This is a genomic window from Acutalibacter intestini (assembly GCF_034334985.1).
Classification (GTDB): Bacteria; Bacillota; Clostridia; order Oscillospirales; family Acutalibacteraceae; genus Acutalibacter; species Acutalibacter intestini.
Window position 1 is genome coordinate 1 of sequence record NZ_JAWXXL010000025.1, and the last position, 49,727, is coordinate 49,727.

52 protein-coding genes, 1 tRNA gene and 1 pseudogene are annotated in these 49,727 nt (G+C 48.5%); 8 read left to right on the forward strand and 46 right to left on the reverse strand.

Features of this window, described 5'->3' with window-relative positions; genetic code table 11:
* The 25 genes and pseudogenes from U8U68_RS15375 to U8U68_RS15500 form a co-directional block, all read right to left on the reverse strand.
* A partial coding sequence (locus U8U68_RS15375) for a GntR family transcriptional regulator (protein WP_322202338.1) occupies window positions 1-200 on the reverse strand: 200 nt, incomplete at its 3' end.
* Window positions 201-536: 336 nt separating this feature from the next.
* The gene (locus U8U68_RS15380; protein ID WP_322202340.1) at window positions 537-797 is read right to left on the reverse strand and encodes a hypothetical protein; all 261 of its coding nucleotides are present in this window, start codon (window positions 795-797) and stop codon (window positions 537-539) included.
* A 20-nt stretch (window positions 798-817) separates the two neighbouring features.
* Window positions 818-1,639 (reverse strand): hypothetical protein, encoded by an 822-nt coding sequence (locus U8U68_RS15385; protein ID WP_322202342.1) that lies wholly within the window; start codon window positions 1,637-1,639, stop codon window positions 818-820.
* A complete protein-coding gene (locus U8U68_RS15390; protein WP_322202344.1) occupies window positions 1,636-2,196 on the reverse strand; it encodes an RNA polymerase sigma factor in 561 nt (186 codons plus the stop codon). Before U8U68_RS15390 ends, U8U68_RS15385 begins: the two co-directional genes overlap by 4 nt.
* A gap of 303 nt (window positions 2,197-2,499) precedes the next feature.
* Window positions 2,500-2,997 carry a hypothetical protein gene (locus U8U68_RS15395; protein ID WP_322202346.1) on the reverse strand — a complete coding sequence of 166 codons (498 nt, stop codon included), beginning with the start codon at window positions 2,995-2,997 and terminating at the stop codon, window positions 2,500-2,502.
* Entirely contained in the window at window positions 2,994-4,025 is a 1,032-nt protein-coding gene (locus U8U68_RS15400; protein ID WP_322202348.1) for a HAMP domain-containing protein, read from the reverse strand. The genes U8U68_RS15395 and U8U68_RS15400 overlap by 4 nt, the downstream gene beginning before the upstream one ends.
* Window positions 4,013-4,732, reverse strand: a pseudogene (locus U8U68_RS15405) (response regulator transcription factor). The gene U8U68_RS15400 and the pseudogene U8U68_RS15405 overlap by 13 nt, the downstream one beginning before the upstream one ends.
* Window positions 4,733-5,008: 276 nt before the next feature.
* The gene (locus tag U8U68_RS15410; RefSeq protein WP_322202350.1) at window positions 5,009-5,275 is read right to left on the reverse strand and encodes a hypothetical protein; all 267 of its coding nucleotides are present in this window, start codon (window positions 5,273-5,275) and stop codon (window positions 5,009-5,011) included.
* A 105-nt stretch (window positions 5,276-5,380) separates the two neighbouring features.
* Window positions 5,381-6,643 carry a DUF6070 family protein gene (locus tag U8U68_RS15415; RefSeq protein WP_322202352.1) on the reverse strand — a complete coding sequence of 421 codons (1,263 nt, stop codon included), beginning with the start codon at window positions 6,641-6,643 and terminating at the stop codon, window positions 5,381-5,383.
* 212 nt (window positions 6,644-6,855) lie between these two features.
* Complete coding sequence (ilvN, locus tag U8U68_RS15420) at window positions 6,856-7,356, reverse strand: acetolactate synthase small subunit (protein WP_322202354.1); 501 nt, start codon at window positions 7,354-7,356, stop codon at window positions 6,856-6,858.
* Window positions 7,353-9,089: a biosynthetic-type acetolactate synthase large subunit gene (ilvB, locus tag U8U68_RS15425; protein ID WP_322202356.1), complete on the reverse strand. Its 1,737-nt coding sequence runs from the start codon at window positions 9,087-9,089 to the stop codon at window positions 7,353-7,355. The genes ilvN and ilvB overlap by 4 nt, the downstream gene beginning before the upstream one ends.
* Before the next feature lie 86 nt (window positions 9,090-9,175).
* On the reverse strand, window positions 9,176-9,751 hold the full coding sequence (locus U8U68_RS15430; RefSeq protein WP_322202358.1) for a TetR/AcrR family transcriptional regulator: 576 nt from the start codon (window positions 9,749-9,751) through the stop codon (window positions 9,176-9,178).
* Window positions 9,752-10,028: 277 nt separating this feature from the next.
* A complete protein-coding gene (locus tag U8U68_RS15435) occupies window positions 10,029-10,952 on the reverse strand; it encodes an AraC family transcriptional regulator (RefSeq protein WP_322202360.1) in 924 nt (307 codons plus the stop codon).
* Window positions 10,953-11,044: 92 nt separating this feature from the next.
* Window positions 11,045-11,389 (reverse strand): signal peptidase I, encoded by a 345-nt coding sequence (gene lepB, locus U8U68_RS15440; protein ID WP_322202362.1) that lies wholly within the window; start codon window positions 11,387-11,389, stop codon window positions 11,045-11,047.
* The gene (locus U8U68_RS15445) at window positions 11,365-11,835 is read right to left on the reverse strand and encodes a hypothetical protein (RefSeq protein ID WP_322202364.1); all 471 of its coding nucleotides are present in this window, start codon (window positions 11,833-11,835) and stop codon (window positions 11,365-11,367) included. Before U8U68_RS15445 ends, lepB begins: the two co-directional genes overlap by 25 nt.
* A 394-nt stretch (window positions 11,836-12,229) precedes the next feature.
* Entirely contained in the window at window positions 12,230-12,421 is a 192-nt protein-coding gene (locus U8U68_RS15450) for a hypothetical protein (protein ID WP_322202366.1), read from the reverse strand.
* On the reverse strand, window positions 12,402-13,610 hold the full coding sequence (locus tag U8U68_RS15455; protein ID WP_322202368.1) for a DUF6100 family protein: 1,209 nt from the start codon (window positions 13,608-13,610) through the stop codon (window positions 12,402-12,404). Before U8U68_RS15455 ends, U8U68_RS15450 begins: the two co-directional genes overlap by 20 nt.
* 43 nt (window positions 13,611-13,653) lie before the next feature.
* Window positions 13,654-14,499 (reverse strand): TraG/VirB4 family ATPase, encoded by an 846-nt coding sequence (locus U8U68_RS15460; RefSeq protein WP_322202370.1) that lies wholly within the window; start codon window positions 14,497-14,499, stop codon window positions 13,654-13,656.
* Window positions 14,459-15,469 (reverse strand): hypothetical protein, encoded by a 1,011-nt coding sequence (locus tag U8U68_RS15465; protein WP_322202372.1) that lies wholly within the window; start codon window positions 15,467-15,469, stop codon window positions 14,459-14,461. Before U8U68_RS15465 ends, U8U68_RS15460 begins: the two co-directional genes overlap by 41 nt.
* 88 nt (window positions 15,470-15,557) lie before the next feature.
* On the reverse strand, window positions 15,558-16,067 hold the full coding sequence (locus U8U68_RS22675) for a DUF6462 family protein (RefSeq protein ID WP_437124441.1): 510 nt from the start codon (window positions 16,065-16,067) through the stop codon (window positions 15,558-15,560).
* Window positions 16,064-16,336 carry a DUF6462 family protein gene (locus U8U68_RS15480; protein ID WP_322202374.1) on the reverse strand — a complete coding sequence of 91 codons (273 nt, stop codon included), beginning with the start codon at window positions 16,334-16,336 and terminating at the stop codon, window positions 16,064-16,066. The genes U8U68_RS22675 and U8U68_RS15480 overlap by 4 nt, the downstream gene beginning before the upstream one ends.
* Window positions 16,337-16,753: 417 nt before the next feature.
* Window positions 16,754-18,022: a site-specific integrase gene (locus U8U68_RS15485; RefSeq protein ID WP_322202376.1), complete on the reverse strand. Its 1,269-nt coding sequence runs from the start codon at window positions 18,020-18,022 to the stop codon at window positions 16,754-16,756.
* A 109-nt stretch (window positions 18,023-18,131) separates the two neighbouring features.
* A complete protein-coding gene (locus tag U8U68_RS15490) occupies window positions 18,132-18,329 on the reverse strand; it encodes an excisionase (RefSeq protein WP_322202379.1) in 198 nt (65 codons plus the stop codon).
* Between the two features lie 440 nt (window positions 18,330-18,769).
* On the reverse strand, window positions 18,770-19,108 hold the full coding sequence (locus tag U8U68_RS15495) for a hypothetical protein (RefSeq protein ID WP_322202381.1): 339 nt from the start codon (window positions 19,106-19,108) through the stop codon (window positions 18,770-18,772).
* A 509-nt stretch (window positions 19,109-19,617) separates the two neighbouring features.
* A complete protein-coding gene (locus tag U8U68_RS15500; RefSeq protein WP_322202383.1) occupies window positions 19,618-20,529 on the reverse strand; it encodes a hypothetical protein in 912 nt (303 codons plus the stop codon).
* A 257-nt stretch (window positions 20,530-20,786) separates the two neighbouring features.
* Between U8U68_RS15500 and U8U68_RS15505 the strand changes: the two genes are divergently transcribed.
* Window positions 20,787-21,299 carry a helix-turn-helix domain-containing protein gene (locus U8U68_RS15505; protein ID WP_322202385.1) on the forward strand — a complete coding sequence of 171 codons (513 nt, stop codon included), beginning with the start codon at window positions 20,787-20,789 and terminating at the stop codon, window positions 21,297-21,299.
* Window positions 21,300-21,404: 105 nt separating this feature from the next.
* Here U8U68_RS15505 and U8U68_RS15510 read toward each other — a convergent pair whose 3' ends face one another.
* Together U8U68_RS15510 and U8U68_RS15515 are read right to left on the reverse strand one after the other, a co-directional pair.
* Window positions 21,405-22,118 carry a recombinase family protein gene (locus U8U68_RS15510; RefSeq protein ID WP_322202388.1) on the reverse strand — a complete coding sequence of 238 codons (714 nt, stop codon included), beginning with the start codon at window positions 22,116-22,118 and terminating at the stop codon, window positions 21,405-21,407.
* A 293-nt stretch (window positions 22,119-22,411) separates the two neighbouring features.
* Window positions 22,412-22,723 carry a helix-turn-helix domain-containing protein gene (locus U8U68_RS15515; RefSeq protein ID WP_322202390.1) on the reverse strand — a complete coding sequence of 104 codons (312 nt, stop codon included), beginning with the start codon at window positions 22,721-22,723 and terminating at the stop codon, window positions 22,412-22,414.
* Between the two features lie 413 nt (window positions 22,724-23,136).
* Here U8U68_RS15515 and U8U68_RS15520 point away from each other — a divergent pair, with 413 nt between their 5' ends.
* The 3 genes from U8U68_RS15520 to U8U68_RS15530 all read left to right on the forward strand — a co-directional run bounded on the left by U8U68_RS15520 (window position 23,137) and on the right by U8U68_RS15530 (window position 24,545).
* The gene (locus tag U8U68_RS15520; RefSeq protein ID WP_322202392.1) at window positions 23,137-23,322 is read left to right on the forward strand and encodes a hypothetical protein; all 186 of its coding nucleotides are present in this window, start codon (window positions 23,137-23,139) and stop codon (window positions 23,320-23,322) included.
* Between the two features lie 151 nt (window positions 23,323-23,473).
* On the forward strand, window positions 23,474-23,980 hold the full coding sequence (locus U8U68_RS15525; RefSeq protein ID WP_322202394.1) for a hypothetical protein: 507 nt from the start codon (window positions 23,474-23,476) through the stop codon (window positions 23,978-23,980).
* 1 nt (window position 23,981) lies between these two features.
* Window positions 23,982-24,545, forward strand: coding sequence for a hypothetical protein (locus tag U8U68_RS15530; protein ID WP_322202396.1), 564 nt, complete (start codon window positions 23,982-23,984; stop codon window positions 24,543-24,545).
* Window positions 24,546-24,654: 109 nt separating this feature from the next.
* Here the strand turns inward: U8U68_RS15530 and U8U68_RS15535 are convergent, their stop codons facing one another.
* The 11 genes from U8U68_RS15535 to U8U68_RS15585 all read right to left on the reverse strand — a co-directional run bounded on the left by U8U68_RS15535 (window position 24,655) and on the right by U8U68_RS15585 (window position 35,530).
* The gene (locus U8U68_RS15535; RefSeq protein WP_322202398.1) at window positions 24,655-26,568 is read right to left on the reverse strand and encodes an S-layer homology domain-containing protein; all 1,914 of its coding nucleotides are present in this window, start codon (window positions 26,566-26,568) and stop codon (window positions 24,655-24,657) included.
* Window positions 26,565-26,876 (reverse strand): helix-turn-helix domain-containing protein, encoded by a 312-nt coding sequence (locus tag U8U68_RS15540; protein ID WP_322202399.1) that lies wholly within the window; start codon window positions 26,874-26,876, stop codon window positions 26,565-26,567. The genes U8U68_RS15535 and U8U68_RS15540 overlap by 4 nt, the downstream gene beginning before the upstream one ends.
* Window positions 26,877-27,100: 224 nt before the next feature.
* Complete coding sequence (gene lysS / locus U8U68_RS15545) at window positions 27,101-28,600, reverse strand: lysine--tRNA ligase (protein ID WP_322202401.1); 1,500 nt, start codon at window positions 28,598-28,600, stop codon at window positions 27,101-27,103.
* A gap of 188 nt (window positions 28,601-28,788) precedes the next feature.
* Complete coding sequence (gene greA, locus U8U68_RS15550; RefSeq protein ID WP_322202402.1) at window positions 28,789-29,274, reverse strand: transcription elongation factor GreA; 486 nt, start codon at window positions 29,272-29,274, stop codon at window positions 28,789-28,791.
* A gap of 212 nt (window positions 29,275-29,486) precedes the next feature.
* The gene (locus U8U68_RS15555; RefSeq protein ID WP_322202404.1) at window positions 29,487-30,170 is read right to left on the reverse strand and encodes a cell wall hydrolase; all 684 of its coding nucleotides are present in this window, start codon (window positions 30,168-30,170) and stop codon (window positions 29,487-29,489) included.
* Between the two features lie 257 nt (window positions 30,171-30,427).
* Window positions 30,428-30,889 carry an S-ribosylhomocysteine lyase gene (locus U8U68_RS15560; RefSeq protein WP_322202407.1) on the reverse strand — a complete coding sequence of 154 codons (462 nt, stop codon included), beginning with the start codon at window positions 30,887-30,889 and terminating at the stop codon, window positions 30,428-30,430.
* A 272-nt stretch (window positions 30,890-31,161) separates the two neighbouring features.
* Window positions 31,162-33,423 (reverse strand): glycoside hydrolase family 3 C-terminal domain-containing protein, encoded by a 2,262-nt coding sequence (locus U8U68_RS15565; protein ID WP_322202409.1) that lies wholly within the window; start codon window positions 33,421-33,423, stop codon window positions 31,162-31,164.
* Between the two features lie 309 nt (window positions 33,424-33,732).
* Entirely contained in the window at window positions 33,733-33,981 is a 249-nt protein-coding gene (gene rpsR, locus U8U68_RS15570) for a 30S ribosomal protein S18 (RefSeq protein WP_322202411.1), read from the reverse strand.
* Between the two features lie 94 nt (window positions 33,982-34,075).
* A complete protein-coding gene (locus tag U8U68_RS15575) occupies window positions 34,076-34,546 on the reverse strand; it encodes a single-stranded DNA-binding protein (protein WP_322202441.1) in 471 nt (156 codons plus the stop codon).
* A gap of 84 nt (window positions 34,547-34,630) precedes the next feature.
* Window positions 34,631-35,029 (reverse strand): 30S ribosomal protein S6, encoded by a 399-nt coding sequence (gene rpsF / locus U8U68_RS15580; protein WP_322202413.1) that lies wholly within the window; start codon window positions 35,027-35,029, stop codon window positions 34,631-34,633.
* Between the two features lie 195 nt (window positions 35,030-35,224).
* Complete coding sequence (locus U8U68_RS15585) at window positions 35,225-35,530, reverse strand: DUF3892 domain-containing protein (RefSeq protein ID WP_322202415.1); 306 nt, start codon at window positions 35,528-35,530, stop codon at window positions 35,225-35,227.
* Window positions 35,531-35,766: 236 nt separating this feature from the next.
* On the opposite strand from U8U68_RS15585, the gene U8U68_RS15590 reads away from it, so the two are divergent.
* From U8U68_RS15590 to U8U68_RS15600, 3 genes are all read left to right on the forward strand, one after another.
* The gene (locus tag U8U68_RS15590) at window positions 35,767-37,290 is read left to right on the forward strand and encodes a YifB family Mg chelatase-like AAA ATPase (protein ID WP_322202417.1); all 1,524 of its coding nucleotides are present in this window, start codon (window positions 35,767-35,769) and stop codon (window positions 37,288-37,290) included.
* A 313-nt stretch (window positions 37,291-37,603) separates the two neighbouring features.
* A complete protein-coding gene (sfsA, locus tag U8U68_RS15595; RefSeq protein WP_322202419.1) occupies window positions 37,604-38,284 on the forward strand; it encodes a DNA/RNA nuclease SfsA in 681 nt (226 codons plus the stop codon).
* 145 nt (window positions 38,285-38,429) lie between these two features.
* Complete coding sequence (locus U8U68_RS15600) at window positions 38,430-38,834, forward strand: BlaI/MecI/CopY family transcriptional regulator (RefSeq protein WP_322202421.1); 405 nt, start codon at window positions 38,430-38,432, stop codon at window positions 38,832-38,834.
* 165 nt (window positions 38,835-38,999) lie between these two features.
* On the opposite strand, the gene pfkA is transcribed toward U8U68_RS15600, so the two are convergent.
* The 7 genes from pfkA to hprK form a co-directional block, all read right to left on the reverse strand.
* A complete protein-coding gene (gene pfkA / locus U8U68_RS15605) occupies window positions 39,000-39,968 on the reverse strand; it encodes a 6-phosphofructokinase (RefSeq protein ID WP_322202423.1) in 969 nt (322 codons plus the stop codon).
* A gap of 85 nt (window positions 39,969-40,053) precedes the next feature.
* A complete protein-coding gene (locus U8U68_RS15610; protein WP_322202425.1) occupies window positions 40,054-43,551 on the reverse strand; it encodes a DNA polymerase III subunit alpha in 3,498 nt (1,165 codons plus the stop codon).
* A gap of 248 nt (window positions 43,552-43,799) precedes the next feature.
* On the reverse strand, window positions 43,800-44,726 hold the full coding sequence (gene whiA / locus U8U68_RS15615; protein ID WP_322202427.1) for a DNA-binding protein WhiA: 927 nt from the start codon (window positions 44,724-44,726) through the stop codon (window positions 43,800-43,802).
* Window positions 44,727-44,734: 8 nt separating this feature from the next.
* A complete protein-coding gene (locus tag U8U68_RS15620) occupies window positions 44,735-45,325 on the reverse strand; it encodes a P-loop nucleotide/nucleoside kinase family protein (RefSeq protein ID WP_322202429.1) in 591 nt (196 codons plus the stop codon).
* A 9-nt stretch (window positions 45,326-45,334) separates the two neighbouring features.
* Window positions 45,335-46,189: an RNase adapter RapZ gene (gene rapZ / locus U8U68_RS15625; RefSeq protein ID WP_322202431.1), complete on the reverse strand. Its 855-nt coding sequence runs from the start codon at window positions 46,187-46,189 to the stop codon at window positions 45,335-45,337.
* A 136-nt stretch (window positions 46,190-46,325) separates the two neighbouring features.
* The gene (gene murB / locus U8U68_RS15630) at window positions 46,326-47,240 is read right to left on the reverse strand and encodes a UDP-N-acetylmuramate dehydrogenase (protein ID WP_322202433.1); all 915 of its coding nucleotides are present in this window, start codon (window positions 47,238-47,240) and stop codon (window positions 46,326-46,328) included.
* A 594-nt stretch (window positions 47,241-47,834) separates the two neighbouring features.
* On the reverse strand, window positions 47,835-48,800 hold the full coding sequence (hprK, locus tag U8U68_RS15635; RefSeq protein ID WP_322202435.1) for an HPr(Ser) kinase/phosphatase: 966 nt from the start codon (window positions 48,798-48,800) through the stop codon (window positions 47,835-47,837).
* A gap of 292 nt (window positions 48,801-49,092) precedes the next feature.
* Here hprK and U8U68_RS15640 point away from each other — a divergent pair.
* Window positions 49,093-49,169: transfer RNA gene (locus U8U68_RS15640), tRNA-Met, on the forward strand.
* Window positions 49,170-49,277: 108 nt separating this feature from the next.
* Here the strand turns inward: U8U68_RS15640 and U8U68_RS15645 are convergent.
* The coding region (locus U8U68_RS15645) for a tyrosine-type recombinase/integrase (protein WP_322202437.1) at window positions 49,278-49,727 on the reverse strand (450 nt) is incomplete at its 5' end.

The following is a 49,727-nucleotide window of genomic DNA, read 5'->3' on the forward strand; positions in this document are numbered from 1 at the left end:
TCGATGAAGCCGTCCCGCTGCAGGTCTTCATATGCTTTCTGTACGGATGTAACACTTACATGAATGGACTTCGCCAAAGCGCGCATGGAGGGAATGGAATCACCGGTTTGCAGCTCGCCGCTCATAACCTTCGCTTTAATCTGCGAGGTAATCTGCTCATAGATTGGCTGACCTTTATTGCTACTGATGATTATTTCCACGCTATTCCTCCTCTCATCACTTTAATTGTATTGGTTGTACCGGTATATTATAATCAATTCATACACCAATGTCAAGAGGATCGTTTTGAAATAACAAGTAAGACCAGAATAAAAACGCCCTCACTGGTCCAAGAAATAGGTGTAACATGAATTTAATATGCGCAGTATCTTTCCGGTTAATTATGCGCGATAATATGTTGATTCGGTTCTTCTTTCTGGTTCCCCTCCACTGGCAAACTTATGCCAGTGTCTACCGGCTCGTATTCACCCCGCAGATATTCCTGCCCATCTACCCATTCCGGTACAAATTCAGGAACACCATTGCCCACCGTTTTTTTACTGTTCAGGTTCTTCTGTTGGGCTGCCGGGAGCTGAATTCTTCCGTACATCCTCGCCGTCATCAACAGGCTCGCTGATGGGCGGCGTGTATGTTTCACCGTCCACCCACTCCGGAACAAGCTCTTGTGCTCCCTGCTTCATCCCGGTCTGAGACTGTTTTCCGCTCTGAGCGTCATTTTTATCTCCTGAATTGTTTCCACAGGCGGCAAAAGATAAAATCATGACTGCGGCCAAACCACAAAGTAACAATTTTTTCATGTTGGATTCCTCCGTTTCATTTATTGGATTATGGATATATTGGCGTCGCCTCTGATGATAGAAGCTACCACCTTTAATACCTCTTCCTGCTGAATCTGCCAGCCCACAACCAAATACTGGATTCCGCCCGATCGAAACTCTGCAGTATAGAGTTCCGGGACATTTCCTGATATGTGCTGGACTCCGAATGTTACATCTGTTCCGCTGATATCCGTTGTCTGCCGGTTTGTTTCTGGTTCCAGATACAAACACGTCGCAAGCTCTCCTACTTTGGCTGCTTGTATGGAAATCCCTTTTACATAGCCGGTTTCCTCAAACAGCTCCGGAGAGCCATCCTCATAGAAGCCCGTATAGAATCCCAACGTTACAAGGTCGGATACAACCGCGCCATCCTTTGTATAGACCGGCTCTGCATGGTCATTATACGATGAGGCCGTTAAACCGGCCGGAACATACGCCGGCCGCAGATCTTTTCCGTAATACGCAGATATCTCTGCAGCATTCCAGCTACGCACATCATATACAGTTGGGTCATACCCGACATCGTTCCCGCCAATGCCGTCGATGGTGTTATTGTGTATCAGATCCATATCCAGCAGAAAAGCGTCAGACTCCTCCGGCACCATTTCAATCGATCCAGGGGGCTGTGTGACTGGCAGTGCAGTTTCTTTCAAAGAGGCAATTCCGATTGCCGTACCGATCAGTATTACAAAACAAGCTGCTATACTGATATATTTGTTAAAGAAGGACAGCTTGGATTTTCTTATCTGTTTTGTCTCAGCTTCTTGAATAAACTTCTCATCAACAAAGCTCATGCCAACCATCAGATCTTTCCCATTCATACGGCTACGCCCTCCTTCCTTAAAAATTCCTTCAACTCATTTCTTGTACGGAACAAAGCCGTTTTCACCTTGCTTTCGCCTATGCCGTACCTTTCCGAGATGCTGCGGATAGAATCGGTATACCAATAGCGCCGCATGAATATCAGTCGCTTTTCCTCTGTCAGACTGGAAAGGAATTTGTTCAAGAGCTGCCCAATCTCCTCGCCGGTACGGTTTTCGTCTATCTCAGAAGCAGGATCTGGAATGCACAGTTCCATTTCATCTGTCAGCGCAACCAGCTCGGCACTTCTTTTTTTCGCATTCTTCCAGTCCAGTTTCCCGAACGAAAGATACCGGCAGATCTTCGCGATATAGGCAAAGAAATAATCGGGCTTTTTCGGCGGAATGGTATTCCATGTTTCAAGGAATGTATCATTCACACTTTCTTCCGCATCCAAACGGCTGTTTAATATTTTCATCGCAAGCTGGTGGAGTCTTGCACCGTACTTTATTTCAGTTTCCTTGATTGCCGCCTCGCTGCACTCCCAAAATAGCTGTACGATTTCTTGATCCTCCATTGGAACCTCCTTCCTTCCATGTGTAGAGATAACCTCTCTCACCCTTTAAGTGGGATTTTATATCCTGTCGGTTACATACTCACATAAAATTTTTTGAATCTAATTTCGAAAGGCGGAAATCCATTTAGGATTCCCGTCTGATCTGCTCTATAAAGGTTGCTACTTTGGCGTCATCCTTATTGGCATTCTACTATTCCATAACCCATAATAGCCAATAAGCGCATAGCTTTCTCTACATTTCGTGCATATGAAATGATAGTTGCCTTCTCATAGACTTTACCAACTAATTGATGTACGCTCAATTTATGAAACCTGATGTTTGGCAAACACTCTTCGGGAGGCAAATACGCTAATCGCTATAAAAATGACAGCTGCCGGAATTGCCCACACCGCATAGAATACGCCGTTGCTCATTTGCTCTACCGACATAAGCGAAACAAATTGCGCATGATACATCGGCAAAAGCCCTATATACCGAAATAAAGGATTGGTTTCGGACAGAGGCCATATCATAGGGAAAAAGTACACTGCCTCTGAAGTAACTACCGCCACCATTTGATTTTTGCTGACGGCTGAGATTAGCAGTGTAATGCCTGCAACGCTCATCGTTCCTGTAAAGGCCAACAGAACCTGATATTTCAGCAGTGTTCCGCATGTCATATTGAAAGGAATATATCCCTCTCCAAATGACATAGGCGCAAAAAGGATGCTGCAGTCCAATCCCTCTTTTCCATATAGCACGAATGCAAAGAGAAGATTGGCAGCAACTACTGCCAGGGTAACGATAAATGCGGCAATCAAACCAGCGCCGACCTTCGCCGCACTACATTTTGTCCTTCCATATTTCCGTCATCCGATACCGAAAGCAACAAGCCATCATCCTGCAATGAAAAAGACAGTGTAATGGAAGTCTGGGCAAACCGCACAGCATTCGCTATGAGATTATTGCATACTTGAGAAACAAATATTTTATCCATAAGAATATCACAGTCAACCGTTTCCTTTTGCATAAGTAGCTTTTTCCCGTTTTGTGTGCATAAAATCTTGGCACTTTCCTGCAGAGACGATAAGAACTGCTGTAAAGGAACCGATTTATATTCCGGCCGCGTATCCTCCAGCCGCCGAAGGTTACTCATACTATTTTCGTAGGCTTCCATACGCGCAAGGTGCTTTCCCATGGTGGCAGCAATTTCTTTTGTCTGGACATGTTCACTTGCCTGCAGCATTTCGTTATATCCTTTCAGCACTGTGAGAGGGGTACGCAGGTCATGTGCAAAAGCGGCATTGAGCCGCTTGCGTTCTTCTACCTGACGCCACATTTCAGAAAAATTATTTGCAAGCATAGCCCGCATGGTTTCAAAAGAGCCAACCAGTCTCCCCAATTCATCTTTGCTGTCATATCCAATCGAAAAGTCTAAATCGTTATTGGATATCTTTTCTGATGCTGTCCGTAACTCAGCAAGCGGCTTTCTCAGCTTTTTTCTGTAAAACAGCAATGCCGCCGCTATAATACACAACGCAGAATACACAGGTGCGGCAATCAAGGGAATCTGTTTCAAAAGATTTATAGTGCGTTCGTCACTTGGAGACAACGGAACAAATTCTTTTCCAATATATACGCCGTCTCCCAAGCGTTCGCCCTGCTCATTTGTCAGATAATATTTTTCACCGGACGCTAGGTAAGACGTCCGAATGGCTTTGGCTGCTCTTTCGCATATAGAATTTGTCATTACCGAAAGAGCCAGTGCAAGCATAACAAAAATCACAATATAAAGCACAAGACTCTTTGGTAGAGATAAGTCTTGCCTGGCACGCTTCATTTTATCCATTTATACCCGCACCCCCAAACTGTTTCGATATACACGTTGTCTGTATATGCAGCTATTTTTGTCCGGATCCTGCGAATATGCTCTGTTACAACGCTGCTGTCACCTTCGCTGTCATAGCCCCAAATACTTTCATAAATCCGTTCCTTATCGAAAATCTGCCCCGGATTCTGGGATAAAAACTCTACGATGTCAAATTCTCTTTTTGCAAATCCTATGCGTTTCCCCTGAAAGAACAGACAACGTTCTGCATAGTCGATAACCAAGTCACTGGAAAACTTAATCTTCGCCTCGAAATTATGCCGTGTTTCTCTCCGTAAATGTGCTTTTACCCTTGCTTCAAGCTCCACAAGTGAAAAGGGCTTAACGATATAATCATCACCGCCGGCAGCAAATCCTTTTACCTTATCTGTATCTTCAATCCGGGCGGTCAGAAAAAGAATAGGACACGATATATAATCCCGAATATGCCTTCAGACCTCTAATCCATCCAGCCCTGGCATGCATATATCAAGCAAAATAATATCCGGGTTATGCTCCACTTGTTTTAGCGTCTCTGTTCCATTGGCTGCTGTTAAAACGACATAGCCTTTGCTCCTAAAGAAACTTCCAAGCATTGACACAATATCCGCTTCATCATCAGCTATCAGTATTTTGCACTCATTTTTCACACCTCCATTTGGATTAGTATAACAGATGCTTCTCAACATTTTATCTACATCTTCTTTCCTCTCATATTATGTCCAATAAGCTTTCTGCTCTTTCCATATTTCATGGGTGCTGAATGATAGCGTCTACATAGGTCAGCATCATAAAAAAGCAGATGCTTTATGGTCAAACTCATATATCTAAAAGCAATGAGGGCAGAGATGCAGATCTCCACCCTCATTATTTCTTCTTTGCTTCCCATATTCGACAACCATTTTTGTATTCTTGCTTACAATAGGGCACAACGCCCATTCGGTTTTTACCATCTCACAACCTCCTTACCACCATAACATTGAAGCTAATGTTGTAACGGTTGCATCATCATCGTCATTGTTTTGCGTTTCGATTTTGCAAAAACCAACCCATTTCTCTTGTTCGGAAATATCGCAAACCATATAGCTGCATTGAAATTCCTTTTGTAAACGGAGAACAACAGCAGAATTAACTTCAACATTCAAAATATTTTTTAGATTATCAAAGGATAACTTAATCTCTGTTTTTCCGGTATTTTCAAGATATTTTTGCAATTCTCTATAATTTCCCATATTATCCTCCTTTCAACACCGATTTTTATAACAAAATATAGCAACATAATATGATACCAGAGTGGGGAACCTGACTTAGCATGGACTCTCCGTTCTGTTTAATTATCATTCGCTCTCTTGCTCTTTCACTGTTCTCTGCGTCGGTATACGCGGTTCGCACGAGGGAAGCTCTATCTGACTTTTATAGGTTATCTTATTTCCAAGATACTTGAAGCCTCCATTGTCAGATGGCATTACCGTAACTTCATGCGTAAAAAGGCAATCCGTTTTATTATCCAGACACATAACATTCACTTTTAATGTTATCGACCCGTCTTTGTTCTTTATTGCCTCTGTAATTTCCGGTATCACTGTCGGGTAATATGCAATGTTGGAACAGTTAAGCTCCTGCCAAGGGTATATGTCCTTTGTAGAATCATATAATGCTTTTTCCCTAAACTCAGACAGAGGAATATCAAAATAGGGAAGTATTGTATTTTCAAATACATCTGAGGGAATACAGCAATGGTAATAGGGCTCATCCTCTTGCGCATAGTCCCTTGCATAGACATAATCATTGTGTTTCAATTTATATAGCCATTCAAACAGGTCGTTAAAGCACAAGTCCCCATAATCCGAAGTATCCCAATCACAGAGAAACAGATTTACATTGTGATACCCCACCGGCATAATATACCTCGCATTCAAATCATATCTTTCTTTGTCTACGGGTTTCAACCTTAATAATTTTGCCGCTTCCCAACCTGTGGTTGTAGGAACATCCTGGTAATAAAAATCTCCATTATAATTCATATTCCAATTTATTATTTCCCTTTTTAAACCATTGTTTAACTCAAGATTACCTTGTTTGTTCCAAGATGTAGATGCAAAAATGCTGATTGCTTCACCATCTTCATACCGTAACGAGTTGTAATATAATTCTCCTAAGGATGAAACTTCCCAAAATACGGTTTTCGCATCCTTTCCTTCTCTAACAGCATCCCAAAATTCTAAAATACCGTCTGAGTTTTCAAGGTATTCCGGATAAACTTCATCGCTGTTAATAACCGGATATCCGGCTTTCATCAAAACAGATTCAATCGTATCTATTGCATCCTGGCTGATAACAGTTTCATCCGACCAATCTGAAGAAGGATACTTTTCTGCTTGTTCATATATGTCCTTATAAAGTGGGAACATTTTTTCACATTCATTCTGGATAGCCCTCATCTCATCTTCGGATATTTTTTCTCCACCATACCTGAAGTCTATACCAATTGTTTGTGACGTTTCTTCCTTTAACATATCATTATCAGGTGTAGAGTTATTGCAGCTACTAAAAATTACAGCCAGCATAAAATTCAAAACCATAACCTTGATTTTTTTCATTGCTATTACCATACCTTTCTGCCGTCGCGCCCAGTTGCAGCAATATTGTTTTGAATTGTGAGGCAATACCGGAGAAATCAGGCACGCTTCAGATCATGTAAGATTTATTATAGCAAAAGGCGTGGATGGATTCTCCACTTTTCATCCTCATCTAATGATAGCCTACACGAAGAAAAATCCAGTACGCATGACAAAAGCTGATTATATATCTACTATCTTTCCGAGATACTAACAGCTTCAACTGCAACACTGCCGCCCCTTACAATCTCAATTCTATTCGTAAATTTCCTTTGCAGCAAAGCAATCAAATCATCATTTCTGTTTTCTGTTTGGGTACATTCCAAAAGAACGGCAGTGCCGTCATAGTCAATAATTGTAACCCCAAATACTTTTGAAATTCGAAACATCTCTGTTATATCCCCATCAGAGCAGCCATTTACCCTTACAAACAGGATTTCTTTCATGTGAATGGGGGTGTCCGTATAGTCCACTAATTTGATTACCTCGACACTCCTGCTTAGCTGCTTCTTAATCTGCTCAAAAGTCTTATCGTCACTCGTTAAGCTGATCGTCATCCTCGATATGGTACTGTCCTCTGTAACTCCAACTGTTAAACTGTCTAAATTATAAGACTTGGCAGAAAATAAGCCTGAAATGCGGGCAAGTACGCCTATTTCATTTTCCACAAATAAACATATCCATCTTTTTTTCATTCTTCGTGTTCCTCACTTTCCAGAATCATATCGTTAAGGGAGTTCCCTGGGGGAACAATCGGCATAACATTGATTTCTCTGTCTATAATAAATTCAATAACTGTAGGAGCTTTTGTATTCTGCTTTGCACTTATCAAAGCATCTTTTATATCTGCCGGCTTGGTGACACGGATGCCTTTTGCCCCATAGCTCTCCGCCAGTCTGATAAAATCGGGCGTATATTCTGGGCAGCAATGGTTTGGCGTATTGCAGCCGATCTCGCAGCTCTTTCGGTAACGCATACAAGTACTTGAATACCGTCTGTCATAGAACATTTCCTGCCATTGCCGCACATTCCCTAAATATCCGTTATTCAATATACAGATGATAATAGGAAGCTCGTAAACGACAGCAGTAGCCATTTCCTGTATATTCATCTGCATACCGCCGTCTCCAGAGATAACAATTACATCTTTATGTGGATTGCCAAGCTTAGCCCCGATTGCCGCAGGGAAGCCGTAACCCATAGTTCCCAATCCTCCAGAGGTCAGCATTTGTCTATTTTCATCAAGCGCAAGAAACTGTGTTGTCCACAACTGATTCTGTCCAACATCTGTAGTGACAACTGCATCCGTAAAGATTTCATTGACGGCTTTTATTACCATTTGCGGAGTCAGTCCAGATCTCCCCATGTCGATGGGATATTCCTTTTTCCAATCATTGATTTCATTTACCCATTCCGAAACAGAAAGCGGCTCTGCTTTTTCAAGCAGGGAGCAGATTGCTTTCTTCGCATCAGCCACGATAGGGACATCCACCACAATATTCCGTGAAATGGAGGCTGCGTCAATGTCAATGTGGATTATTTTGGCGGCTGTCGCAAATTTCTCTATCTTTCCCGTGATACGGTCGTTAAAACGTGTCCCTATAGAAAATAGGACATCGCAGTTACTGATTGCCCTGTTTGCCGCATAGCTTCCATGAATCCCTATATTACCCACATATAAGCTATGCGTTGTGGGAATTGCTCCTTTTCCCATAATGGTGGTGATGACAGGAATACCTGTGAGCTCCGCAAGCCGTGTCATCTCTTTGTTTGCATGTGCGATATTCACTCCGCCTCCTATCAGAAAGACGGGCTTTTTCGCATGGCGCAAAATATCCAACGCTTTATTTAACTGCCCCATATGTACGGAGGTGTTCGGCTTATAACCTCGAATAGTTATTTCTTTCGGGTAAAAATCGCTGCCATACGCCCTCTGGATGTCCTTCGGCAAATCAACAACAACTACGCCTGGCTTTCCTGTCTTTGCAATATAAAAAGCCTTTCTGATTGTTTCTGCCAAATCCTCTCTCTTTCGTACAGTTACCGCATATTTGCTGATGCTTCTTGTAATGCCTACGATATCCACTTCTTGAAAAGCATCATTCCCAATCAGGCTGGTTGGCACTTGCCCCGTAAAGCATACAAGCGGAACACTGTCATAATTTGCAGTGGCAATACCCGTAACGAGATTCGTAGCACCGGGTCCGCTGGTTACAAGACAGACACCCACTTTTCCTGTGGAACGGGCATATCCGTCTGCCGCATGGACTAAACCCTGCTCATGGCGTGGCAAAATTACATCTATATCCTTTTCTCCATATAACGCATTAAATAGGTCTATTGCCTGTCCTCCTGGATAAGCAAATAAAGTTGTAACAGATTCCTCTTTTAATGCTTTCACAAATAATTCAGCTCCTGTTATCTCCATAAATAACATTCCTCCTTTTTGTATGCGTGTGCTTGCTTGCATATAGTCTATTTTTTTCGGTACTACCATAAGGGCAGTACCGATTTTTACTGTTCCAATCCCTTTATGAACATTTGCACACTGCTTTTTATGTATTCATCTTTTTCTACTTTAGATAATTCATTTCCAAAAGACGCATTTAAAAACGCATAGCCAAATGTTGATGAAAAGACTGTCAGAGCCAGAGCATCAAAATCTGCTTTTGGTATTTTTCCCAAATCAAACATTTTATTAAGATACTGCGTAAACGATGATAGAAAAGCCTGTGGAACTTTCATAATGAGGGCAGACGTTTCCTCATATAATTGAGGCGCTCTCAGACCGATAGATAAATTTACAAAATCTGGCGTCATCCTGTCCATATATGCTTTCATAAACATTTCTATGTCTGCCTGCAAATCCCACTGCACATTTTCAAAAATTTCTGGTGTAATATTTGCCCTCCATCCCGTTTGGCTTACACCTTGCAGCACAATATCTTTCTTATTCTTAAATTTCCGAAACAGGGTACATTCATTTACACCTGCAGCTTTTGCAATCGCTTTCGTTGTCGTAGCAACGTATCCATTATCTCTTACCAGCATCATTGCAGCATCTATAATTTTTTGACTTGTTTCATCCAAATTATCACCTCCATGCAAGTACACGCTTTCATTATAACAAAAAAGTACCTAAAAGTCAACCAATCCACTTTCAGTACTGAAATACTGAAAGTAATCTTTTAAGTAAGAGGTGTAAAATGCAATTGCAAGCACATCAAAACGGATAAACGGCATAGCCCAAAAGCTATACCGTTTCCAGCGAACATTCTTATATTGTTTATAAGTGCCCTCATCCTTTGGATCCCATATATCTGTAATTGTATAGTGCGCTCAACCCCATCTGTTCGTCTTCTCGCATTCAAGTTTCCATTTGCAAGGGTTTCACCCATATTTCCATACATGCCATATCTTCTGCGGCACGATGATACTTTTCTGCCGAGAATGGCTCAGTTGTTAAGCCGTGTCTGGGCAGCCATGTACCAAAAAGATACTTATTGGCCTGATTGAGCGCCACTGTTACCAGGTCTTCAAAGTTCTCCGCTTCAATCGTGCAAACAATATATTCTCCTGTCAGGAGTTCCTTATACACAAATCCCTCCGGTAACTGATCCAGGATTTTTTGAACAAGTCCGCCTGCAAAATAAGTGAAACACCCCTGTGCGGAATTTCCCATGTAGGACATTCCCATTTCTACCCCACTGCTAAGACTTGCCCCCAGCAGTTCCTTCTCCTTGTGGTAGCGCCTCCAAAGCTGTCCCGGTACATCTACGCCGGTACTTTCACCCACTGGTGTTTGTTCAGAGATTTTAACCTCTGTTTCAAAGCCGAGATATGTGTCCGGCTGTTCCAGCTTCTTTCTTTGAATTTCCAAGACGATATCTCCCACTACCAGCGGAACACCTTCATCCACCAATACATAATTCATTGAGACTTGCGGGCGGTCAAATGTATTCAGCATCGGTAAATCCTTTCTGTACTCGTCTGGAGTCATTCCATATGTTCCTTTGAAAACCCGTGTGAAATTGGCATGACTGGAAAAACCATAGTCCATGGCTATATCAAGAATCCTTCGGTCCGTATCCTTTAGATTTCCGATTACCTTTGCCAGACGGCGGAGCTTCACATATTCCTGTACCGGTTTACTGACCAAGCGCTTAAACAGGCGCTGGAAATAGAACGGAGGCAGGCAGGCGGTAGTTGCCAGCTCTTCCGTCGAGATTTCTTCTGCCAAGTGTTCCTCAATAAAATCTAAGGATTGTTCGATTGCTTCCCATGCGTGCATTGCGGCGCCTCCTATATTTGATAATCCCATCATACCATACTATTTTTGACCGGGCTTCTCACCCTATGCCTTTTTACCTAAATAAGTTTTGCTCAAAAAACTAACTTAGCCACCACATCATCTTTACTTACAAAGGGATTCAGCCAATACCGCGAATCATAGGAGTTATCTGCATTATCACCAAGAACATAATAGTAGCCTTCCGGAACTGTCATACTGATACCGTTTCTCTCTACCATATCGCCAGCGGTCGCTGCAATCCTTTTTACGAGCAGCTTCCCATCATGTCGGAATACAATAATATCTCCCGTAACCAATTCAGAATATATCCGGAATCCGATAATATAACTTCCTTTTTCAAGCGTCGGCTCCATAGACTCAGTTGGTACATAGCCTATCAGAAACACGCACTTCAAAAGAATAAAAGTAAGAAGCATTGCAATGGCAGGAAAAGCTGGCGCACGCCGCACGCATCCATGGGTATAAAATAAATATGGTGATAAATGGAGTCGAACCGGAACTCAAGCCTCCGGCTCTTATCCGACTCCAGCAATGTCTTCAGGGCAATTTCACCAGACTCACCAAAAAGCACCGCGGAATCGATCCGGTCCGTGCCGGCATTCAGGCGCCCGACTTCGATGAGATTGTAAAGTGCCTTAAACTCCCCCATACCGCTCCATTTCATTGCGGCTGCGCGTGTATTGTAAACGGCATAACAGCTGCCGTGAGAAAAAATAGCCCCGACCATCCGGGTGAACATGGTCTTGTTCATCTCCGCCTGGCCAATCTTTTTGATGTCCCTTGCAAAATAGAATGAACTGCCATCCGGTGTGACAGAGAACCGACCTCCATTTTGCAGCTGGGGGAGCAGGTAGGGTCTCATTTCTATTCCTGCCCGCATACAAAGCATCACCGCCTCTGATACCCTATGGTTCCTCTCCCTGTGGGCTGAGTCTCCGGGAAAACGATGATTCCAGAATGCGTCCATATAATACTGGTACGCTTCCGGGTAAACCCAATCCAGTATGGGAAGGGCAGCCTTATACAGCCGGACAGTTTATGAATCGCCTTTTCCGGTAACTGTCAGAAGGCGGCAGGTCATTTCCGTTTCAGTCTGGGGATTTCGGATTGTCTGGGGCAGGGATAGTTTTGTTACCAACGCCTTCAGAACACGCTCATTTCCAAGCAACCGGAGCGAACGAAACGGGAACTCACCCACAGCAGAAAGCAGTGTGATGAGCTGCCAGGCCTGACTGCCCGGACGGAAATGCAACATTTTAGCTCACTCCCGATTTGAAGAATTTTCCGACAACATGACTGCTCTCTTTGTCGGATTTTCCCGCATAGTGCCGCCCCCAGATTGCAGCAATTCCGGGTGTTTTCTGCCATTTTGGATATATGTATTTTTTAGAGGCAGGAATCTGCCCGTTTTTACATATGTTTTTTTGCTTAAATCTTCTGCGTTTCATACAGTCTCACCCCCTCATCCGGCATTGCCCGTTCCGTTACCAGCCACAATGGAAAATCCTTTTTCGGCACTACATATACCTCAGTGCGTTCATCCATCCCCGATACACTGCAGTAATAATGAGCGCATACCTTTGGGCTGTCATCGGGCATCACATACAGTGCTACGATATCCGATACCATGTTGACTTCGATATTATCATGGTCCCGTTTCTGGCGTTCAGGTCTGTCCCTGCTATAAACATGCCGGTAAATTAATACACAATCCCGATACCGAACCGGCGGCTGTGACTCAAAAAAACTTCGCATGGCAGGGTATAAAAAAGATCGGATATAATCCGCCGAGCCAGAAGACTTTTTCGGAAGCAGCGCTGGGATGCGCAGTGCAAACCAGCCCTCTGCCGTAAACCCAATTTCAACCGGGATGTTTTCTGCAATGCAATTTTCCACTGCGGCTTCTGCTATTGGGCAGCCCGTATATGCCGGGAGCCTTCTTGTCAAAAGCACCAGCCGTTCTGAGATTTCTTTCAGCCGAAGTGCTGCATCGTATGCCGCCTGAAAATTTGCATCCTGATAAAAGCGGCGGACAAAAACCATCTGTGCCTCCAGATTGCGTTTCGCCAGCTCTGCTTTATCTAGGACTTTTATGAATGAATTCTCTCCTGCCATTTCCCACCACCTCCTCTGAATAAAAGATAATCTTCGGTTCCTCTTCCCCCGGAAGTCCACCGTCGCAAACAGACACGGTGCCTCCGGCAGCTTCAGCTTTTCCGCCATTGCAATATGGGGGACAATGATGATATATTTCAAATCCTCCTGCGGCTGCAAAAGCCTTAACTGGCTCTGCTCCCCCTCATAAAGAACGACAATCTCATACCCGATGTTTTCTTTTAAGAAGAATAGCTGGGAGGGATAGACCGCAGGGTAATGTGCCATCGGATCCACATAGTCGATAAACTTGAGCAGCACCCATACGGCCAGTATGACGCGCCGGTCCGGACGGCACATGGGATCCAAACCGATATAGTAGCCGCCGGACACATCCGCGATCTGCATCTGCTTCTTTAAGTTCCGCAGGATCTTTTCGGCTGTCTGTTCCGGCTTTTGGAGCATCCGGATAATCTGTGTCTTTGGCAAAGCCCCATACTGGGACAGCCATTTCACAACATACTGCTCGTCTTGTAACAGCATTCGCAACACCTCCTTGTGCGTATAAATTATAAAATGCGTATTCCTATGCGGAATGCGTTTTTTCTTTCTGGCGTTCCCGCAAAATTGCTTCCAGTTCTGCACGGTCTGTCGTAATCATTTCCTGTTCTTCTTTAGAAGCCTTAATCACGACCGGCACCTTGTTATTATTGGAATAGACCAGCGCCTCGCCCCGTTCAAATCTTGTGATAGAGCGAACCTCTGTCTTTGTCAGCTTCAGGACATCCTGGACGTAACGGGCTTCGTCCGGCTCTAAATTCAAAATGATTTTGTTCTTGGAGTTATTCACGATAGCCCTTCCGTATTTCCCGTCCTCCAGACTGAAAAAGTCCGATAAATCCTGTGTGGCAGAAATAGCCGCACCACCAAAACCTCGTATCGTCTTGAAAATTGTCAGACAGAACTCTGCCGCCTGCTTATTGGAGGATGCACCCACCAGCTGCCAGATTTCATCAATCATGATGGCTTTCTTTTTCGTTCTGTCCGCTTTCACATTGTCCCAGACATAATCCAAGGCAATCATCATACCGACGGGAAGCAGCTTGCCCTTCAGCTCGGACAAATCAAGTACAATGTACTTATTGCTCAGATCCACATTGGTCTGCTGATTGAAGGACTGTGCCGAACCGGTGACAAACCGGCTTACAATAATGGCAATCCTCTGCGTCATCGGATTTTCCAAAAGATTTTTATGCAGGTCTCCGAGGATAGGCATTTTCTTCATCTTGGGCGGCGCCGCTTTGATATCCTCGTACAAGGAATCGTTATCATGCGTGATACCGAAATCCGCATAGGTCTTAATCAGCGCCTCATCCAGCATCTGCTCCTCCTCATTGGTCATATCCGGTATGAGAAGTGAAAAGAAAATCATATATACTCTTACCCTGGCAGTCATATCTACAATTCTTACAACTCCTACACGGAGAAAGATACGCGCGTATTATAGAGGCAAAAAGTGCAACGCGGTTTTCAGGCTCATTTCCATTGGACTCATCCGCATCAGAACCGGTCAATCGTCTGCTATACCATGTAATGAGGCGGTTGATTTGCTCATGGTCTGAACCTCTTTTCTGCGTATTCGCACCCAAAATGCGTATTTCATCAAGAATACTTACAACATCCTCCTGTGTAGGCATTGAAACCTCTGTACCGGTTGGGTACAGTCTATTAAGAATGAAGCAGCCATAGGATCCGGGCAGACGGTACAGAGCAAAGACATCCCCATGCTTCTGAAAAAACCTCCATACCTTCGTCTTTTCCCAGCCCCACCGCTGTCCCAAGGCTTCCAAAGTCAAAACAGCGCCGTATTTTCCATACTGGACAGCCGGCGCCAAAAACGAAAACGCATTGTTTGTCTCCTCAAATACCGTGTGGCACCAGAGGTCAAGCCATGCGTCTGATTCCTCGAATTTATATTGCTTAGCGGCAAGCCGCTCTGTTATGCTGCGGGGAAGGCAGAGAAAGCCATATCCTTCCGTAGCATAAACAGCTCCATCCACACAGGCCTCTCCTGAGCATTTCACAACCCAGTCTGTGACCTGATAGGTCAACTTTTTCGTTTTTGTGTCCAGTGTATATTCTATATATCCCAGTTCTGACAGCGCCTGAAGCGTCTTCAGCGCTTTAGAACGGCTTTTCACACCCAGTATGCTCTTCAGCCCTACAACGCCACCAGACCACATACCGGGGCTTATAGTATTACTGTAGCCACAATAGAAGGCTTGTCCTTTGCGGAACGCTGCACGGGATGCAAGCTTCGCCCAGTATCCCATAAGCCCTTTGCCTTCCGGCAGACGGTTACGGGGCAGCTTTACCCACTGGTATTTCATTAAGCATTTCACATCGGACACCTCCTCTTCTTCTAAAAATGGGCATAAAAATAGGGCGACCTCTTTTCTCTTAAAGAAGCCGCCCTTCAAACATCTTCTGTTAAATTCTTACTGTCAAACCAGGAAGACTATTCGTTTTTATGCCTACCAGATACCAATCATCTCCCATTTCAATTCGTGTAGGAATCCATTTGCCATCTATATTGACATCCATGGTTGTCCCACAGTGCAATCCTCCGTAATAATCTTCCAGACTGAAACGAATATCCATTCGCCCACTTTGTAAGTCTGGCACCAGTACACCTTGTCTCATCGTATCATTCTCCTCTTCAACAGTAATTTCATCATCGGGTTCATATAAGCTTAAACGCTTTTCTCTATCGTTACTTTTACACTGCTGCCTGAGATATTCCTCAAATATACTGCGACGTATCAAAACCTTTTTCCCAACCTTATATACGAATCCGGCTTCGTGCGCCATTCTCGTAAATACCTTTAAGCCAAGCCCATAATAATCGGCGCCCTGATAGTAAGTAATAAAGTCTCGCTGCAACATTTCAATATCTTCATCATCCAGCATGTCTGAAAACATCCATAGATTCCCGCTCATTTTTCTTCCTCCTGCGATGCCAATGTACTCGGTTCATGGAAACGCTCCAGATACTCGTCGAAAATGTCCCGGTTTATCAGAACCGTCCCATCCATCCGATAAATAGCTCCCGCTTTGCTTGCCAGTTCGAGCAGTTTCTTGTGCTGGAGACTGTAAACAATTTCCGCATCCTTATACCGAAGGAATTGTCTGCGCAGTCTCTTGGCACTTTCCCGCACATCATTTCTTTTTTTCAAATCATAATATGACTTTGTGTTTTCGCTGATCATAAGTTTTAAACCCGTTCTTTTATTGATTTGACAATATGACAGAAATTGTGCCTAACGAAAAAGAGAACACCTTCTGAAATTTCTTTCAAAAAGTGTTCTCTTAACAGCGAGTGCTGCATTGCGTTTCTGCTTTTCAACTATTCATCCTGCGTCGTAATCCTTCGTATTTATACGAAAAATTGTTGTCAGTTTGTTGTCAACTTGGATTTGAAGTGCTGCAAACCCGCATAAATACTGGGTTTATTTGTCTAAGGGCTTCATCGTCGGGATTAAAGCATGAACCGTCCATATGGGGGCAAATGCTCTCGTTTTCGTGCTATTCCCATACATTTTTAAAGCGTTCATGTTGAATCCTCTCTTTTCCTCTCGCAACTTTGCGGCGAAAAGGTGTAAAACGAAGTGTAAAATTAGGTGTACTTAACTGATCTTGATCTTGCCTTCAAGATTGGCAAAACTCTCCTGCTTTTTCTCCTTCGTGGCCTCGTTATAAATGTCCATAGTAGTTGAAATGTCCGCATGGCCCATGATTTCTTGGATCACTTTCAGATTGGATTCATTTTCACAGAAGCGAGTGCAGAAAGTATGTCTAAGGTTATGCGCTGAGAAATGCGGAAGGATTATAGGCTCCCGGCGTTCCTTTTTCGCCTGTTCCGCTTCCTGTGCATTATAGTCCCGGCTAATCCGTTCAATCGCCCGGTTGATACAATGGGGACTGAGACAGTCACCGTAGCGATTAGAAAAGATGAATCCGCTGTATCCATCAACAACAGCCTTGCAAAACCCTGTCTGCATCTGCTGAAGGCGCAACTGGAGCAATGCGCCCTTGACCTCTCCAAGCATGGGTACTATGCGCTCTCCCGCCTTGGTTTTCGGTGTAGTAATATGAAATTCAACTTTGCCGCTGTCCTGTAGGCGATAAATCAGGTTGTGATTGATGGAAATAATACCTTCTTGAAAATCACAATCCTCCCACCGCAAGCCAATAACCTCACCAACCCGGCAACCAGTTCCAAGCAGGATAGTAAACAAGGGCAACCAGTGTCTATACGTCCTCGATCCTGCAATGTAATCCACAAATGCGGTCTGCTGTGTTTCTGTCAAAGCGTGTCGCTTTGGTTTCTCCCAGCTATGGCTTTTCTTGATTTCAGACATTACTCCGTTAGTTGGATTAAGTCTTATCATCCCATCCCGCACAGCTGTTTCAAAAACTGGATGCAACACCGTGTGAATTATTTCCATGCTGTTGGGCTTAAAGCCCTTGTCATGGATCAGAGACAAATAAAACTTGCGTATGTCGCTGTACTTGATAGCTGCAATGCTCCTGTGTCCAATCTCATCACGTACATAACGATTGTACATATACTTGTAGTTGGTAGCAGTAGATGGTTTCAGTTCCCTTTTTGACGTAATGTAATCGTCATAATAGGCATTAAGAGTAGTACGGGATGCACCATACGTATCAATCCCATCATCCTGATCATGGGTAATTCTTTTCTCCATCGCCCGTAAAGATTCCTTACTCCGTTTGCCAGCGGGTATCTTATCTGAATCTACCAGTTGCCAGCTATATACGCTGCGCTTCACTCCCTTCGAGTCAATATATCGGTATTCGTACTTACCATCGTTGCGTTGCAGTTCCCCTTGGCGGAGATTCCTGCCTTTGCTGTCTTTTCTCTTTTCAGGCATAATAAATCCGCTCCCTGAAAAGAATCCGAACACAGTATGCTTATTATGACCCCTCAGAACAGATTTTTCAAGGGAGAAATTGCCCCCTTTCAATTATATTGGTTTTCTCCTAAATAGAGCAAAGACAGTCTACATATTGCTGAAATTTAATGCGTTTTATCTGCGGCCTGTTCCCATTCCACAATAAATAATCCGCATTTTTGTCTCTATCAATAATCTGCCGCAACTTATTTTGCCCAATGCGAAAATATGCAGCAGCTTCATCAACAGAAAGTGTGTATTTTTCCCAAACAGGAATATCAATCATTTTTGCTCCTTCCCGCAACTACCTATAATTGCATCATAATTTTTCACTCCTTCTGCTTTCTTGTTAGATTCTGAAGACTTTTTTGATTATATAAAACTCATAAAGTGTGTTGTCTTGTTCAATTAAAAAATAACTTTTACTCAAAACATCCTCGGATTTTTCTCCGATTGAAAGATTTTCCACATATTGAGAGGCGTTTTCCGCCCAAAAGGACTGTATTACAGGGATTTTTACGATGACACTTACAAGATGTAAAATCTGCCAACATTTATCGTCAAAACTTCTGAAAGCAAAGGGTCTTCGCCGCTTTCACGATGACACTTATAAAACGCAAAAATCTGCTAACATACATTGTCAAAACTGCTGAAAACAAATGGTTTTCGCTGTTCTCACGATGACACTGATTTAATCAAATCATTTCAGGCGTAAGCCTGAACACGTCAATACATCTCACTTGGGTCAAAATCATTTTTAGTAATAATTGCTTCAGCCGTATACCGCTCTAAGATACCAAGTATATAGCTTGCCTTATGAAGGCTACTCTTAAAAAGTTTCCCGCCTGTGGTGGCCTTGATGGAATCAGCGTTTAGCTTCGCACACTCTAAATAAGCTGCGTACTTGGAAGAGGAAACTTGTTTTCTCTCCAATGCTTTATAGGTTGCTGATCTGTCGCTGTCCTTACCGCTCAAAAATTCTGTCTTGAAATAATTTGCAAGCCCCTTTCTGTAGTCCTCTGTGTTATAGGAATCTTGTCGAACTGCCTTTAACATCTGATACATATTGTAAACCTCCTGATAGTTAATTGATGGAAATACATAAACTGCACTGCAATATTAACCATTTCAGGCGCAAGCCTGAACACGTCAATTTTGGTTCAGTTCAATGCGTGTCCCCTTACGGGGAATGATCAATATAGCAACGAGTGAATTTTGTTGCAGTCTGCCTCTAACCATTTATCTTACTGACGCTGCGCCTTAAAAGCGCATAAGCGGCATAAGATAACAAAAACCACTCCCCCGAGCGGGAGACAGAAACATTCCGCTGTGCCGGACACCTCTGTTGTAGTACCGTTTCTGTATCTGTCCCTACAGGGCTGAGGCCCTTACGGGAATGGTCAAATGATATTAGTACTCGTTTCGCTTAAAACTATAAAAACTTCCTAAAATGCAGGCTTTTTCTGGGAATATTCAAATACGAATACTGTTGACTACTCTCCCACTTTTTCACGAATATTGTTGACTGGCTCGAAGGCTGTAATCGTCTGTCAGTTAGCATTTTTTTAGTGGTTTCACAGAAAAAATTGCCCATATGATTTAACTTGTTCTGGATTGCTGCCCATAAATAACAAATCAGGGTTAATAATCAGGCGGTATTTATTCGTAACAATATCCTTGATAAAATTGCATAAGGCTTGTTCCTGTTGCGGCTTACCATCCTCACCATTCACAACAAAACTGATATGGGTTAAAACATTTACAATTCTATTGCTGGCTCCAGCGTTCACCTTCAGTAATTCGCAGATTTCCCCTATAGACATACAATCCAGTTTATGAATATCCCTTTCTTCTGGATTGTGACAAACAACGTTCCATTCTTTGTTTATAAAAGGAATTAAAGCAATAATATATCCAAAATACCTAACATTCTGATTCTTTCCTTTTCGTTTACCCTCAATTCTGTTTTCTCCCATCATCCTGTTATACAATGACTTGATGGAATCTATGAATAGATGAATTTTCTTCTTGCGCTTTGTTCGTCCCTTAAAAAAAGTTTCATCCATAAACAGTTGTCCACATTCATCCACAACCAAAATACCACTTGCAGTTGCGTCATGTATGAAATCATTTGTTGTACTTGCAGGAAGCCGCAAAACGTCAGGCAGGTCTTGTCGGTACATTGGCTGTCGTTCTGATAGCATTAGGCGGTCAGTATCATATCCAAGATAGACAGACAAATAGGCCAATCGTCCCAAAGTTTGTGGATTGATCTTCTTTTTCAGCGGGACGCTCCGCATAGATACAAACCCTCCCAATCTTTTCTCATTATCACGCCTAAGAAAACGGCGGTGTTTTGCTTCTTTTTTCAGTTCCTTCATTTTCTGATCCTGTTCAGTGTAAAGAATTGTGCCTCTATTTATTTTCTTTTGTTTTCCAGTTACAGGATCATTATATTGAACATCATATTTCAATTTCTCAGACATATTTCACCCCTCTTAATTTGTTGTTCACTCAGGCCAAATCAAAAGGGGGGCTTCGGTTACAGTTTATCATAGGTTCAAGGACTGACCTCCTTCCAAATAGTGTATTGCTATCCACATTCTTATTATAGTTTGGTTTGAAGAAAATGTAAACTATATCATTATTTAACCTCAAAAAGAATAATAATCTTCTATTTCATATCCTAAGTGTTGACATGGAATAGAAAATCTGCTATTATTTAATGTGCGGGGGTGAATATATGCTCAACGTTGAGTTATTTGCAAAAAATCTTCTTGAAGAGCGAAAAAAGCAGAATTTAACCCAAAGGGAACTTTCAAAAAAATCTCAAGTATCGGTACAAATGATTTCGGCCTATGAGAAGGGAGCAAAACTACCCTCCTTAGAATCAGCTATAAACCTTTGCGTTGCTCTCAATGTATCTCTTGATCAGCTTTGCACAAAATCAGGTGAAAAACCTCTGCCTTCTTATGCAATGGAATCGTTGGCAGATATTGTGGGTGAAATTGAGCGTATACAGCACCTACTATCTTCATTTGAAGAATCTTGTACTATCACTTATGACGAGAGCAGCACAACAATACAAATTGAAAATTGCGGTGATTTGGCAAAGTATTTCTCTCAACGGGAACGCTTTATGGAGTTATTGAAAGATCGTGCGGTATCTGAAGATATGGTAGAGACATGGAAAGTGGAAGCCCTTAATAAACTACGCTCAAAAAATCAAGAGACATTTGAAATGTTTGGATTTTGATTTGTTACTATAATCCTATATCCAAGCGAAGCGAAGTTGTTAGTTAATAATTGATTGGTAGCATAGAAAAAGCGGCGGGGTTTATATCCCTACCGCTTTTTCGTTCTATTGCTCTGCCCGGAGTTCAGATTTGTATTTGTAATAACTGTTTCTGGATATATCAGCCAGTTTTATAACATCTGGATCACTCAGTGTCCCGCCAAAGTCTTTAGAATGCTGCAAGATAATCTTTTTAGCTGCAAGACTTTTTTTCGTGGTCAACTTTGAACCAGTAGAAAGGCCGTACTTTTTTTCGATACCCTTTTCAGCAGCGGCGGCTTTGGCTGTCCTCATACCATCTCTCACCCTCTTGCAAATATCAAGCCGTTCTTTTTCTGCCTGTTCAAATGCAATAGCGATTTGCCGCTTCGCAAGTATCATTAAAACTTTGTTCGTGGCCTCAATATAAACATCGGCAATCTCATTACCTGTTGGCGGGATATTTGCCGCTGCTGCCTGTCGGTAGCAATCCGTGTTGCAATGCGGCTCATTTAAAAATACAAGGTTAATACCCCTCTGGTACAGTTCTTCATATAATGCCGCCCCACTGTCTGCGTCCCTACTCAAACGGGACACGCTATCGAACACAACCGTATCACCGGGCTTCAGTCGCTTATACAGACGATTCCATTCTGGCCTATCAAGTGTACTTCCTGTAAATTTGTCGCTGAAGAATATTGCTCCCGCATAGACTCGATTGCTTGCCTCTTTGATATTATCAATCTGCCGTTTCAGGCTTTGACGTTCTGTAGACACACGGCAATAGGCATACAGTTTCATATCCCGCTACCTCCATGATATAAAATCAAAGTATACATTGTTTTGATACTAATATTATACCTCTATACCATAGCAATGTCAAGCAGTTTTGGTACAATTTCTCGGTGGTTTCATTTGGTATAGAAATAGCCTGCCGCCTTTTCTTTCATATTAGCACTGTGCTATAGAGGGGTAGTTTACACTCTCAGTAGCTTTTCATTTTTCATAGCGCCCATGGTACATCTGCTCAATAGATAGGCAAAAGTTTTATACGATACGATAAAAGCGGGTACAGCTATCAAACCATACTCGCTTCATCCTTGTATTAACCTGTTTATATGATTGAGGATCAGCAACTTGTCACTATCACTTAACTGCCGCAACCCTTTTACTGCCTCTGCTACCAACGCTGGATCATCAATGCTTTCATCAAAGAACTGCGCTGGCGTAAGGCCAAAGTAATCACAAATTTCAAACAGCCCCTCAACCGAAGGTAGGCTCTTGCCGCTGCTGATATTTTGGATATATCCCCGGCTATGGCCTAAGTCAAGGCTCATTTGATACTCGGACACGCCTTTTTGCAAGCGCAGTTGTGCAATCCTATCGCGTAAAAACTGAACATACATTAGCGGCAACCTCCTTACCGCATTATTGTATTACATCTACAAAATGTTGAGGGCGGCTGAAAAACTCGAAAAGAAGTTGAAATGCTCACGAAAAGATGTTATAATGTGTTAAAGCTACATTGGGAGGTTGTGTATGCGAATATGACAGTATGCTTTTGCGGGCATAGCAAACTGTATAGCAACTATGACAGTATTAAAGCAAAATGCCTTGAAATTGTCCGGGGACTAATCGAGAAAGGGGCTGATAGTTTTTTAGTCGGTGACTATGGAGCTTTTGACGCTATAGCAGCTTCGGTCTGCCTTTCACAGAAAAAAAGCACCCCTATATCGAAGTCTGCCTGATACTCCCTTATTATCGTCCACACATTGACGATTATACACAGCAGCGGTATAATCGATTTGACAATACAATCATGCCACCGCTGGAAGATACCCCTTACCGTTACCGCATTGTTAAGGCTAATCAGTACATGGTAGATCAATCTGATATTTTGATTGCCTATGTGTGTTCCAGCGGCGGGGCGGCTAAAACATTGGAATATGGCAGAAAAAAGGACAAAATCATTGTTAATCTTGCAAATATACTGGAAGGGCAATAGCAATTATGGCTTTATTAAAATGTCCTGCGTGTGACAAAGAGGTTAGTGATAAGGCTCCTGCTTGTATTCACTATGGGCACCCATTCTTGTTGTAACAAGTACGAAAAGATGTTATAATAGCTATGTATACAATCCGCATGGGGGTGTGTTTATGTCTAAGGTTCAAAAAAAGGATTACTTCTTCGGAGCTGCCTTGTCACTGTTTTTGAGCAAAAATGATGACTCATGCCCTTCTTTAGTGGAATGTAGTGAAACATCTTGCCAGTACCGTATGACTACAGGAACAAGTGATGATTTCTATGTATACATGAAATATGCCAGTCATGGAGAAATTAAACAGGGTGAGCGGATTTGGCAGTTTTCTCTAACTAACACCGATAAGGAGAGAATCAATAGCTGTATCAAAAGTGGACTCAAAACATTTATTATCCTTATTTGCGGCGAAGAATCGTTATTAGATGGTGAAATTGCTGTACTTACGCAATCGGAATATTTATCAATGGCACATAAAACTGCTATACGGATCAAACTACAGGGCAAAAGCCCTAAAAAGTATATCGTTGCAGACAGGCAATCAAGTAAGGCATTGACAGTTGATCGAAATAGATTTGATTATAAACTGACAGATATTAAGGATAGCAGTATATCAGGAGGCTAAAATGATCATAGATGTTATAGGTGGCCTATTGACTAACAAAGTATTTTTTGACATTGCAAAACCAAAAGCGCATGAATCAAAAAAGAGTATATATGAGAAAAATCTATTTTACTCAGATAGGGTAGCGTGGGAAAAGCGACTTGATATGCAGCACCTTAAAGGATGTATGAGAATATTCTATTTTGGAAGTAGCAGCGGGGATTTCTGGTGGACATATGATCAAATTTGCTTGATTATGAGCAGACTTAAAAACAACAAGTTCCCTTTTGATTTAGAATATTACAATTTCAAAAAACATTCACTTGTAACGTGCAAGAATCCCACTTTAGACAAAGCAGAATCATTTATATTGGATTCATCCCCTATTTCCATTGATGGATATTTGCGCTCCGATAAGGGAGAGGTTTTAAAAGAAGTATCTATGTTTATTAGCAAATTTCCCAATAATTTGCGGTCAATCTGGCAGCAAGGAAAAATAGTCATTGATAACATTGAAATGGCTTTTGCTGAAGCTGATAACCACATATCGGAGGAATGGAAACGCATGAATGAAACATGGGATTAGCCTGTAGATTTCTGATAAACTTTTTTATCTCTATCTGTCAAAAAAGAAACTCAAAGGGCACATTGTACTATTGGGCAACCGCCGATCACTCGGCGGCTGCCCTTTTTTGTCACCGATACAGGGCCAATACATCATTGATAATCCGCACCAATTCTCCCCTACTAATCACAGCATCAGGCTTGAAGTCTGCACTATCCTCAATCCAGCCATTAGCAACGGTGGTTTGTATGGCCTGTTCTGCCCAGCCGCTATACTGGATATGCTGAAGGCTGTATTCCTTCTGCTCAACAAATCGACTCAAAATAGCTAAAATCTGCGACCATGTAACTTTACCATTGGGATCATACCTACCATTGCCCACACCGTTGACAATCCCCGCTGCCTGTATTACATTGACATACGGAGCATACCACGCATCGGCGACAACATCGGCAAAGGCCAGTTCTGCATTGTTATATTTGGCAATGGACTCATCATCCAGCAAACGGAAAATAATTGTTGCAAGCTGCGCCCTCGTCAGAAGATCATCCTCATGTAGTAGGCCATCTCCATAGCCAAGCAATACAACTGTTCGGGACGTGTCTATAACTGCCCCATTACAAGCAAGCTGTGGTTTTGCTGTAGCGGGAATGTCAGGCTGCTCCTGCGGCTTATCATCCTCTGTGGGCTTTGTAGGCCGTTGTGACGGTCTATAGTCTATTGGAGGGGTATAACCATCATCTCCGCTATTACCGCCGTCAGAGGGCTTTTGCGGCGGCTGTGGTGTGTTTGGTGTAGTGTCTGTGGGATTATCCGGGGTATCATCCTGCGGCGGCTCTGTGGGCGGCTCCGGGGGCTGTGACGGGGTATCTGTTGGATCGTCCCCGCTGCCCTGTGGGGGCTGTTCTCCACCTGTAGTACCCGGCTCTTGTGGTTGTTCTGTGGGCGGTTCGGGTAATTCACTTGCAAAAATGAACTTTGCCCCAAACAAAGAATTGTTTGGAAGTATATTCTCAAGTTCAAGAGTTTCACCTAAAAATTCAATGTGGGTTTCTCTATCAAAGCGGTTATAATCATAATCAGAATAGAATCCAACTGGTTCATCATCCAAATCAATAATTGAATATGTTACCTTCATACCTACAGAGTATTGGACAGATAATGAGGAATTTTGAAAACTCCTAATATCATCTGCACAACCCGAAGCCTGATTTCCATATATGATGGTATCTATCATTTTTAGTTTACCGTCATTAAGAACCCCACCACCAACATCTGCGGAATTACCCGTAATAATTGTGTTTCGGATTTCAACAGTCTTGCCGCTGTCAATATAAATTCCACCACCTGATCTTCCAAAGGAGTTTTCTAATGTCTTATTATCTTTAATAGTACAGCCGTCAATTATGGCATTTCCGTTGCACCTAATTCCTATACCGCTGCCATTTAAACTTGCATAGTTATCTATAAATGTGGTATTTGTGACTGTAGCACTGGCGTTTATACTGATCTCCATGCAAGAACGTCCTGTAGTGTTGTAAGTAAAAACGCAATCCTGAATGATAGCATTTAGCCAGTGCAAGGTGAGAACACTATAGTTACAGTTAAAGTGCTGAAAAGTAACATTTGAGATTGTAATAGTTCCATTTCCAACAGATGGTTTATAAATACCGAAGTCTATTGCTGATAAGTTGTCAATTTCATTTCCATCCATTACTATGTTTTCAAATACAACATTTTCAATGTCATAAGGGACAACATAGAAAAGGGCATTATCTGTCAGAGAACTATCGGGAACAACTGTAATAACTTTATCCTCTACGCCAACAGAACAATTTTCTCTGATCTCAATTTTGCTGCTTATTGCAATAGTATCTCCATCTTCGGCGGCATCAATAGCCGCTTGCAGTTCCTCCAGCGTGGAAACTACAACAGACTCTTGTTCCTGCTGGATAGGCTGATCTGTAGCGGCCTCTCCTTCTGCTGCATAAGCCGGGATCACCAGCACTAACATCATAAGTACAGTCAAGATTGCTTTCCTCATCGTGCAAATTCCTCCAATTTCTTATTCTTAGCGGTCATAGAGGCTACAAGTTCACTTATCATTGTGGCTTCGGCGGTTGTCAACCCGGACAAGTCCAGCGGCCTACCACCCGTCCGCCCAAGCAGAAAGTCAGTCGATACATTATAAACCTCTGCAAGTCGAACAAGCGCCTGATAAGACGGTTGACGTGTATCATTCTCCCAAGCGGATATGCTTGATCTGTCTGCTCCTACCAGCCGGGCAACTTGTTCCTGCCTCAAGCCATTTTCCTGTCTCAGTTGTTTTAGTTTATCACCTATGAGTATCATGTTGCGCCACCTCCTACGCAACTAATCATAGAATAGCAGAAAATGTGCGACAGGGGGTAGCGTCAGGCGTGACAATCCCACACAACATAAAAAAACGCCCCTACCAACTACGGTAGAGGCGTTATTACTGTATCGGATTCTTTTTGATTAGGTGTAAAACAGGTGTAAATCTTCTTTTTCTTCCGACTTTCAAGGCTGGAAAGCCTTGAAAACACGGGCTTTTCTTAATCCAAAGGCTTCATGGTCGGGAACAACAGCACATCTCGAATGGATGCCGCGCCGGTCAACAGCATAACCAGCCGGTCTATCCCCATACCCATGCCGCCGGTGGGGGGCATACCATATTCCAGCGCTGTCAAAAAGTCCTCATCTACGTCGCAGGCCTCGTCATCTCCCGCCGCTTTTTGGGCCGCCTGGGCCTCGAACCGCTGACGCTGGTCAATGGGATCATTCAGCTCACTAAAAGCATTGGCATATTCGCCGCCACAGATAAACAGCTCAAACCGCTGGGTATACTCCGGGTTCTCTGGGTCCTTTTTAGCCAAGGGCGAAATATCAACCGGGTGCCCAGTAAGGAATGTGGGCTGGATAAGCTTTGCCTCGCAGTACTCCTCAAAGAAGAGGTTCAAAATTTCCCCCTTCTTGTGCCTGGGCTCATACTGGATATGATGCTGGTCTGCCAAGGCCCGGGCCTGCTCGATGGTCTCTACCTGGGTGAAATCCACCCCGGCGTATTGCTTCACAGCCTCAAGCATACTAATGCGGGCAAAGGGCTGGTCCAGATCGATCTCCACGCCATCCCACTCAACCTTTCCTGTACCCAGCACTCTGTGGGCAGTAAAACGGATTAGGTCCTCGGTAATGTCCATCATGCCGTGAATGTCCGTGTAAGCCTGGTAGAATTCCAACATGGTGAACTCCGGGTTGTGGCGGGTGTCCATGCCCTCGTTGCGGAAGTTGCGGCCAATCTCATATACCCGGTCAAAGCCGCCTACGATCAGCCGCTTTAGGTGCAGCTCCAAGGCAATGCGCAGGTACATATCCATATCCAGGGTGTTGTGATGGGTGATGAAGGGCCGTGCCGCCGCGCCGCCCGCCTGGGTGTGGAGCACCGGGGTTTCCACCTCCAGGAATTCCTTCCCGTCCAGATACTCTCGGATCGCGCTGATAATCTTTGAGCGCTTGACAAACACATCCCGGACATCCGGGTTCATAATCAGGTCCAGGTAGCGCTGGCGGTAGCGGGCGTCTGTGTTGGTCAGTCCATGGTACTTTTCAGGCAGGGGCAGCAGGGCCTTTGAGAGAATGGTTACCTGGCTGGCCTTTATGGAGATTTCCCCCCGCTGGGTGCGGAACACCTCGCCCTGAACGCCCACAATGTCCCCGATGTCCAGAGAGGCCTGCATGGCCCGGTAATTCTCTTCGCCCATCACATCAATTTTCGCGTAAATTTGAATGCGCCCCGAACCGTCCCGCAGGTCCATAAAGGATACCTTTCCCATGCCCCGGCGGCTCATAATGCGCCCCGCCACAGTGGTGGTTTTGCCCTCCAGCTCTTCAAACCCGTCTAAAATCTGCTGGGCCTGGTGGGCTGCGTCAAAACGGGTGTGTAGGTAGGGATCGTTGCCCTCCTGCTGCATCTTAAAGAGCTTATCCCGCCGAATCTGAAGTATTTCACTTAGGCTCTGCTCTTCCTGGGGCTGCTGGGTCTTTTTCTCTGCCATTTTTTGTCTCCTCCCCGATTCATTTCTTGTTATGTCAACCGATTCTTTTCCACAGGCTGGTCTCTTCCTGCCAACCAACGCGCAGGACCCGACCCGTCCTTTTGCCAGCGGAGCCCTCCTCTGTTTCCTGGCAGGACATACAACCACTAGGCGGAAGCGCTGACTTTAACCAAAACTTTGGCCTTTTCTTACCGGGAAATGCTAATGATGGTATACTTTGCAATGCCAGAGGGCGTCTCTACCTCAATAGACTGCCCTACCTGTGCGCCAATCAATGCTTTCCCCACCGCCGACTCATCAGAGATCTTCCCGTTTCGGGGGTCGGCCTCATTAGAGCCCACAATGCGGAAGTCTCTGGTAGATTCCTTGCCTGTAGGCGAGAGAATACCCACCTCAATTTTAGAACCAATGTGCACTGTCTCATTGTTCAGCGTACTCTCGTCAATGACCACCGCGTTTTTCAGCATAACCTCCACGTCCGCGATACGAGCTTCCACCATAGCCTGGTCGTTTTTAGCTTCATCGTACTCACTGTTTTCAGACAGATCGCCAAAAGACAGCGCCACTTTTATTTTCTCGGCCACCTCCTTGCGGCGCACCGTTTTCAGAAAGTCCAGCTCTTTTTCCAGGGATGCAAGGCCCTCTTCTGTTACAAAAAACTGCTTCTCTGCCATTTGTTTCCATCTTCCTTTCTTAAAAAACGCAAAACAAGCCTGCAAGGCCTGAAGAACCCCCTTCAAGCCCGCAGCCCTGTAACGCAATGAAAGCCCCTTGTGGCGGCTAATTATCTATTATTATAATGAATGCGTCTGAAAATGTCAAGGGGAAGCGGCGCGGGCCATCCAAAAAGAAAAAGGCCGCAGGCGCGGCCTTTTTCTTTTAAACATCAGGTATAGCAGAAATAGATGGTGGTGCCCAAAATCGAGTCATAGTAGCTGGTATACAGCCCGCTGCCGGTAATAATACCGTTCTGCCCTGTAACGTTGGGTGGGCAGATACTGCCGTTTTCCAGCAGGTACCGGGCGTTGTTAATCACTCGCTGGCTGGGGGTCTTGTGGATAGAACCATTCCACACCGGACCGTACTGCCCCGGCTGGTAGATGACGTCCCGGATGGTGTTGGGGAAATAACTGCTGTTCACCCGGTTCAGTACCACGCTGCCCACCATACGCTGCACCCAGTCTGGAATCCAGTCACAGCCTGCCTCGGCATTAATGATACGGGCCAGCAGGTCCAGGTCCTCCTCGGTATACTTAGGCCGGCTGTCCCGCTCCATGGCCTCCAGAATCTCCTTGGCCGTGGTGTAGTCCGTAAAATAGCTGGTCTTGGGATGGTCAGATTTGGTCTTTTCAATCTTCAGGTTGCGCTGCTTCTCAAAGATGGCCCCCACCTGTAGGGCGTAGGCACTGCCGTCTTGCAGCGCCCGCTTCATCTGGGCCATATAGTCCACCTTTGGGTCATAGCCTGTCACCTGGATGTAGTCAGACAGGCCTTTAGCACTGGCGGAGATTCCCAGCACCGGCATAGCAGCCATTATTACCACCAGAAGCACGACGATCATTCTTTTCATAAATATGAGCACGTTCCTCTCTTTCCAGGGCTGGGCCTGGCAAAGGCTTTCGCCCTGTTGATTTTTTGGTCTGCCCAAAGTCTGCCCTGTTTTTTGGAAATATATTCCATCTCCTTCCAAAATATTCTTAGGCAGCACAGAAAGGACAAAACCAATGGCAAGGCCATGGCTCATATTCTAGTACAGTCGTGATGAAAAAGAGATCACACTATGGTGTTAAAAATGATATAGTTCTGTCACCTTCCGCTGAACGCTGGCTATTCCGCGTACTTCAGCTGCTGGGGGGTCCAGTCTTTCAGCACCGTACACATGTCCTGGGCCACCTCTTTGGCCCCGGGCAGGTCATGCTCCAGATAGTTGCCGCACTCCTCCCGCTTGTTTCCAGGAATCTCCCCCTCAAAGGCCGCGATAAAGGCAAAGCACTCCTGCACCAAGCGGATAGCCTCTTGAGCAGGCACAGTATCCCGCAGCAGCAGGTAAAAACCGGTGCGGCAGCCCATGGGGCCCACATAGATGACGCTTTCAGTTAGAACGCTGTTCCGGGCATAGGTAGCAAACAGATGCTCAAAAGTATGCAGCGCGCCAGTGTTCAGGTAGTCGCCGGCATTGGGCTTTTTCATACGGATGTCATAGGTAACCACATCCCCGTCCACCCGAGAAGTGTACATGCCCTTTTCTAGTTTGTCATGATTTACGGTGAAGCTTGCGATTTTTTTCATGGTAAGTTCCTTTCTTTATAGGAAGTATTGGGAAATGGAAAACGCGACGAGTCCAGCATCCCCGTGTCCTCGCGGGCTCTGAAAAGAGTTCTGGTTGCCAATGACACCTGTTCAGCGCCGGCCAAGGCAGGGAGGCTCCCCGGTGGGGAACGTTCTGACCCGACCGAGCCGGCAGGCGAGACCCGGCGAGACGAAGAAACTTTTTATTTTGAAGGGCTTTGGTAACCCGTTTGCTTTCTCATCAGAGGACTCCATCGTTTTCAAGCCTCTCATTATTGGTTTAACCGGTCAATAAGCTCCTGAATTTTCTCCGCTATCTCTTTATTGCCGCCGCCAAACATCACTGGCCCCCGCAGCGGCATATACTTCATCATGGCGTCGGCTCCTTCCCCGCTAAACACCTGGTCCCCCTCGCCGGTGTTATCCTCGTTGACCTCAATCACAGACATAGACTGCATCATGTCACCTATCAGCTCCCGGCCTTTGGGGTCGGCCATCACGTCGCCAATGGTGCTGTTCATGCAGTAGTGCTTTTTCACCACCGTGGTGCTCTCTATTTGCACCGGGGCACAAAGCTCAATCTCCCGGCTGGACTTGCCCACCATGATCGTGTACACGCCTGTCTCCACCTGCCAGTCCGCCAACTCGACATTATAATAAGCAAAGGCCCGCTTGCCTAGGGTAAAGCTTACGGCCTTTTCCTCACCAGGGGCTAACTCTATCTTTTCAAAGCCCCGCAGTTCCTTAACTGGACGGATAACGCCCCCGGCCGGCGCGCCCACGTACAGCTGCACAATCTCCTTGCCGGCCCGGTCTCCCACATTCTTCACCTTCACGCTGACAGACAGGGTATCCGTGTCCTTCATGGCGTCCTTGTCCAGGGTCAAGCCGCTGTACTGGAACTGGGTATAGCTGAGCCCATGTCCAAAGGGGAACAGCACGTCCATCTTCTTTTTGTCATAGTAGCGATAGCCTACAAAGACGCCCTCCCGGTACTCGGTGCGGTCGCCCTCGCCCAAGTAGTACAGATATGAGGGATTGTCCTCCACCTTCAGCGGGAAGGTTTCGGCCAGCTTGCCGCTGGGATTCACGTCTCCGTATAGCAGGTCCACAATGGCGGGGCCCACCGCCTCGCCGCCCAGGTAGGCGTACAGCACGGCCTTGACGCCGTCGATCCAGGGCATCTCAATGGCCCCGCCGCACTCTACCACTACGGCGGTGTTGGGCTGAACCTTAACCACCTCTTCCACCAGCTTTTGCTGGCAGGCGGGAATGCTCATATCCGCCCGGTCAAAGCCCTCGCTCTCCAGGGCGTCGGGAATGCCGATGAACACCACCGCGCACTCCGCGGCCTTGGCGGCCTGTACCGCCTCTTCTATCATGGCCTGGTCGGGCTCCACGCTCTTGGTGTCGTAGCCCTGGGCATAGGTGACGCCATAGGCCTTCGCGGCCTCCACCGAGCCGGAGACCTTATAACTGTTCACATGAGAGCTGCCGCCCCCCTGGAAGCGGGGCTTGTCCGCGAACTTTCCGATAAAGGCCACGGAGCTCTCCTTTTTAAGCGGCAGCAGGCCGTCATTTTTTAGCAGGACCATGGACTCCGCCGCCATCTTCCGGGCTTTCTCATGGTGGCCCTCATGGTCAAAGGCGGTCTCGGGCCTGCGGTTCTCGGTATAGGCAAACACGGCCTTTAGGATGCGCTCCACCGCGGTATCCAGCACCGCCTCGTCCAGGCTGCCGTCCTTGACGGCGGCAATGAGCTTCTCGGTGGCCAGGGCGTCGGGGCCGGGCATTTCCAGGTCCATGCCGGCGGCTACACCTTTTACCCGGTCGTTCACCGCGCCCCAGTCGCTGACCACAAAGCCCTTAAAGCCCCACTCGTCCCGGAGAATTTCCGTCAGCAGCTGGCGGTTCTCTGAGGCGAAAGCCCCGTTGACCTGATTATAAGAACACATCACAGACCAGGGCTGGCTCTCCTTCACGGCGGTCTCGAAAGCGGAGAGATAAATTTCCCGCAGAGTGCGCTCATCCACCACGCTGTCGCTGGTCATGCGCCGGTGTTCCTGGCTGTTGGCGGCGAAGTGCTTGAGGCTGGTGCCGATGTTCTTACTCTGCACCCCCTGGATGTATGCGGCGGCCATTTCGCCGGTCAGGTAGGGGTCCTCTGAGAAGTACTCGAAGTTCCGCCCGCACAGAGGAGAGCGCTTGATGTTCACCGCCGGGCCCAGCAGCACCGCCACACCCTCGGCCTGGCACTCGTCGCCCAGGGCCTCGCCTGAGGCCTTGATCAAGTTCCGGTCAAAAGAGCAGGCCACGCAAGAGCCCGTGGGGTAGCTCACCGCTGTCACACTGGCGTTCAGGCCCAGGTGGTCGGTCTCTCCCGCCTGTTTACGCAAGCCGCAGGGGCCGTCGGTGACCATCACCGAGGGGACGCCTAGGCGTTCCAGGCCCTGAATATGCCAAAAGTCCCGGCCAGAACACATGGCGGCTTTTTCTTCCAGCGTCATCTGCAAAAGCAAGTTTTTAATGTCCATCCGCGCAACACTCCTTCTATAATTTTTCAAAAATTCTTTGGCTATCTGTATTATGGAACGTCCTCCATTTGAAACCGTAAAGAACAGGCCTCCGTTCCATAATACAGAGCGCATCTTTGTGAATAACAACGATTTTTTTCAGCAGCCTTTTCTTATACATTACCAGCAGACCGGCCTGTCCTTTTATTATATCATACGCCTTTTACAAAGTCCACTATATCCTCTCCGATAAATACGATTTTTTATCCAACTTTCCCAGAACAAACAAGAAAAAGCTCCCCGCACGCGGGGAGCTTTGCTTACAAAAAATCAGTCGCTGGTGTAGGGCAGCAACGCCAAGTGACGGGCACGCTTAATAGCCACCGTCAGCGCACGCTGGTGGCGGGCACAAGTGCCAGTCACACGGCGGGGCAGAATCTTGCCTCTCTCAGAAATGAAGCGGCGCAGCTTGGCCACATCCTTATAGTCTATAAATTCCGCCCGGTCCACGCAGAAGCTGCAAACCTTTTTACGGCCCTTACGGCCCCGGCGAATCTCTCTTTCAGGTCTCTCTGGCATAGCTCTAAACCTCCTTATCACAATAAATATAGGCGCGTTCAAGTCCGTTGCAGGCTCCTTGTCGCCTGGCTTTTTCTCTTTTCCTTATTTCTGTTTAGAACGGGAGGTCGTCATCGCCCAAAATCTCTTCAAAATCATCCGCGCTGCCGCTGGAATAAGCCGGCGCGGGCTCTTTAAAAGCAGGCATAGAAGTACGCTCTGGAGGCTCGGATCCATAAGAGCCATAACTGTCTCCACCACTCTCGCGCTTGGAGCCGCAGAAATTCACCTGATCAGCCACAATTTCAAAGGCCTTACGCTTGTTCCCTTGCTTATCCTCATACATACGGGTTTGTATAGAACCATTTACTGCAATCATAGAGCCCTTTGCAAAATACTTACATACAAACTCCGCTGTACCACGCCACGCAACTACATCAATAAAATCTGTCTGACGCTCAGTCCCAGATCGGGAAAAGTTCCGGTCCACCGCTACGGTAAAGGTCGTGACGGCCAGGTCTGAGGGGGTGTGCCTTAGCTCAGGGTCTGCGGTAAGCCTGCCCATAATGGCGGCGATATTCAGCATAATATCTTCCTCCCTGCGGAAAAGCCCCTCATACATTGGGACCTTCTCCACACTTTTCTACGTTTGAAAGGATAAAAGCAGTTCTTACTCGCCGGCGGCTTCCACAGCTTCCACCGCGATGGCTTCTACGTCAATGCCGGTCTCTTCCGATTTGGGAGCGGGCTTCGGCTTACGCTCCACAATATGCCTGGGGTCGCGCTTGACGATAAGCGTACGCATAATACCGTCTGTAATCTGGTACCGGCGGTCCAGCTCGGCGGTAAACTCCGGGATGCTCTCAAAGTTGATGAGAGTGTAGTAGCCCTCGTTCTGTTTCTCGATGGGATAGGCAAAACGCCGCTTGCCCCAATCGTCAACACTCTGAACAGTACCGTGCTCTGCAATGAGCGCCTTAAATCGTTCCACAAGAGCCGCATTGCCCTCTTCCCCCAGTTTAGCGGAAGTAACGATAACGGTCTCGTAGAGGTTTTTTCCTTCTGCCATGTGTATTGCACCTCCTTTTGGCCTTATGGCCCCGGGCCGCAAAAAATTTGCCCGGAGCAAGGAAGTTTGAAACGCTGTCTCAAACAACTAGATCATTATACCACAACCTGTGGTAAAGTCAAGGGGATTTCGCCGGATAAACGCAAAAAAGCGGCCCGCGTGGCGCCGCTTTTTACAAAACAAAGGCATCATTCTTTAAAATCCCTGGGGTGTGCTGGGCAGGCCTCCCAGGTTGTTCCCCTCGTCGCCATCCGGCAGACTGCGCAGATACTCGCTTCCGTTGCGGCTGGCAATGGCCACCCCACGGATTCCCCCCTGCTTGGCCAGGGCTACCCCCTGGCTCTTGGTCAGAGTGGCCCCATCTGAAAGCTTATAACCAGCTATTTTCCCGTTTTTCCGCACCAGCCCGGTAATGGTCTTGGCGTCCTTGTTGGGAACCGGATTCATAATGTTAATATTCGCTGGCAGGTTGCCAATCCTGCCCCCTCGCTCTTGGTTCATTTTTGAGATGCTCCTTTCTATCTCACTGCAAATATCGTCTTCTATGGACAGCATTATTACCCATTGGGTACATCTCTATTGTGCCGCCCGCCCTGCTGGAATATTCAAAATCCGTTCTGGAATATCCAGCGGTCTATTTTTAGTCATTTTCCATAATATAATTTTATGGGTATTAGAAAATACAACTTGACTATATGGAAAATACAAGTTATGATACTGTACTGGAAGGTGATTGTATGGTTGCAAAAACACACAGCATGGGCACCTACGGCATGGAGGCTTTTCCGGTGGAGGTAGAAACCGACCTCTCCTCCGGCCTGCCTGGGTTCGAGGTGGTGGGTCTGCCTGACGCGGCAGTGAAAGAGTCCCGGGACCGGGTGCGCGCCGCCATACGCAACTGCGGCTTCGATTTTCCCATAGGCCGCGTCACCATAAATCTGGCTCCGGCAGACAAGCGCAAGGAGGGCCCCATTTACGACCTGGCCCTACTGCTCTCCCTACTGATGGCGTCAGGGCAGCTGCCCCGCCAGGCCGACGACGCTGTGTTTTTGGGAGAACTCTCCCTTTCTGGTCAGGTACGACAGGTGCGCGGCGTACTGGCTATGGCAGCCAAAGCGAAAGAGGCTGGGTTCCGGCGGCTGTTTGTCCCAGCCGCCAACGCCGCAGAGGGGGCTGTTATCCAGGGCTTGGAGGTTTACCCGGTGCAGGATGTGCCGAAGCTTGCCGCCCACCTGCTGGGGAAAACGCCTATCTCCCCCGCCGCAGCCACGCCTATGTCGCCCGCTTATTCGGAATTTCTGGACTTCGCGGACGTCAAGGGCCAGTCCGAGGTTAAGCGGGCCCTGGAGATCGCCGCCAGCGGAAGCCACAACATTCTGCTGCTGGGGCCTCCAGGTTCGGGCAAAAGCATGCTGGCCCGCCGCCTGCCCTCCATTCTGCCGGAAATGACCTTTACCGAGGCCCTGGAGACCACCATGATTCACTCCATTGCCGGGCAGCTGCCCCAGGGCGCCGCGCTGCTGGGGCAGCGTCCCTTCCGTTCGCCCCATCACACGGTCTCCTCTGTGGGGCTTTCTGGCGGGGGCACTGCTCCCCGGCCCGGGGAAATCTCCTTGGCCCACCATGGGGTGCTGTTTTTAGACGAGCTGCCCGAGTTTACCCGCGGCACTCTGGAGGTTTTGCGCCAGCCTATGGAGGACGGGCAGGTGACCATTTCCCGCATTGGCGGAAACGCCACTTTCCCCTGCAAATTTATGCTGGTGGCCGCCATGAACCCCTGCCCCTGCGGCTACTTTGGTCATCCCAGCATTGCCTGCACCTGCCCGCCCCGCACGGTGGAACGGTATCTGGCTAAAATTTCCGGACCTCTGCTGGACCGGATGGACCTACACATTGAGGTTCCGCCAGTGAACTTTGAGGAACTGACCGATGGCAAAAAAGCCGAAGCTTCCGCAGAAATACGGAAGCGGGTCAATGCCGCCCGCCAGCGCCAGGTGGAACGCTACGCGGGACAAAGCTACACCTGCAACGCTGACGTGCCCGCCGCCCTGCTGCGGGAGCTATGCCAGGTAACGCCAGAAGCGGACCGGCTTTTTAAGCGGGCCTTTGACAAATTTGGATTTTCGGCCCGAAGCTATAATCGGGTACTCAAGGTAGCCCGTACGATTGCGGATCTAGAGGAGAGCGACATGGTAGAGGCGCCCCATGCCGCAGAGGCCGTGCAGTACCGCAGCCTGGACCGGAAGTATTGGGCGCAGTAGAGTTATGGCCTCCGCTAAAACCTGCTTTTGCCCATTCAGGGCAGGGCTGGTTTGGGGGTTTTGGCAAACGCCACTAGAGTCTGTTTGAAGACTCCGAAACAGGGTCTGTTTTGCCCAGAAATGGTTGGTTTCGGCGCCAAAAAGCCTCGAAAGGCGCCAGCATTTCTCCGATTTTAAAACAAACTCTAGGGCCAAGCAGGTTCTGGGATTTTCATTTGGCAGATCGGGGCCTTATGCATAAACTTTTAGAAGCGTCCAAGCCCTTCTCAATCCCTAGTCACCCCCAACGCAAAAAGCAGGAAGGAGGCGGGACATGACTTATCATCATATCGTACCGGGCATTTTCCGCCTGCGGCCTAACCGCTTCATCGCCCATGTAGAGACTGCGGAGGGCCTGGAAATTTGTCACGTAAAAAATACCGGCCGCTGCCGGGAGCTTTTGGTAGACGGAGCTACCGTTTATTTGGAGGAGTCCGGCAACCCTGCCCGCAAGACCCGGTTCGACCTGGTGGCTGTGAAAAAAGGACCGCTGCTGATTAACATGGACAGCCAAGCCCCCAACAAGGTGGCCGCCGAGTACATGCCCGCCCTGCTGCCCGGGCTGCGTCTTTTGCGGCCCGAGACCCGCTTTGGCTCTTCCCGCTTCGACTTTTACGCTGAAACTGCTGAAGAGCGCTGGTTTGTGGAGGTAAAGGGCGTTACTTTGGAGCAAGATGGACTGGCTTTGTTTCCAGACGCGCCCACCGCCCGGGGGGCCCGGCACCTGCGGGAACTGTGCGCCTGCGTTCGCCAGGGATACCGGGCGTGCGTGTTGTTTGTAGTGCAGATGGAGGGGGTAAAGACCTTCTCCCCCAACCGAGAAACCGACCCAGAGTTCGCCTTGGCCCTAGCCGAAGCCGCTGCCTGCGGCGTGCGCGTCGAGGCCATTGGTTGCCGGGTAACCCCCGAAACCCTGACGCCAGGAGAAAGTGTTAATGTAAAATTTCCTATTTAAAACTTCAAGCCAGAATTTCAAGAAATATTTTTTCAAATTTTAGTGGTTAATTCTCAAAACGAATTGACTTTTTATGGAAATACATTTATTATTTATCTATGTAGAAGGTACGATAAAACATTCTAAATGGGGAGGTATCGTTGCAATGAATAATGGCAAAGCACGCTACTTCAGATTAACCAGATCTGAAAACGAGATCATGGAGCTAATGTGGAGGGAGGGCCACCCACTTTCTCGGTCTGAGATCATCGAGCTGACCCCCGACCGTACCTGGAAAGCTTCTTCCATCCATATCTTGTTAAACTCCATGCTGGACAAAAAGGCCATTGAGGTGGCTGGATTTGTTCAAAGTACTAAGAATTATGCTCGTACCTTTACACCCTGTGTTTCGGCTGATATTTACGCTGTGATGCAAATTCGGAACAGCCCGGTGTTTACCGAGCAGTCTGTTCCCAAGCTTCTCTCAGCACTGGTAGAGGATGTGACCGCTATTTCCGTTTTGAACCAGCTGGAGGAGATCGTCCAGAGCAGAAAGCAGGAATTGGCCTAATGCCAGGCTCTATCTAACCGACTGCCGTAGGTATCCCCACGGCGGTCGGTTTTTTTTGAATCGATCACAAAGGGTCAGGATTTTTGCGCGTTATTTCCTGTCCATATCAACCAAAAAGACGCCCCGCACTGGGGACGTCTTTTTTAACACAGGAAAGTATTTTGGTTAAATGGACAGCCGGGCCGAAACCCTGTACAGATTCTCATCAAATACCCGGGGCATATTTAGGGCCTCGGTAATATCGAAGTCTACTACCTGTTCGCCCTTTAGGGCCACTACCCGATTTGTGGCGCCGTTGTGCAGCAGTTCTACCGCGTGGTAGCCCATTCGGCTGGCCACCACCCGGTCCCGCAAAGTGGGCGAACCGCCCCGCTGCACGTGGCCCAGTACTGTAGCCCGACTTTCAATGCCTGTGGCTGCCTGGATGCGCTCGGTAAGCTCTTGGGTATGCCCCACGCCCTCGGCCACCACGATTATGTAGTGACGCTTGCCGGTACGCTGGGCCTTCTTCATCCGCTCCACAATGTCCCGTTCAAAGTCATAGGGCACTTCGGGCACCAGGGTAGTCATAGCGCCCACGGCAATGCTGGTATGCAGGGCAATGTCGCCACAGCGGCGGCCCATTACCTCTACCACGCTGCACCGGTCATGGCTCTCGGTGGTATCACGGATGCGGTCGATCATTTCCATAGCGGTGTTCAAGGCTGTGTCATAGCCAATGGTGTAGTCTGTGCAGGCGATGTCATTATCGATGGTGCCGGGTACGCCAATGCAGGAAATACCTTCTGCACACAAGTCCCTGGCTCCCCGGAACGAGCCGTCTCCACCAATGACTACCACACCGTCGATTCCCTTCGAGCGGCAGAAATCCGCCGCCTTTTTCACGCCCTCGGGGGTGTTGAACTCCGGGCTGCGGGCCGTGAAAAGAGACGTACCGCCGTGCTGAATAATGTCTGAAACACTGCGCATCACCATTTCTTTCACATCACCGTTTAAAAGCCCGTTGTAGCCGCGCATTACGCCATAAACCTTCATGTCAAAGGAAATGGCACTGCGCACCACGGCGCGGACCGCCGCGTTCATACCGGGGGCGTCGCCCCCGCTGGTCAATACTGCTATCGTTTTCGCTCCCATTGATTCTTTAACCTCCAACCTTTGCCGGGCGCCAAGCCCGCTGGGTTCTTATCTACATTACATTATATCAAAAATTCAGGAATTATCAAGGGGTTGCGGAAGATTTTGCGACAAATTGAGAATTCCCCTCTCCCAAAAGCTCTCCCAGCGCCCTTAGCAGCTGGGGGCAGACCTCTACCCGGTACTTTGGCGGGGCTTTCATCAGCTTTCCGCTATCTTTAAAAAATATATACAGGTCATTATATCCACCGTCGAATACCGCCACATACTGCATGGCCTTGCGGTAGCGGGGATCCTCCTTGGAGTCCACCCGCAGATACAGCCCAGGCCGGCCGCTGGACCTGGACTGGCCCGCTTCGGCTTCCGAGGGCGGCGGGCTGACTTTCTCGCAAAGAACCTCCGGCTCCTTCTCCTCCTGAAAGCTCAGCCGCCCCAGCACCTCCACCGCCGCGCCCTCTTGCAAAAGAGAACCGAACTCCTCCAGGGTTCTGGGGAACACCAGCAGGTTCGCCGGGCCGTACATATCCTCCAGGGTGGCAAAGGCCATCGTGGCTCCGGACCGAGTGTCCTTGCGGCGCAAAGAGGTGACAATGCCCAGCAGCACCACCCGCTGGCCGTCTTGATACTGGGTTAGCTCCCCCTGGGCGCTTTGCAAAATCTGGTCGCTGCGGGCATAGCGGCCAGACTGGTACATCGCTTCGTACCCAGCCATAGGATGGCCTGTTAGATACATGCCTGTAACCTCTTTCTCCATGGAAAGTTTATCCACCACAGAGAAGTCCTCCGCTTTGGTTAATACTGGCTCGCCGCCTATTCCCGCGGCGGGTGTATCGAAAAAGCCCATCTGTCCCTCCAGGTTTCTGCGGCGTTCCTCTTCTAGAGACCCCAACACCTGCTCTACAGCCAAAAGCATCTCCCGGCGGTTGTTTCCCAGACCATCCATGGCCCCGGCCTTGACGAGGCTCTCAATTCCCCGCCGGTTTAGCTCCTGCCCCGCCATGCGCCGACAGAAGTCATAAAACGACGCAAACGCCCCGTTCCGGCGGCGCTCTTCCACCAACCGGGCAATGACCCCCCGGCCCAGGTTCTTTACTGCCGCCAGCCCAAAGCGGATGTTCTTTCCATCCACCGTAAAGCCAGAGCCGCTGGTGTTTACATGGGGAGGCAGCACTGTGATGCCCAGCCGCTTACACTCCTCTGTATACTCCGCCACCTTGCCCGCCCAGCCCAGCACACTGGAGAGCAGCGCCGCCATATACTCCTGGGGATAATGGCACTTCAAATAAGCGGTCTGGTAGGCCACGTAGGCATAGGCCGCGGCATGGGACTTATTAAAAGCATAGGAAGCAAAGTCCTGTATCTCCCGGAAGAGTTCCTGGGCCACAGCCTGGTCCACCCCCCGGTTTATGCAGCCCTCCACTTCCCAGCTGCCGTCCTCTCTTTGCAGGCCCTGGATAAAAATTTTCTGCTCTTGCTCCAACACATCGTGCTTCTTTTTGGACATAGCCCGACGCACCACATCGGCCCGGCCCAGGGAGTAGCCCGCCAGCTCCCGGAAGATCTGCATCACTTGCTCCTGGTAGATGATGCAGCCAAAAGTCACCTCCAAAATAGGCCGCAGCCGGGGGTGCTTGTACTTAATATTTTGCGGGTTCCGGCAGTTTTCCAAGTACATGGGAATAAACTGCATGGGCCCCGGCCGGTACAGGGAGATAATAGCCGTCAGATCCTCAATGCCCCGAGCCCCGGACTGCACCGTTAGCCGGGTCATGCCCGCCGATTCCAGCTGGAACACCCCTACTGTGTAACCCTGGGCCAGCATGGCAAAGGTCTCGGGGTCCTCGTAGGACAGATTGTCCATAGAGAACTCCGGTTCTTGGGCCTGAATGAGCTTTTGGGCATTGTCAATGACCGAAAGGTTCCGCAGGCCCAGAAAGTCCATCTTCAGCAGGCCCAGTTCCTCAATGGCTGTCATGGTGAACTGGGTCACCACCACGTCATCATTGCGGGCCAGGGGCACATACTCCATCACCGGCCGGTCGGTAATCACCACTCCCGCCGCGTGGGTGCTGGTGTGGCGGGGCATGCCCTCCACCTTCATGGCCATGTCCACCAGGGCCTTTACCTGGGGGTCGGCCTGGCAGCGCTCCCGAAAATCTTTAGATCGCTTTAAGGCCTCAGAGAGGGTCATACCAAGCTCTAGGGGTACCATTTTGGCCACCTGGTCCACTTTACCATAGGGCACCGCCATAGCCCGGCCCACGTCCCGAATGGCCCCCCGGGCGGCCATGGTGCCAAAGGTGACAATCTGCGCCACATGATCCGCGCCGTACTTTTCCAGTACATAGTCAATAATCTCGTCCCGGCGCTCGTCGCTAAAGTCAATGTCAAAGTCCGGCATGCTGATCCGTTCGGGATTGAGAAACCGCTCGAAAATCAGGTTATATCGGATCGGGTCCACATTAGTGATGCCCACGCAGAAAGCCGCCAGGCTGCCCACACCAGAGCCCCGGCCCGGTCCCACGGGAATGCCCACACTTTTGGCGTAGCGGATAAAGTCCCAGACAATGAGATAGTAGTTGACATAACCCATCTGGGTGATGGTGCGAATTTCGTACTCCAGCCGGGCAGTAATTTCTGGGTCCGGCTCCTCCCCATAACGGCTGCGCAGGCCGTGGTGGCAGAGCTTTTCAAAGAACTCCTGGTTAGAGCTGCCATCAGGGGTGTCGAACCGGGGCAGCTTGGTCTTGCCGAACTCAAACTCCACATTGCACCGCCGGGCGATTTCCACCGTGTTGTCCGCAGCCTCCGGCAGCTCGGGAAACAGGGCGCGCATCTGCTCCTCTGACTTAAAATACAGTTCTCCGGAGCCAAAATCTAGCCCCCCCTCTTCCTCCACCGTGCGGCCGGTCTGAATGCACATCAGTACCTTGTGCATCTCCACATCCTCGGCGGAAATATAATGGCAGTCGTTGGTAACCACCAGGGGAATGCCTGTCTCTTCAGAAAGCCGGATGATGCCCGGGTTTACATAACGTTCATCGTTAAGGCCGTGGTCCTGGAGCTCCAAAAAGAAATTCCCACTGCCAAAAATGCCCTGGTAGCGCAGGGCCGCGGCCTTGGCCTCCTCATACTCTCCTCGCAGCAGGGCCCTGGGAATCTCTCCAGAAACGCAGGCCGAAAGGGCGATAAGGCCCTGGTGGTACTGCTCCAGCAGCTCAAAGTCCACCCGGGGGCGGTTGTAAAAGCCCTGGGTCCAGGCCATGGAAACCATAGCGGCCAAATTGTGATAACCGGTCTCGTTTTCGCAAAGCAGCACCAGGTGGCGGTTTTCGCTGTCCAGCTCGTGGACCTTGTCAAAACGGGTACGTTTTGCCACGTAGACCTCACAGCCAATAATAGGCTTAACGCCCCGCTTTTTAGCCGCTTTGTAGAAGTCAATGGTGCCGTACATGTTGCCGTGGTCCGTAATGGCCACAGCCTGGTAGCCCATTTCCTGAGCAGTGTCCAAAAGCCGCTCAATGCGGCAGGCACCATCCAGCAGGCTATATTCAGTGTGGACATGTAGGTGGGCGAAAGCCATGGCAACGCCTCCCTTCTATATAGTAAAATCAAACAAAGTACGCGCAATACCGCAGGGGCAAACGAGTGGTTCCCTCCTTGCAGAGAGCGCGGCCGCCTGTGGCAAAGAGGGGCTAATCCCCCGCGTCAACTCTGGCCGCGAAGCGACCGTCAAGATAGCGAAACCTTTTCTTCGGGGAATCTTTGCGCTTTTGTCCGGTTACCGCTCAGAAGTCGAGGTTTACGTAATTTTCGATCCCTTTACATAATCTATTCCAGGCCCTTTTCCTCAATGAGCCTCTCCCCTATTTCCAGCAGCTTTTGCAGCCGGTGATTCACCCCGCTACGACTAACCCCTAGCCGCTGGCTAAGCTCCCGCAGAGTAAGGTCTGGATACTCCAGGCGCAGCTGGGCCAGTTCCTGCAAATTCTCCGGCAATGATTCCAGACCCCTATGGTCGCTGATGGCAGCGATAGCCGCCACCTGCCGGGCAGAGGCAGAAAAGGTCTTATCCATATTGGCTGTCTCAAAGTTTGTCTTTCTATTAATATTGTTCTTGGCTTCCTTGTACATCTTCACCTGCATCAGCTCCATAGACGCTCCTGTGGCCCCCAGGTAGATGAGCAGGTTTTCGATCTGCCCGCTGTCCTTTAGGTACACGCCATAGCCGCTTTTGCGCCGTACCACCGCCGGATTTACAGAGAAAGCCTCCACCTCTCCCAAAAGCGTGTATAGGTCCCCAGCCAGGTTTTTATACGGCGCGGCGAACTCCAGGTGGTAGGCCTTGTTGGGGTCTGTGGCCACGCCGCAGACCAAAAATCCCCCCCGCAGAAACGCCTCGTGGCAGCAGGGGTTTTCCAGCACCGCCCGGTTGATGCGTAGACTGGGCTCCCGGCCCGTGTGGTCAAAGGCCTCCGCCAGCCGCAGGCGCTCCTGCTCTTCAGGCAGTTCTACGCGGTAGGCCGGGCGGTTCCGGCGGCTTACCGCGTAAGTCAACTGGGCGCTTACCCCTGCACCTGCTGCGGCCAGTTCCAGCATACGCCGGGCCACAGCGGCGTACTCGGTGGTAAAAGAGGCGTCCTTGAGCGTGAAGCATTTGGAAAACAGCCAGGCCCCATAGCATTCGGCCCGAATACAGCAGTTATTTTTTTGGTCAATCTTACATAGTTCCCTTTTAATTTCTCCTGTAAATGACATAGCACCCCTCAAAAAAGCCCCTGCACCTGCCGGGCTACCGCTTCAAAATCCACCTGGGAAAGCTCTGTCACGTCCACGGTTATCCGGGGCCCGCCCACGTCAAAGCGGTCCATGCCCCGGCCCGCGAACCCCGCCACATACTGCTCCAGGGTAATAGGCACATAGGGCGGCTTTTCCCCCGGCGGCTCTGGGTAACAGGTATTCACCACGTGGCCACGGTGGCGCTGGGGGGAAAGGTCCCTCTGCAAAAAGCGCTGGTAGATCATCTTCACATTCCCGGTCAGCATCACGGCCACCGGCCGGCAGTCAAAGGATTTCAGCAGCGCCCGCAGCCCAGGCAGCGAGGCATTCTCAAAATTATTTTCCAGTATCACAGAGCCGCCCACAGCCATTACCTGGCTGGCGGCATAGTACATAGCTTCCATGGCCCCCACCCCCAGGGCCACTTTTTCCGCTCGGCTGCCAAAGCCCACGGTGTCGTACAGCCGCTCCTTGATTTCATCCTTTGAAAACATGGGCAGACCCAGGTTTTTAGACAAATATCGGGCAATAGTGGTTTTTCCGGCGGCAGGCATTCCGCAGACCAGCACACAGTTCATGGCTTTACCTCAATATTTTTGTATATCCCGGTGAGAGGCGCCGGCTTTTACCCCTTTTTCGCTAAGGTAGTCCCCAAGGTACTGGGCCATGGCCACCGAGCGGTGGCGCCCTCCTGTACAGCCTACTGCCACCACCAGCTGGCTTTTTCCCTCTTTTTCATAAAGGGGCAGCAGGTAGTCCATTAGATCCGTCAAACGGGCCGCAAAACCCCGGGCCTCGTCATTATCCATCACATAGTCCCGCACCTCTGGGTCCAGCCCAGTTTTGGGGCGCAGCTCTTCGTCATAAAAGGGGTTAGGCAGGCAGCGCACGTCAAACACCAGGTCCGCCTCCATGGGAATGCCAAACTTAAAGCCAAAGCTGACGCAGAATACGGGCATAGAATCGCTGGAGCAGGCCAAAAACAGCTCTGCAATACGCCCTTTCAGCCGGGCTGGGGCACAGGCTGTGGTGTCAATCACATAGTCCGAGCAGCCCCGCATGGGGCCCAGCATGTCTCGCTCCAGCCGCACCGCCTGCTCTAAAGAGCCTCCCAGGTCCAGGGGATGCTTGCGGCGGGTTTCCTTAAAACGGCGCACCAGCACCTCGTCCGAGGCATCTAGAAACAGGGTCTTATAGGGCTTTCCCTCCTGTTTCAAGGTCTCCATAGCGGTGAAAAAAGATTTAAACAGCTCGCCGCCCCGGGTGTCTGTCACCACAGCAACCCGGCCCATGGCACCCTCTGACTTTACGCACAGGTCATAAAACACCGGAATTAACGCTGGGGGCAGGTTGTCCACACAAAAAAAGCCAATGTCCTCCATCGAGTGCATGGCCTGAGTCTTCCCCGCCCCCGAAAGACCGGTCACTACAACAAATTCCATTACCATTTCCTCCTTTAAGCTCACAGGGGCGCCGCCCCCGCACAGCTGCATGTCCGGACACACACAGGTGTGCTAGAGCAAGGCCAGCGTGCCATAACCCAAAACACGACCGGCCTAGGCCCACATCTACAAAAATTCATTCCCCTACCATCCGGACTTCCGGCTCCAGCTCAACGCCTGTTTGGCGTAACACCGTCTCCCGTATCTGTTCCATCAGCGTTAGCACGTCCCGGCAGGTGGCTCCGCCGGTATTCACCACAAAGCCCGCGTGCTTTTCGCTGACCTGCGCTCCGCCCACCCGTTGGCCCTTTAGATGGCAGCTCTCAATGAGGGCTGCGGCGTAGCCGTTTTTAGGCCGCTTAAATGTACTCCCCGCACTGGGCATATCATAGGGCTGCTTCTTTTTGCGGCGGGCCATCAGCTCCTCCATTTTTCCGGCAATATCCTCTTCCCGGCCAGGCTTTAGCTTCAGCTGGGCAAAAGTAATGATCCGCCCCCCTGCCGAGTAGGCGCTGTGCCGGTAGGAAAAATCCAGTTCTTTGCTTAAAAGCTGCCCTGGCTTCCCGGCCAGGTCTACATGACAAACCTTTACCGCTACGTCCTTTATCTCCCCGCCATAGGCCCCGGCGTTCATAAACACCGCGCCACCCACCGAGCCGGGAATACCCCAGGCAAACTCCAGCCCGGTCAGGGCATGGTCCCGGGCAAAGGTGCAAACCGAGGCCAGAGGGGCGCCTGCCCCAGCCAAAAGCGTACAGCAATCTTCTAACAGGCGCACCTGCCGGAACGTTTCCCCAAGCTGGACTACCACTCCTCGAAACCCCCGGTCGCCTACCAGCAGATCTGATCCCTTGCCCAGCACCAGCAGAGGCAGCCCCGTCTCTTGAACGGCTGCCAAAAGGCCGCTAAGCTGAGCCTCGGTTTCCACCCGCAGCAGCCGGTCTGCCGGCCCGCCAATTTTAAAGGTGGTCAGCGGGGCCAGCGGCGCGTCCTTTTGACAAACACACCCCAGCCGTCCCGCAGCCTGGTCCAGAACCGAATAGTCACGCATACGCTTTCCTCCCTTTAAGGCGCGGGACTTTTTCCCGCACCCAGCCAGGAAAACTTTTCTTAAAAAGTCCCCTGGCTCCTTCAAAAACTTTTATTCTGGATTTTTTCTAAGGCAATACCGCAGAATTCTAAGTACCGTATTGGGCAGTCAGATTTTTCTTCAGAGTGTACAGATTGAGCGCCGTCAATCTCACCATTGACAAGTGAAAGCTGTGCGCTATCACGGAAAATCTGCAAGCAAGACGGTGCTTAAGGCGCCACCCGCGAATGGTGCGGGGTTGCCTTAAATGTTTCCCTGTCAGCCCCACCAAAAAGCGGTTCGCCGGGTGGGAACAGGAACATGGAACGTTACCCGTGAAAACGGGGTTTGGGGCAGAACTGTCCCTAGGAAACGCCCCGCTAAAGTTGGCAAAGTCAAAAGTACGGCGCTTTCCCAGCAGGGTGCAGCTCCTTAGCCAATTTCACCGACAGACCACCAGTCAGGCCCGTGTAGACTACAGATTGCCGCAGCCGCGCAGCCACAAAGGCCAACGGTCAGGGCCCGTATCAGTCCTAAAAGCCCTTATACTATTAAGATACTATGCAAGCAGGCTTGCTATATCTCCAGATCCATCTTTGTGTATCTGGGCTGAAGCTCCTGGGGGTCCATCCCCAGATTGGTCAATAACTCTTGGGCCGCGTTATAGCCCATCTTCTTCTGGCGGTTGTTCATGGCCGCCACTTCAATAATCACCGCCAGGTTGCGTCCAGGCTTTACCGGAATGGTAATTACCGGCACGCGAATCCCCAATATCTCGGTATAGTCATTTTCCATGCCCATACGGTCGTACAGCTTTGTGGCATCCCAGGGCTCCATTTTTATAGCCAGCTCCACCTTTTGGGTGGGCTTTACCGCGCCAGTGCCGAAAATTCGCTGGGCGTTAACCACCCCAATGCCCCGCAGTTCAATAAAATGGCGAATATTTTCTGGCGCCTGGCCCACCAGAGAAATGCTGGACACCCGGCGTATTTCCACTGCGTCGTCGGCAATCAGCCGGTGGCCCCGCTTGATCAGCTCAATAGCGGCTTCAGACTTTCCTACACCGCTGTCCCCCACCAGAAGAATCCCCTCGCCGTACACCTCCATCAACACCCCGTGGCGGGTGATGCGGGGGGCTAGCTCTACATTCAGATAGGCCACCAGGCTAGCCAGGGCGCTGGAAGTGGTGTCTTGAGAAACAAGCAAGGGAATTTCGTAGCGCTCCGCCGCCTCCATCATAGCCTCCCAGGGACGGATCCCCCGGGCCAGAATCACTGCCACTGGATGCAGGGCAAAGTAGCGCTCGATGTCCTCAGACCGCTGGTTTTCGCCAAAACGGCTGAGCATCCCCATTTCCGAGCGGCCAATAATAGCAATACGGTTCGGGTCAAAATAGTCCACAAAGCCATTCAGCTCCAGGCCGGGGCGGTTCACGTCCCGAGAACGCACGGTAATTAGGCTGGGGTCCCGGGGCAGATGGAGCGGCTCCAGCCCCTGGTTTTCTATTATGCTTGATAGCGGAATGGTGTATTCTTCTGTCATGGGGTAGACTACCTCCTCACATATTATTTCATTGTTCCCACTGTCTTTTATATGGTATACCGCTTTAGCGACAGTTGGCCATCCGAAGATGAGAGTTCCAGAAGCGTTCCATCTTTGGACATTCCTTAAAAATACTATGCATATATTATACCACAGCATAGCGCCGGTTGGAAAGCCCCTTTCAGAAATCTTTGGCCGCAGAAATTTTTTTCAAATTTCGAAAAAAACACTTGCATTTCTCATAGGTGTGTGTTATAATAAATAAGCTTTCAAACGAGAGTTCATTAAATATCGCGGGGTGGAGCAGCTCGGTAGCTCGTCGGGCTCATAACCCGAAGGTCGCAGGTTCAAATCCTGCCCCCGCAACCAAAAATCCCCGGAAACACTAGGGTTTCCGGGGATTTCATTTTGCATTTTCCCTTTGTTTCCCTTACCTGACCCATGCGCTGACCCATACGGGGAAACGACCGGGTACTTCTAAACACTGCCGGATAGTAAGTTGTCCATCGTGCGGGCCGCTTCTTTCTGTGCGGCGGTGGTGACGTGGGCGTAGGTGTCCAGGGTGAACCCTGCGCTGTAGTGGCCCAGCATACCCGACACCGTTTTGATGTCTACTCCATTTTGGAGTGCCAGCGTTGAAAACGTGTGCCTCAAATCATGAAAACGCAAGGGTGGCAATCCGGCTCTATCCAGTACCCGGTGTAGCATATGCAGGACACTGTCCGGCGAAATTGGCCCGCCGTTGGGCGAGGGAAACACATACTCGCCAGCCACTTTGCTCCTCTGCTCTCTAAGAATTTCTATCGCATCTGCTCCGATGGACAGCGTGCGGTAGGAATTTTTCGTTTTCAACGGAGCCTCCACCACTTCCCCATCAATCCTGGCTACCTGCCGTTTCACTTGGATAACACCTATGTCCAGGTTGAT

Excerpts from the sequence above, each read along its gene's own strand:
- U8U68_RS15410 (WP_322202350.1), bottom strand. The coding sequence starts at position 5,275 with ATGGGAAATTATAGAGAATTGCAAAAATATCTTGAAAATACCGGAAAA.
- U8U68_RS15450 (WP_322202366.1), bottom strand. The coding sequence starts at position 12,421 with ATGAAACGCAGAAGATTTAAGCAAAAAAACATATGTAAAAACGGGCAG.
- U8U68_RS15525 (WP_322202394.1), top strand. The coding sequence starts at position 23,474 with ATGTCTAAGGTTCAAAAAAAGGATTACTTCTTCGGAGCTGCCTTGTCA.
- U8U68_RS15500 (WP_322202383.1), bottom strand. The coding sequence starts at position 20,529 with ATGTCTGAGAAATTGAAATATGATGTTCAATATAATGATCCTGTAACT.
- U8U68_RS15385 (WP_322202342.1), bottom strand. The coding sequence starts at position 1,639 with ATGAATGGGAAAGATCTGATGGTTGGCATGAGCTTTGTTGATGAGAAG.
- U8U68_RS15535 (WP_322202398.1), bottom strand. The coding sequence starts at position 26,568 with ATGAGGAAAGCAATCTTGACTGTACTTATGATGTTAGTGCTGGTGATC.
- lepB (WP_322202362.1), bottom strand. The coding sequence starts at position 11,389 with ATGCTTCTTACTTTTATTCTTTTGAAGTGCGTGTTTCTGATAGGCTAT.
- U8U68_RS15505 (WP_322202385.1), top strand. The coding sequence starts at position 20,787 with ATGCTCAACGTTGAGTTATTTGCAAAAAATCTTCTTGAAGAGCGAAAA.
- U8U68_RS15620 (WP_322202429.1), bottom strand. The coding sequence starts at position 45,325 with ATGAACTGTGTGCTGGTCTGCGGAATGCCTGCCGCCGGAAAAACCACT.
- U8U68_RS15460 (WP_322202370.1), bottom strand. The coding sequence starts at position 14,499 with ATGATTTTCTTTTCACTTCTCATACCGGATATGACCAATGAGGAGGAG.
- U8U68_RS15575 (WP_322202441.1), bottom strand. The coding sequence starts at position 34,546 with ATGCTGAATATCGCCGCCATTATGGGCAGGCTTACCGCAGACCCTGAG.
- U8U68_RS15480 (WP_322202374.1), bottom strand. The coding sequence starts at position 16,336 with ATGATCAGCGAAAACACAAAGTCATATTATGATTTGAAAAAAAGAAAT.
- rapZ (WP_322202431.1), bottom strand. The coding sequence starts at position 46,189 with ATGGAATTTGTTGTAGTGACCGGTCTTTCGGGGGCGGGGAAGACTCAG.
- U8U68_RS15555 (WP_322202404.1), bottom strand. The coding sequence starts at position 30,170 with ATGAAAAGAATGATCGTCGTGCTTCTGGTGGTAATAATGGCTGCTATG.
- U8U68_RS15390 (WP_322202344.1), bottom strand. The coding sequence starts at position 2,196 with ATGGAGGATCAAGAAATCGTACAGCTATTTTGGGAGTGCAGCGAGGCG.
- pfkA (WP_322202423.1), bottom strand. The coding sequence starts at position 39,968 with ATGGGAGCGAAAACGATAGCAGTATTGACCAGCGGGGGCGACGCCCCC.
- U8U68_RS15560 (WP_322202407.1), bottom strand. The coding sequence starts at position 30,889 with ATGAAAAAAATCGCAAGCTTCACCGTAAATCATGACAAACTAGAAAAG.
- U8U68_RS15485 (WP_322202376.1), bottom strand. The coding sequence starts at position 18,022 with ATGCCTGAAAAGAGAAAAGACAGCAAAGGCAGGAATCTCCGCCAAGGG.
- U8U68_RS15510 (WP_322202388.1), bottom strand. The coding sequence starts at position 22,118 with ATGAAACTGTATGCCTATTGCCGTGTGTCTACAGAACGTCAAAGCCTG.
- whiA (WP_322202427.1), bottom strand. The coding sequence starts at position 44,726 with ATGTCATTTACAGGAGAAATTAAAAGGGAACTATGTAAGATTGACCAA.
- U8U68_RS15530 (WP_322202396.1), top strand. The coding sequence starts at position 23,982 with ATGATCATAGATGTTATAGGTGGCCTATTGACTAACAAAGTATTTTTT.
- rpsR (WP_322202411.1), bottom strand. The coding sequence starts at position 33,981 with ATGCCAGAGAGACCTGAAAGAGAGATTCGCCGGGGCCGTAAGGGCCGT.
- U8U68_RS22675 (WP_437124441.1), bottom strand. The coding sequence starts at position 16,067 with ATGAGCGGGAATCTATGGATGTTTTCAGACATGCTGGATGATGAAGAT.
- U8U68_RS15565 (WP_322202409.1), bottom strand. The coding sequence starts at position 33,423 with ATGGACATTAAAAACTTGCTTTTGCAGATGACGCTGGAAGAAAAAGCC.
- lysS (WP_322202401.1), bottom strand. The coding sequence starts at position 28,600 with ATGGCAGAGAAAAAGACCCAGCAGCCCCAGGAAGAGCAGAGCCTAAGT.
- U8U68_RS15520 (WP_322202392.1), top strand. The coding sequence starts at position 23,137 with ATGCCACCGCTGGAAGATACCCCTTACCGTTACCGCATTGTTAAGGCT.
- greA (WP_322202402.1), bottom strand. The coding sequence starts at position 29,274 with ATGGCAGAGAAGCAGTTTTTTGTAACAGAAGAGGGCCTTGCATCCCTG.
- hprK (WP_322202435.1), bottom strand. The coding sequence starts at position 48,800 with ATGACAGAAGAATACACCATTCCGCTATCAAGCATAATAGAAAACCAG.
- U8U68_RS15495 (WP_322202381.1), bottom strand. The coding sequence starts at position 19,108 with ATGTATCAGATGTTAAAGGCAGTTCGACAAGATTCCTATAACACAGAG.
- U8U68_RS15415 (WP_322202352.1), bottom strand. The coding sequence starts at position 6,643 with ATGAAAAAAATCAAGGTTATGGTTTTGAATTTTATGCTGGCTGTAATT.
- ilvB (WP_322202356.1), bottom strand. The coding sequence starts at position 9,089 with ATGGAGATAACAGGAGCTGAATTATTTGTGAAAGCATTAAAAGAGGAA.
- rpsF (WP_322202413.1), bottom strand. The coding sequence starts at position 35,029 with ATGGCAGAAGGAAAAAACCTCTACGAGACCGTTATCGTTACTTCCGCT.
- U8U68_RS15590 (WP_322202417.1), top strand. The coding sequence starts at position 35,767 with ATGGTTGCAAAAACACACAGCATGGGCACCTACGGCATGGAGGCTTTT.
- U8U68_RS15455 (WP_322202368.1), bottom strand. The coding sequence starts at position 13,610 with ATGCTGTTACAAGACGAGCAGTATGTTGTGAAATGGCTGTCCCAGTAT.
- U8U68_RS15600 (WP_322202421.1), top strand. The coding sequence starts at position 38,430 with ATGAATAATGGCAAAGCACGCTACTTCAGATTAACCAGATCTGAAAAC.
- U8U68_RS15610 (WP_322202425.1), bottom strand. The coding sequence starts at position 43,551 with ATGGCTTTCGCCCACCTACATGTCCACACTGAATATAGCCTGCTGGAT.
- sfsA (WP_322202419.1), top strand. The coding sequence starts at position 37,604 with ATGACTTATCATCATATCGTACCGGGCATTTTCCGCCTGCGGCCTAAC.
- U8U68_RS15490 (WP_322202379.1), bottom strand. The coding sequence starts at position 18,329 with ATGATTGATATTCCTGTTTGGGAAAAATACACACTTTCTGTTGATGAA.
- ilvN (WP_322202354.1), bottom strand. The coding sequence starts at position 7,356 with ATGAAAAAAAGATGGATATGTTTATTTGTGGAAAATGAAATAGGCGTA.
- U8U68_RS15380 (WP_322202340.1), bottom strand. The coding sequence starts at position 797 with ATGAAAAAATTGTTACTTTGTGGTTTGGCCGCAGTCATGATTTTATCT.
- U8U68_RS15585 (WP_322202415.1), bottom strand. The coding sequence starts at position 35,530 with ATGAACCAAGAGCGAGGGGGCAGGATTGGCAACCTGCCAGCGAATATT.
- U8U68_RS15435 (WP_322202360.1), bottom strand. The coding sequence starts at position 10,952 with ATGCACGCATGGGAAGCAATCGAACAATCCTTAGATTTTATTGAGGAA.
- U8U68_RS15400 (WP_322202348.1), bottom strand. The coding sequence starts at position 4,025 with ATGGATAAAATGAAGCGTGCCAGGCAAGACTTATCTCTACCAAAGAGT.
- murB (WP_322202433.1), bottom strand. The coding sequence starts at position 47,240 with ATGCGTGACTATTCGGTTCTGGACCAGGCTGCGGGACGGCTGGGGTGT.
- U8U68_RS15445 (WP_322202364.1), bottom strand. The coding sequence starts at position 11,835 with ATGAGACCCTACCTGCTCCCCCAGCTGCAAAATGGAGGTCGGTTCTCT.
- U8U68_RS15540 (WP_322202399.1), bottom strand. The coding sequence starts at position 26,876 with ATGATACTCATAGGTGATAAACTAAAACAACTGAGACAGGAAAATGGC.
- U8U68_RS15515 (WP_322202390.1), bottom strand. The coding sequence starts at position 22,723 with ATGTATGTTCAGTTTTTACGCGATAGGATTGCACAACTGCGCTTGCAA.